We start from the raw sequence: 57,671 nt of genomic DNA, 5'->3' as shown, positions 1-57,671 counted from the left end.
ATTCCATTTTCCACATATAGCGTCTAACTGAAAGCGGGTGACCTGTATGCTCAGCCAAACCATCTGCATATTGACGTAATACAACACCTGCAAGAGCTGGACCAAAGTATTCTTTAAGATCTTCATCAATACCTGTGTAATCCAATTCCGCTACATCAACAACCTCAACTTTTTTACTGAATTTCTGTGCAAAGTCAATTGCTCTTTCATCTAATGGACGAGTAGCGCCTTCTCCTTTAATAATTAGGAATGGAACATCAAAGTCAGTTGCTTCAAATGGCCCGTGGAAGTATTCGCCAGTATGAATCGCATTAGAATGAATCCATAACATTTCCATTAACAAGCAGCTAGTAAACGAATATGCCTGATGATAGTAAGCACCACTACCCATTGTATATATCAGTTTATCGCGCTTGTACTCACTTCCAAATTGGAATGCACGATCATAAGTCAGTTTTCTGTTTGATTCAAAAAGAGTTTCTAAATTATTTAATTGATTTAATACTCTTTCGTATTTTTCACTTGGTGAAACCGCATTCAAAATACCGAAAATTAAGCTGTAGTAAATGCCAGTTTCTCCGTCAATCGCGTCTGAGCCATCCTTATAGTTGTAATGAACGGTATACTCAGCTTCTTGACAAAGTGGAGAATCAACTTCCATAGAAATCGCAATCGTTACTGCTCCTTTTTCTCTTGCAAATTTAGCCGCAGCAACTGTTTCTGGTGTAGTTCCTGAATGTGAGCGAAGGATAACAACGCTTCCTTCACCAAGTCCTGGTGGGTTTACATGAACAAATTCATTAGAAGTATAAACTCTGCTTGGAATCTCAATTTCTCTGTTTAAGAAATAATCCCCAGTAGCAAGGGATGCCATCGAACCTCCACAAGCTACAAAATAAACATTCTTCACTTCTGTTGCTTTAACTGCATTGATTGCAGCCGCAATTTGGTTAACATGTTCAGTTTTCATTTACTTTACCCCCTAATGTTATATGACATCATATGATGTCTTATTTGTAGTATAAACTGGCTTATCTAACAAGTCAAATACTTTTAAAAATTCAGTTAATTACTTTTTCCCGACAAAGTCCGACAAAACCATAAAAAAAACCCCTATTTTAAATAAGGGCTACTCTAATATCTCTATCACTTTTTCTAAATCTTCAATAATTTTATATGCTTTTTCCTTCATTTCCTCCGTAGGTTCAATCAAATCAGGTACCAATATACAACGAATCTCTGCCGCACACGCTGCTTTCAACCCATTTAATGAGTCCTCTAACACTAAAGCAGACTCCACCGGCTCTCCGGCAATTTTACACGCCTCTAAAAAGATATCCGGATGAGGCTTACCATTTTTCACTTCATTCCCACTAATATAAAAATCAAAGCGATCTTCAAGGCGAGTCAGCTTCAAGTATGAAATAATTGTTTCCCGTGTACTGGAGGAAGCAATGCATTTCTTCAAGCCCCGCTGATCAAGGGCATCTAGTAGTTTTATGGCTCCCCGCTTTATACCAACACCATCGTTCGCTATAATTTCCTTAAACCGCTTACGATAATCAATAATGATTTCTTCATATGGAAGTTTCCCTTCATACATTTGCTGCATTACTTCCCGTGACTTACCGTGCGGCAGCCCGATTAACTGTTTATAGTTCTCTAACGTAAATGTAAAGCCTCTCTTCTCTACCGCTTCCTGCAAGGCTTGAAACGATGGCCATTCCGTATCAAACAACAATCCATCCATATCAAAAATTACTAACTTCACCTTTTATCCCCCCAAATTTTTCCCCACAATGCACATATAACATCATAATACGTCTATGTCAATAATCGAACCTAATGCAAACATACTAGAAAAGGTTAAAACCCCTAGCCAGTCCACCGACCAACAGGGGTTTGATTTATAAAACATCAACTAAATAAAAGACCGTACCACCATCAAAATACTTAAGGCCAATCCGATTAAAGCAAGAAATGAAAACACCGCTAATTCTTTCTTTTCCCCTTTTCGTACTAACTGTGGAATTTCCCATGCAAAAATTACCCCGAAAATGAGAATCATCAAAAATATCTTAAGCATTTTTCACTCCTCTTTGTCATTTAACTAAACCGATTCTTCTTATTAAGGCTTTAGAATGGATCGTCACCTTAGTTTGAGGAAATTCCTTTTCCCAGTTCTCTTTATAATCTGTATTCCAACCTTTTGGATATTTCTTATAGATCGCTTGTCCAAAGCCAAGGATGTCTGAACCGAACTCCTTTTGTGCCTTATCTATGACCAGCTCAACCTTTTTTCTGATTTTCTCCTCCGCATATTTTTGGATCTCCTCGATTGCCTTTGTTTCGAAGAGATTTAACTTTGAGTCATTTTCGATTACATTCAATTCTGTGACCACATTTACGTCCAGTTTTATTTTCCCTCCTTTTAGGATGGGAACAATTTTTGTTTCTGCACGCACGATCTCCATACTAATGTTACCCCCATCTTGGTCATGAGGGATTTTAATACTAATTACACCTTCTTTCATTTCATTACGAAGCCATAAAAGTCCTCGGGTTTCATCCTCTTCCATCCAGCCTGCGAGCTTGTCCCCTTTAAACACAGCAATTCCATTTAATGCCTGCGTCTTCCCTGATTTATTTTTTGTATAAACCTCTAATGGCTCTAAGGTAAACTGAGAGGCAAATGGTTCTAGTCCCTCTGTCAGAAGCATATTCATAAAATCCCTGACATACACTTTTATCCCCACGCCCATCTTGGCAAGCTCTCTCGTTTCCTCCGCTGAAATATTCTCGAAATGCGGCATACTACTGATGATTTTCGAGGCTTCCCCCTTCGTAAACATAATAAAACTGTTAATTCGGGGCTCTGAGTACCTTGTATGGAAATCGACAATATGAAAAACTCCCTTTTTAGCTAAATCCTCGCCAACCAAGAGAATACGGCTTTGTGAAAAAAATATCTTTCTTGGCAGCTTACCTTGAATATTACGGTATGCTTCAGAAACTGTTGCACCCGTTTCCGAAATCATAAGGGTACTTTTTCCGCCTGTGCCGCCTGTGCCTCCGGTTACTAATTTTGAGGGAACGGCCACTTGAAGGGTTAAGCGAATTTTATCTTCCTCGACAAGGTCTAAGCCAATGGCTGTCACAATGGCAATATCGTTTATTTCAACCCGGTTCCAACAACCTGATAGAAAAATCGGTGTAATTCCCCAAATTAAAAGCAATTTTATCACTTTCATTATGACCATCCTGTCCTGTTAAAAGGCTTTTTCCTCATATAATGTTGTTAAAATCTTAAAGCCGATTTTAACGTGGAAATATCTATTTTGTGCTTTAGAATGGGGTTTGCTGGCTCTTTTCTTATTAATTTTTCTAAAAAGGAGTAAAGATGAAGAAAAGAGCCTTTAAAAGCGAACTAATATTTTCGATTCCGAGGGTTTAACCGCTTCAAATTCCTTTTTCCTGTTTCATTTGGACGTTCACTAATCATCCACCATGGAACCCGAATAAATATATCCTTAAGATTGTTAAAATGAAAGGGAGCGACTGGAGACATATACGGCACACCAAATGACCGAAGTTGCACGAGGTGAACCAGTATAAAGAAAATCCCCAGCAGGATACCGTAAAATCCCAGCGTTGCCGCTAAAAAAATCAAAAAAAAGCGAAGGAGGCGAATCGCTCCAGTTAAGGCGTAACTCGGAAACATAAATGAAGCAATCCCAGTCGTTGCAACGACAATGACCAATGGAGCAGAAACAATACCAGCCTCAACCGCTGCCTGCCCTACCACCAATGCACCGACAATACTGACGGTTGACCCAATCGGTCTCGGCAGCCTGAGTCCTGCTTCTCGCAGCGCCTCAAAAGTTATTTCCATTAACAACGCTTCTATCACCGCTGGAAACGGCACCTTTTCCCTTGAGGCCGCGACACTAAATATCAGATTCGTTGGAAGTAATTCATGGTGGAAAGTGGTCACCGCAATATAAATGGCTGGAAACAATAGAGCAACCGCTAAAAATAAATAGCGGATAAACCGAATAAATGAAGTCATGATAAACCTTCCATAATAGTCCTCAGGTGAATTCATCATTTCGAAAAAAGTAACCGGAACAATTAGGGCAAATGGGCTGTTGGCCACCAATATCCCGACTTTTCCTTCGAGAAGATTTCCAACCACTCGATCCGGCCGTTCCGTCTGCAGCACCTGAGGGAACAGTGAAAAGGGCTGGTCTTCGATAAATTCGACAATGTAGCCGCTATCCTCAATGGCGTCAATCTCAATTCGTTTTAATCGGCTCCGAACTTCCTCTACGATTGAAGTCTCGGCAATATCCTCCAGATAGGTTATCATCACTTCCGTTTGAGAAATGCTTCCAAGCTTCATATATTCAAACTTTAGTTTCGTCGTTTTTAACCGTCTGCGAATCATACTTCCATTTGTTCGGATATTTTCAGTAAAGCCTTCTCTCGGGCCTAGGACGACAGCTTCCGAAACGGGTTCATCAACCGAGCGCTGCTCCCATGACTGCTCGCTAATGAAAAGTGCTTGTTTAGAGCCATTCATGAGCACAACCGTTCCACCTGCTAAAATTTGATCAATGACCTCTCGGAAGGTCGCCCCTTGACTGACTTGTGCAGAACTAAGAATCCCTTTCAAGTCATCTATGTTGATATCTACATGCTGCGGTAATTTTTCGTTAGCCGTTACTAATGGATGAAAGACATGTATTTCCAATCTTTCAATACTGACTAACCCATTAAGGTATAAGATGACCACCGAGTTCATTTGGTTAATCTTCATTTCTCGATAGGAAAAATCAGCTGCCCCTTCAAAAAGCTGTTTGATCCGGTGAAAGTCATTCTCCAGGCTGCCCGTTAATCCCTCACTGTTACCCTGATCTTGAACGCTTCCCTCCCACATAAAAGCTTTTGTTTTAGCAGTTAATCGTTTTATCTGCCGAAAAAGTTTCATTGGCAGCACCACCTATCATAAAATGAGCCTTTAGTTAACTTAATTTTTTTCGAATAAAAGCAATACACAGGAAAAGAATAGGCAAAATGATTTGTAAGATTGTAAGTACGTAGGGAACATAAAATTTAAATCCAAACTCGATATGTTCCACATAACTAGAGGCAGATACGAGTGACAGCGCTGGGATAATCGTCCCTAATCCAAGAAGAACGGATCGATACTGTTTTAACCTCAGTAATTGAGAAATGCCGACAGCTGCAGCAAAAGTAAACACCCCTACCTTGAAAAACACTCCAGCCACCATCATTAAAATAACAAGTGCATCAAAACGCTCGAGAAAATCAGCTACCGAAACCATTTGCGTAGCCGCTAGGAGAGAAAAAATATCCCTGCTATAAAATTCTGGCCCTAATACAGAAATCATCATAATCGAGTTAATCGTTAGTAAGATACCACCGATTAAAATCATTGATAATCCAATTCTTCTTGTATTCTTTTTATTGCTCAAATATGGAAATAACATCATAATAGCCAAGGTTTCACCAAACGGAAAATTAATCGCATTAGGAATGGCCGTTTTCAAAACCGGCATGATCCCCATTCCCATAATAGGCGTGAGATTTTTGATACTAAATTGATCTACGCTTAAGAGTAGAATCCAAATAAGAATGAGAGAAAAAATATAAATAGGAAACACAATTTCCGCCATTCGGGCAAATGTTTCCACTCCCCCCCGCAAGCAATAAATCATCAGCACCATGAAACTTGCAATCACAACAAAAATAGGAGTTTCAGATAAAATTGTCGTAACAATAAGGTCGCCTAATTCCCTGCTAGCTCTCGCGGCAGAATAGGTAAAATGGGAAATATACAATAAAATGACCGGATACGCGAGAAACTTTCCGATCACCTTAGGAAGTATTTCAACCAGTGAGTCTCCAGGATAGTAAACAGCTAATTGCGTATAAACGGCCATAAGAAATAAACTGCTTGTCATACCAACTAATATAAAAATCCATGCATCCTGCTTTGCATCTAAGCCTAACCCTAAGATCATTGCAGTCCCTAATACATAACCAGTCATTAAATAAAAAAGTTGGAGTCCACTTATTTTTTCCGTATACATGGTATTCACCCTCAAGCAGGCTCAGCTATAATTTGGAAAAAAGCCTTCCAATACTTACTATTTTCCATTAAGCACCTAGTTATGCATACAACAAAAAAACCCCTGCAGTCCAACAGACCAACAGGGGTTTTGTTTGATATTTATTATTGTTTTCCTGTAACCGTTAAACGGTTGACGGCACGTTGCAGAGCTAGTTCAGCACGGCGGAAATCGGTATGTTCCGCTTTCTGATCTCGCATACGCTGTTCAGCACGTTCTTTTGCTCGTAGTGCACGTTCAACGTCGATATCCTCTGCTTTTTCAGCGGCTTGGGCTAGGATCGTTACTTTGTCAGGACGTACTTCTAAGAAGCCGCCGCTCACAGCAACAAGATCCGGTTCTTTGCCACCTGACTTCTTGAGGCGTACAACCCCAATTGCAAGCGGAGCAACCATAGGAATATGTCCAGGTAAAATACCTAGTTCACCACTTTGAGCCTTGGTACTAACCATTTCCACATCTGACTCATACACCGGGCCATCGGGAGTAACAACACTGACTTTAATCGTCTTCATTTTTTACCCTCCTGACAGGCTTTAGGCCTCTACACCCATGCGTTTTGCATTTTCCACTACGTCTTCAATACGTCCAACTAAGCGGAATGCATCTTCTGGAAGGTGGTCATACTTACCTTCAAGGACTTCTTTGAAACCACGAACCGTTTCTTTTACAGGTACATAAGATCCTGGCTGTCCAGTAAACTGTTCAGAAACGTGGAAGTTCTGTGATAAGAAGTTTTGGATACGACGTGCACGAAGTACCACTAGCTTATCATCATCAGAAAGCTCATCCATACCTAGGATTGCAATGATATCCTGTAATTCACGGTAACGTTGTAAGGTTGATTGTACTTGACGAGCAACATTATAGTGCTCTTCACCAACGATTTCAGGTGACAATGCACGAGAAGTTGATGCAAGTGGATCCACCGCAGGGTAGATACCCATCTCAGAAAGCTTACGCTCAAGGTTCGTTGTTGCATCTAAGTGAGCGAATGTTGTAGCTGGAGCCGGATCTGTATAGTCATCGGCAGGTACATAAATCGCTTGAATAGAAGTTACAGAACCTTTATTTGTAGATGTAATACGTTCCTGTAATTTACCCATTTCAGTAGCAAGCGTTGGCTGGTAACCTACGGCAGAAGGCATACGGCCTAATAGCGCAGAAACTTCCGAACCTGCTTGTGTGAAACGGAAAATGTTATCCATGAAGAAAAGAACGTCCTGTCCTTGCTCATCACGGAAATATTCAGCCATTGTCAAACCAGTCAAAGCAACACGCATACGTGCTCCTGGCGGCTCGTTCATTTGTCCGAATACCATCGCAGTTTGCTTGATAACGCCTGAATCTGTCATTTCGTGATAAAGGTCATTACCTTCACGTGTACGCTCACCAACACCAGCGAATACCGAAATACCGCTGTGCTCTTGCGCGATGTTATTGATTAATTCCTGGATTAATACGGTTTTACCTACACCGGCACCACCGAATAGACCGATCTTACCACCCTTAATATATGGAGCAAGTAGGTCTACTACTTTAATCCCTGTTTCAAGAATTTCTACTTCAGTAGAAAGATTTTCAAATGTTGGAGCTTCGCGGTGAATCGAATCATGGCGCTCACTCGCTGGAATTTCCTCTTTAAGGTCAATTACTTCACCTAGTACGTTGAATACACGTCCAAGTGTTACGTTCCCAACTGGTACAGAAATTGGAGCTCCTGTATCAACAACATCCATTCCGCGCATTACACCATCAGTGGAAGCCATTGCAATTGTACGAACCGTATCATCACCTAAATGAAGGGCTACTTCTAGGGTTAAGTTAATATCAACTTCTGATTGATTCTGCGCTTTGTAATCGATACGTAAAGCGTTATAAATCTCAGGAAGCTGACCGTTTTCGAACTTAACGTCAATAACCGGACCCAAAATCTGAAGAACGCGTCCTTTGTTCATTTTTTTCCCTCCTATCTTACTTTTTCACATCCTTCTATTAAAAAAGAACGATATGAATCACACTTTACTAGTTATCATCCTGATATGTAGTTGGGAACGATGTACTCATTCCCTCTGCCAGGACGTATCAAGGCCCCCAAACAGGGGTTATTTTTAAAGAATACTACTCTAGTGCTGCCGCTCCGCCGACGATTTCCGCAATTTCTTGTGTAATCGCTGCTTGACGTGCACGGTTGTAGATGAGTGAATAATTTTTGATCATTTCTTTCGCATTATCAGTAGCATTTCTCATCGCCGTCATCCGGGCTGCATGTTCACTCGCTTTACTGTCTAAAAGAGCACCGTAAATTAAGCTCTCAGCATATTGAGGCAGGAGAACGTCTAAAATTTCTTCTGCAGATGGCTCAAATTCATAAGATGTAAGTTTTGAAGAAGTTGAAAGATCCGTTAGTGGAAGAAGCTTCTTCTCGGTTACTTCTTGCGTAATGGCACTTTTATAATGCGTGTAATATAAGTAAAGTTCATCGAAGGTTCCATCGGAGAACATACCTACAGTACTGCTAGTAATGTCTTTCACGCTTTCGAAGCTCGGTTGATCGGATACCCCGATAATTTCGAGATCGACATTGATACCACGTTTCACAAAAAAGTCGCGGGCTACACGACCGATTGCAATAATCGAATATTCCTCTTTCGATTTGTGGCGGCTTTGGATTGTTTGAAACACACGACGGATTACGTTACTGTTAAAAGCACCAGCAAGACCACGATCGGATGTCATAACAATATATCCAGTTTTCTTGACAGGTCTAGATTGAAGCATTGGATGATTAATTCCATTGCTGCCCATTGCGACAGCGACCGTCACTTCCTGAATTTTCTCCATGTAAGGAACAAATGCCTTTGCATTCATCACTCCACGGTTCCATTTCGCAGCGGAAGTCATCTCCATTGCCTTTGTAATCTGACTCATCTTTTTTGTCGAATTAATACTATTTTTTATATCGCGTAATGATGCCATAGGTTCTCACCACCCTCTTACAAAGATTGTGTTTGGGTTTGGTGGAGGTCAAGGGAATGGCTAAGGGTCACATGCACGGTTTCTAGTGCCTGTTACCCCTTCATCATTCCTTCACCAACCCTTACCCGTTACTAAATGTCAGACCCTACTTATTCGGAAACTGCAAACGTCTTTTTGAAAGCGTTAAGTGCAGCAGCCATATCGTCATCAGAAGGAAGATCTTTCGTCTTCACAATATGGTCTAACAAGTCTTTGCGGTTGTGGTCTAACCAGTTAAGGTATTCTGATTCAAAACGACGGATGTCTTCTAAAGGAATATCATCTAGGAATCCGCGTGTTAATGCATAAAGGATTGCAACTTGCTTTTCAACAGAAAGCGGCTTGTGAAGATCTTGTTTAAGAACTTCAACGGTGCGGGCACCGCGGTTAAGCTTCGCTTGTGTAGCTTTATCAAGGTCAGAACCGAACTGTGCAAATGCTTCTAGCTCACGGTATGAAGCAAGGTCAAGACGCAGTGTACCTGCTACCTTCTTCATCGCCTTGATTTGTGCGGATCCTCCTACACGAGAAACGGAAAGACCTGCGTTGATCGCTGGACGTACACCGGAGAAGAATAGGTCTGATTGTAAGAAAATTTGTCCATCTGTGATGGAGATAACGTTTGTTGGGATATAAGCAGAAACGTCACCTGCTTGTGTTTCGATAAATGGCAATGCCGTGATTGAACCAGCACCTAATGTGTCGTTCAATTTCGCTGCACGCTCAAGTAGACGGCTGTGCAAGTAGAATACATCCCCTGGATATGCTTCACGACCTGGAGGACGGCGAAGTAATAGGGAAAGCTCACGGTATGCAGCCGCTTGTTTTGATAGATCATCATATACGATAAGAACATGCTTGCCGTTATACATGAATTCTTCACCCATTGCAACCCCAGCATAAGGAGCTAAGAATAACAATGGAGCTGGTTGTGAAGCAGATGCTGTTACAACGATTGAGTACTCTAACGCACCATGCTTACGAAGGGTCTCAACGGCACCACGTACTGTTGATTCCTTTTGACCGATTGCAACGTAGATACAAATCATGTCTTGACCTTTTTGGTTCAAGATTGTATCGATTGCAACGGATGTTTTACCTGTTTGACGGTCACCGATGATTAACTCACGTTGACCACGGCCGATTGGCACAAGCGCGTCAATCGCTTTAATACCTGTTTGTAATGGCTCATGAACGGATTTACGAGCCATAACGCCTGAAGCTACTGCTTCAATCGGGCGAGTTTTTGTTGTATTGATTGGACCCATACCATCAACTGGTTGTCCTAGAGAGTTTACAACACGACCAATTAGTTCCTCACCTACTGGAACCTCCATGATGCGTCCTGTACGACGAACCTCGTCACCTTCTTTAATGTCAGTGAAAGGTCCAAGAATGATAATACCAACGTTATTTGCCTCAAGGTTTTGAGCCATACCCATAACGCCGTTTGAAAATTCAACAAGTTCTCCAGCCATGACATTGTCGAGGCCATGAACACGTGCGATACCGTCACCAACAGAGATAACTGTACCTACATCACTCACTTGAATTTCAGCCTGATAATTTTCGATTTGCTGTTTTATCAGGGCACTAATTTCTTCAGCTTTGATGCTCATGAGTTTCACCCCTATTCTTACGAATCTTAGCTTAACAATTTACGTTCTAAACGGTCTAGCTTTCCGCGCAAAGAGCCGTCGTATATACGGTTTCCGATTCGGAGCTTAATGCCGCCGAGCAATTCGGAATCCACGATGTTTTCAATTCTTAGTGATTTCTTGCCAATCTTTGCTGCAAATGTTGCAGAGATTGCTTCACGTTCGGCTTCTGTAAGCTCACGTGTGCTGTATACTTCAGCATTCGCTACTCCCTTTTCTTCATTTGCCAGTTCAAAGAATTGGTTAGCTACTTCAATGATCTCGTCCTCACGATGGCGATCAATCAAGATCAATAGTGTATTCAGTACATATGGATTAACTGTTGAAAAAGCTGCTGTTAAAATCCCTTTTTTCTTATCAGTTGTAAGTTTTGAAGAATTTAAAACTGCCTTAACATCAGCATTGTAGACCATAACTTCCTTTACTACACGAAGTTCTTCTTCTACTACTTCAAGAAGCTGCTGTTCTTTTGCGATTTGAAAAAGAGCCAACGCGTAGCGTTTTGCTACCATGGAGTTGCTCATCGCTTTTCTCCTGCCTCTTGAATATATTCGTTAATCAGTTTATCTTGGTCTGCTGCATTCAGTTCTTTTTCAATTACTTTAGAAGCAATTAATACAGACAAGGAAGCAACTTGTTCACGAATAGCGGCAACCGCTTTTTCTTTCTGCTGCTCAATTTCAAGCTTCGCAGATTCTTTAATGCGTTCTGCTTCAGTACGAGCTACAGCAATGATTTCTTCACGCTGAATATCGCCTTGCTTTTTCGCATTTTCAATTAAACCTTGTGCTTCTGAACGAGCTTCTTTTAAAAGAGAACGCTGCTCTTCTAATAGTTTCTTTGCTTCAACGCGACTTTGTTCTGCTGCTGAAATCTCTCCAGCTACATGATCTTCACGCTGTTTCATAATGCCCATTAAAGGACCCCAAGCAAATATTTTCAGCAATACCATTAAAATGATAAACATGAAAAGTTGGAAAATAATATCTCCCCAGTTTACACCAGAATGGGCTGCTGCTGCTCCTAATACAAAACTATTTGTTAACACCTGCGATTCACTCCCTTCAAGGTCTTTCCTTAAAACAACCTATATATCAGTCGAAATAATTGTCTAAATCAATCGTTTATGCACATCAATGAACATAAACGAATGGCGAAGGTTCTCACGAATGATCTTCGCCATTTATATGAACACTCTAAAAAGTGCTCGATTATTGACCTTGAACCATGAACGCGATAACAACCGCGATGATAGGAATCGCCTCAACTAACGCAACCCCGATGAACATTGTAGTTTGAAGCATACCGCGAGCTTCTGGTTGACGAGCGATACCCTCTACAGTTTTTGATACGATAAGACCGTTACCGATACCAGCACCTAGTGCTGCTAAACCAATTGCGATTGCTGCTGCTAAAAGACCCATTTGAAAATTTCCTCCTTTAATGTATGAAAAAATGAATTCTTATTTTTTGTCCTTATAAAAAGAACGGTTTATCTTAATGGTCGCTGCTCACTTTGTGAGCTAAGTACACCATTGTTAACATACAGAAAATAAATGATTGGATGGCACCGACAAAGACTGAGAAGCCTTGCCATACCAGCATTGGCAGTGCAGCGGCGAGTGTTCCGCCCACACCGGTTGCTAAACCAGCTGCGAGTAAGCTTAATAAAATTTCCCCCGCATAAATGTTTCCGTAAAGACGGAGACCGAGAGTCAGAGTATTTGCAAACTCTTCAATAATTTTAATCGGGAACATGAACCAGAATGGTTTAAAGAATTCCCTTCCATATGCTCCTGCGCCTTTCATCTTGACACCGTAGTAGTGAGATAATCCCACTATCAATGTGGCTAACGTCAAGGTTACAGCCGGATCTGCTGTTGGAGATTTCCACCAAAGAACTCCGTCTACAACAATTGAGAATGGAAGTCCCAGCATATTGGATACAAAGATATACATGATGATGGTAATTCCGAGAATGTGGAATCGCCCGCCATCTTTCCAATCCATCGTACTGTTAATAATGTTTTTAACAAAATCCATGACCCATTCCATAAAGTTTTGCATTCCGGTCGGTTTCATGGCCAGTCTACGAGTAGATAGGACGGCTAACAAAAAGACAATCGCACTTGCTATGGTGATCATCAAAATGTTCGCCAGGTTAAATTGGAGCCCAAGAAACGTTACTATTGGAGCTTCGTGATGCAACAGTATTCACCTCGCTTCCCCCGCTATTTATCTAAAAAGAAATTGTGCGTAAAAAAATCTATCATAATGACAATGTAGGATGTCATTAATCCTATAACTACACTAATGAGGTGAAACTGCTCAGGGTACCTCATTGTGATGACAATCGCAAGTGCACCGGTTGCCAATCGAGAAAAAGATCCAAGTGAACGAACACGTCTTCCTTCAGCCGCCGCCTGTCCAAAGCTGTCAATTTTACGTGCCATCAGCCACAAATTAAAGAGGCTCAAACTTGTCCCAAGAATCAATCCAAGAAAGATTGATTGATGCGCAGTGAACCCCCAGCCAAGCACATAAAAAGACAATAAAAAAAACATCCACTTTCGCTGTCGGGCAAACATTGTTTGAAATTCTGGCATGGTTGGTTTAATCTCCTGAATAGAACTTGCGAATTGAAACGAGCATTGAGTAAGTCCCAGCCGCTAAACCTATAAACAGTCCAATTATTAAGAAAATTGGTTCTGTACCCCACTGTTTATCGAGCCATCTGCCTGCAAAAATCCCGATTAGAATCGATCCAACCAGGGATGCCAGGATAGCTGACATTAGGGCATAAGCTTTAAATGGATTGCGGTTTTCATTACGCATATTATCGCATCCTCGCTATAAGAGAATACTGAAATCGAGGCTTATGTATAAAAGGAAGATAGATAAAAATTGTTGAGAATTCTGTCGATTTACGTGAAAACCCTCTCATTTTACATCCTTTGTTAGCATACCTCAGCCATTTTCCAATGTCAATGGATTTACGTGAAATTGCCCACAAACTATGCAGAGTAATTTCTTCCATCTGGATGTTTTTGTTAACACTATTATTGTAGTGTAATTACACTTTAATTTAATGACGTAATTGTGTCTATTTTGTGAACAAATTTGACAAGGAGTGGTCCAATATGTCCCACCCCTGTTTGTCCTATTTAACTACCTCTCCAATTACGAGCATTGTTTCAATAAAATCTTCTTTCCCCGCCTTTTTGGCGAAGACTTTCGCGAGATAGATTCCATCAGGAGGAAGGTTTTCTTCTGTTATATCCCTGCTGACCATTCCCTTTTTTACATTCTGTTCGGTATCTAAGAAGCCAACAAATCGAAAATCATCCGGATTGAAAAGAGCAATCCCAAACTCCTCTGCACCGCCAGGGAGGTATACTTCATACCGATAGGTCCCCTGCCGGTCACCGTCCTTAAAGTCAAACCCCATTACTCTCGGGTAATTCGGTTCTTCAAGAACATAGATATAGGGAATATGAATCGGATTGGAACCAGCATGGATGGTAAGATATCCATCATGAATTTTGCCTTTCAACTCTGGAGGATTGACTTCTAATTCTAGCTTTACATCTCTTGTTTCTCCTGGCTTGAGTGTAAAGGCAAGCGGGAAACGCCATTTCAATCCGTCTGCCTGCTTAGGGATATCGAAGGTATAACGCACGGATTTATCACTCAGGTTCTCCACATGTAAAAAAGCTTTGTGATTATCCCCTTCACTCTCAAATTTTCCGAATCGCAGTGAACTTGGACTGACAAGTGAAGTTGCTTTCACCGCCTCATTGACTTGAATTCTTCCTGCCCCTTGTTCATACGTCCGATATGGTTTTCCGTTTTTAGCTAACGGCTTGGCTGTATTCATTAAGGCTGCCTTAATTTGGTCCGGTGTCCATTCTGGGTGTGCCTGTTTAATCAATGCACAGGCCCCCGCTACATGCGGTGCTGCCATACTTGTCCCCTGCAGTGATAGATAGCCGCCAGGAATGGTCGAGTTAATCGCGACACCAGGTGCAACTATATCAGGCTTTACCTCCCATGTGTCTGTTACCGGCCCCCTCGAACTGAAGTCAGCAAGCAAATCCTTTTCTTCCGCCACTTCGACTTTCACCAACGAATTCGTTTTACTTTTTAACAGCTCCCCTTCTTTCTTCGGAAGGGAACCTACCGGGATGTCCATCGGCTCTTCGAGATTCCCCATAAAGCCGCCGCTTAAGTTATTGTAGATAATCACTGCCTTGGCGCCAGCCTCACGCGCATTTTTTGCCTTCTCAGAAAATGTTATTTTTCCTCTTTTGAGGAGCACTATTTTACCCATAACATCTTTCAAATCTTCCTTGGTTCCGAGACCGCCGTCTACAATCGGGTAGGTACGGTCTAGGCTCCAACCAGCCGACCCCTCTAGCGGTTGAATACGTAATCTATCCCGGATTCCTTCTATTAATAAATAAGGCACCTCTATTGTTGGGGTTGAAGCCCCAACGGATATTGCCTTCGACGCTGTTCCTGGCGATCCCACACTCCAAACATTTGGCCCAGAATTCCCTGAGGCCGCAATTGCAACGATTCCTTTATCGACAGCACTGTTCAACGCAAGACTGATGGGCAGGTCTGGACCGTTGATATCATTTCCAAGCGAGAGGTTCATGATATCAACCTTATCCTTGATCGCCTGCTCGATGGCAGCAAGCACGTTCTCGGTAGTGCCTCCGCCGCCAGGACCAAGCGCACGATAAGCAAGAATTTTGGCGTCCGGCGCTACTCCCTTTAACTTTCCATTCGCAGCTATAATCCCAGCAACGTGAGTACCATGAACGGTCGCTCTTCCCAAGGTTTTCGTTTCCATTGGATCAGCATCGTTATCAACGAGATCACGTCCGCCCGCAAAATTTCTTTTTAAATCAGGATGAGTGTAATCGACCCCCGTATCAATCACTCCAACGGTTACCCCTTTACCCGTCAAGCGGCGGTTATTTTTATCAAAGAGGCCGCGAATCTCCTCGCCGCCGATAATCTTAACCCCTTCCTCCAGTTGAGCCTTATACTGGTTCACTGGGGAAACGCTGATGATTTGCTTACTGTTTTGTGCTAATTTTTCTATCGATTCAGGGTTTCCTTCTACGGAAAAACCATTAATTGCTTCTTGAAAAACATGCCTTAACTGGATGTCTTTAAAGGGTTTGATCAGTTGCTGGATATCCTGTGGAGTTTGAGGCTGGTCAAGAACCACAATGGCAATCCGTTCTTTCGGAATCGGAGGCATCTCAAGTGAACGAGCAGAAGTTGTTGTTTGGAGGGAGAAAACAAGTACGAGTAAAAGTGTCCATTTTTTCATATAAAAAATTCCCCTTTTTTCATATCGTTTTCATTTCGTGGGGAAAGTATGCAGGTTTTTGTTGGGTGCCGCGTTTTTTGTGGGTGGAGGGAAGGGTTGTTTCCATTCAGGTTACCTCTTTTGTAGGCAAATCTCTCTTTCCCCTCGCTGGTTTTGTCCTCAAGCCCCCTTATTGAAGACAATTCTCTCTTCCTCCTCCCAAGTTTTGTCCTCAAGACCTCCTATTGAAGACAAATCTCTCTTCACCCTCGCTGGTTTTGTCCTCAAGACCCTCTATTGAAGACAAATCTCTCTTTCCCCTCGCTGGTTTTGTCCTCAAGACCTCCTATTGAAGACAAATCCCTCTTTCCCTTCCCTCAATTTGTCCTCAAGACCTCTTATTGAAGACAAATCTCTCTTCTTCCTCACCAGATTTGTCCTCAAGACCTCTTATTGAAGACGAATCTCTCTTTCCCCTCCCTCAATTTGTCCTCAAGACCTCTCCAAATAACAAGAAACAAAAAAAACTGAGCAGACATCCAGTCTACTCAGCCTCAAATAACCCCTATTTCGTTCCAAACAATCGATCCCCAGCATCCCCAAGACCTGGTACGATGTAGCCATGATCATTCAATTTCTCATCTAATGCAGCAATGTAGATATCCACATCTGGGTGCGCAGCCTTAACAGCTTCCACGCCTTCTGGTGCTGCGATCAAGCACATAAATTTAATATTTTTCGCCCCGCGCTTTTTCAAACTATCGATGGCTACGTTCGCTGAACCACCTGTTGCGAGCATTGGGTCAACAACGATGAATTCACGCTCTTCCACATCACTTGGCAGCTTGATGTAGTATTCGACTGGCATTAATGTTTCCGGGTCACGGTATAAACCGACATGTCCTACTTTCGCAGCCGGAATCAATTTCAGGATTCCATCAACCATACCAATCCCTGCGCGTAAAATCGGTACTATTCCAATTTTCTTACCAGATAATACCTTTGATTTCGCCGGGCAGACTGGCGTTTCAATTTCGATATCTTCAAGCGACATATCTCTTGTGATTTCAAATGCCATGAGTGTTGCGACTTCGTCTACTAATTCACGGAACTCTTTTGTTCCTGTATGTTTATCACGAATGTATGTAAGTTTGTGCTGAATAAGTGGATGGTCGAAGACGTATACCTTTGCCACAATGATCGCCCCTTTATTAAAATTTAACTCCGTCTCATTTTACAGAAAAACGATGCAAGTAGCAACTAGAGACCAAAAAGAAATCGACCCTTTTCGAGTCGATTTCACAGATGTTTAATATTCAGGATAAAGCGTGAATTTACCTGTTAAAGCTTCAACACGAGCAGCTGCCTCTTTAAGCTTCGCTTCGTCTTCATGATTTTTCAAGGTAAATGCAATAATTGACGCGATTTCATCCATTTCTTCTAAACCGAAGCCACGGCTGGTAACAGCAGCTGTACCAATACGGATACCGCTTGTTACAAATGGGCTTTGCGGGTCAAATGGAATTGTATTTTTATTAACAGTGATTCCGACTTCATCAAGAACCTTTTCAGCAACCTTACCGGTTAAACCAAGAGTCTGCATATCTAAAAGCAGCAAGTGGTTGTCTGTACCGCCTGAAACAAGTCTGATTCCTTCTTTTTGTAAGCCTTCCGCTAAACGCTGTGCATTCGCAATAATCTGACCTGCATACTCTTTAAAGCTATCTTGAAGAACTTCTCCAAATGCTACCGCTTTTGCAGAGATGACATGCATTAATGGACCGCCTTGAATTCCAGGGAAGATCGATTTATCAATCTTTTTGCCCCATTCTTCTTTACAAAGAATCATTCCGCCGCGAGGTCCGCGTAGTGTTTTGTGTGTAGTAGTTGTTACAAAATCAGCATATGGAACTGGATTTTGATGAAGTCCAGCAGCCACTAGACCGGCAATATGAGCCATATCGACCATTAAATAAGCGCCAACTTCATCTGCGATTTCACGGAACTTAGCAAAATCGATTTCACGTGGGTATGCACTCGCACCAGCAACAATCATCTTAGGCTTGTGCTCACGTGCTTTCGCTAGAACATCATCATAATTAATGCGATGAGTCGTTTCATCAACACCATATTCAACAAAATTATATTGAACACCACTAAAGTTTACTGGGCTTCCGTGTGTTAAGTGACCGCCGTGTGAAAGGTTCATACCAAGCACTGTGTCGCCTTGTTCAAGGACCGTAAAGTAAACGGCCATGTTTGCCTGTGCGCCAGAGTGTGGCTGTACGTTTACATATTCAGCACCAAAGATCTCTTTCGCACGATTGCGCGCAAGATCTTCGACAACGTCCACGTATTCACAACCGCCATAATAACGGCGGCCTGGATAGCCTTCTGCATATTTGTTGGTTAACACTGAGCCCTGTGCTTCCATTACCGCTTCACTTACAAAGTTTTCTGAGGCAATTAATTCGATTTTTCCGCGCTGGCGTCCTAATTCCTGTTGAATCGCTTCAAATACCTGCTTGTCCTGATTAGACAAATGCTTCATGGTAATCCCCCCTGTATGTATGAACCTGATTTAACTTTTTGAAAATTCCCTCTATATAATAGCACGTTTCTCCCTAAAAGAGAAATGGGGATTCGTAAAATCCCCACTTTTTTTATTTTACACTATTAAAATGATAAAGAAAACAATCTATACACGAACGTTATATTAAAAATATAACTAAATGTTCGTATATTTAATTCAGCTACAGCTGGAGTTCCCCGGCGTTTTTTCATACACAGCTCTTGCTCCGCCAATTAATTTCGGCCGCGTTTTCGCCAATGTTACATGTGCATGTCCTACTTTTTTCTGCGTTACCCTTATAGGTACAGCAACATGTTTCAAGTGCATGCCAATGAAGGTCTGGCCAATATCGATGCCCGCGTCTGCTTTTAAAAATTCAACGACAACGCCATCCGAAAATTTTTCAAATGCATAGGTTGCCATTGCCCCGCCAGCAGTTCGAACGGGAACAACCGATACTTCTTCTAACCCCCGTTTAAACGCTTCCGAACGTTCGATGACCAATGCTCGATTTAAATGCTCACAGCATTGAAATGCCAAAGCAACTCCTGAATCCCTCGCAAATCCACTTAATTGACGGAAAATCATCTCAGCCACTTCACTTGTACCGGCTGTTCCGATTTTCTCGCCGATTACCTCACTTGTACTGCAGCCAACTACAAACAGCTGCCCCGGCTTTAAGGATGCCTGGTTTTGAAATTCAATCAGAATGGTTTCAAGTTCTTTTTCCCATACTTGAATCATCGTCTCAACCTACTTCTGCTCATATTCGCTGATTTTTCCAACGCGGGTGGCATGGCGGCCGCCCTCAAATTCTTCTGTCAGCCATATTTTTGCAATATCACGTGCAAGACCAGGGCCAATGACACGCTCCCCCATTGTAAGCATATTGGTATCATTGTGGGCACGTGTTGCCTTTGCACTAAATGTATCGTGCACAAGCGCACAACGGATTCCCTTCACCTTATTTGCAGCAATACTCATCCCAATCCCTGTGCCACAAATTAAAATCCCTCTATCAAACTCACCGCTTGCTACCTTTTCAGCTACCGGTAATGCATAATCTGGATAGTCTACAGACCCTTCACACTCACAGCCGAAGTCTTGGTACTCAATCCCAAGCTCATCCATTAAACTAGCGATTTCCCTGCGAATATTAACCCCGCCATGATCTGACGCTAATGCTACTTTCATATTTAAAACCTCCCTATTAATCCTTCCTTAATATTGACATACCCATAAAAAAATATAAAGCCCTCAACACTGAGAGCTCTACAATTTTTCGATTGCTTTAGTTATTAATTTTTCGAGCTCCTGGTAGGTCTCTTCGTAGATAGCTACAGTTCCGCCAAACGGGTCCACTACGTCAACATCGTATTTCTCACCCGTAAACTCCTTGAGGGTGAAAACCTTACCCGCTGTTGCGGGATATTGTTGTAGAATCGCATTCTTGTGGGACCCTGTCATGGTTAAGACCAAGTCCGCCCAATGAACAGATTCTAAAGTTAGCATATTGGATAAATGATTATGCTCGATATGATTAGCTTCCAGGACTTTTTTTGCATGAGCAGATGCCTCACTTCCCGTTGCAGCATAAATTCCCGCAGACTTCACTTCAAGTCCTTCAATCTTTTTACTTTTTAAAATTGCTTCGGCCATAGGGCTCCTGCAAGTATTACCTGTACAAACAAACAAAATGCGCTTCATGCGGCATGCCCTCCTTTTCATTTATGTATCTATACTATCATTTCTCCAAGACCAATGAAAAAACCTTTCACTGTTTTATTGAAAGGTTTTATAAAAAAGGATATAGTAACTTGATGCCAAATGCGAGCAGAATACTTCCTCCAAGCGCTTCACTATAGGAGCCAATCCAGCCTTGTGCCTTTCTTCCAAGGAGCAAGCCCGCCCATGTTAAAATCGTTGCCACAACCCCAAAGCAAATAATAACCAAAATGGTTTTTGCTCCATATATCCCTAACGTAAGCCCGAGCGAAAAACTATCAAGGCTCACACTCGTGGCGAAGATTAATAACCCGAATCCCACCGGTGTCATCACTGACTCTTCACCTTTCCTGAGGCTTGACCATATCATTTGCACCCCTAGCACAATTAGCAGCAACCCGCCGACAACCGATGCAAAGGTTCCAAATTTATCGGATAAAAATTTCCCTGCCAGCATACCTACAAGCGGCATCCACACATGGAATAACCCAATCGTAATCCCAATTTTAAAAATTTGCCGCAGCCTTAGCTTGAACATGCCCATTCCGAGACCAACAGAAAAGGCATCCATTCCTAGTGCAAACGCCATTAGTAATAGCGTCACAAGTTCCCCAATCATCCCATACACAATCTCTACCCCCTCGGACTTGCCCTGATTTAACATATGCACGTCCAAAAGGTTTTAGAAGAAAAAAAACAGGCCTCCTTCTAGGAGAACCTGTGCCTACTCATGAATGATTTTGTTCCCAGCGGCCTTTTGCAGTCGATTCATAATTGCATGACCTACACCGGTATTCGGAAACATTTCACTAAAGATGATATCCACTTTTTCCTGGTTAAAGTTTCGTAATGTCTCGTAAAGCGCAGCAGCGACAGTTTCAAGCTGACTCCTTTTCCCACAAGCTATTGCAATGTCACTATGATAGGACTCCACACTTTCCTCAGTTGCCAGCACTCCGACACGCAGCCCTTCCTTCTGCTTTTCTTCTATTAAACCCTGCAGAAAAGACTGGCCTCCATTGACTAAATAAAGCGGTGCGTTCGGTGCATAATGCTGATACTTCATGCCAGGTGCTTTCGGCTTAGATTCCTCATTCACTAATGCGGCGTCAAGATAAACCTCACCCACAACAGCTTCAAGCTGCTCCTTCGTCACCCCGCCCGGTCTTAAAATGACGGGAATGTCCTCCGTACAGTCTAAAACCGTTGATTCTACGCCAACCCCTGTCGAACCTCCGTCAAGAACACCCGCAATTTTTCCATTCAAATCCTCAATGACATGCTGGGCATTTGTTGGACTTGGCTTCCCAGAGCTATTCGCACTAGGCGCTGCAATTGGCAGCTGACATTTTTTCAATAGTGCTAATGCCACTGGATGATCCGGCATTCTAACTCCGACTGTATCCAAGCCCGCCGTTGCTTTCTCCGAAAGAGCGCCGTCTTTCTTTTTAAAAATAATTGTCAGGGGGCCAGGCCAGAACCTCTCCATTAATATTTCAGCTTTTTTCGGGATCTCTGATACAAACGCATTAAGTTGCTGTTTATCCGCAATGTGTATAATCAGTGGATTATCACTTGGTCTGCCTTTCGCAGCAAAGATTTTTTCCACAGCCACATCGTTTTCAGCATTTCCCCCTAAGCCATAAACCGTCTCCGTAGGAAGGGCTACCACTTCATTTTCTAGTAAAAATTGAGCAGCATCCACAACCTGTGGATTATTTTCAAGGTTATCCACATATTTATCCACTTTCCAAACTTTTGTGTCCATTGTTATCCACCTTTATCAAAAGTGCAAATGCTATCGAAATTTGCCGAATTTAGGCTCTTTGTCTCATATTCCATTTGAAAGTATAGTAGAAGGTGGGGATAAACACAACCCTTTATCCACAATTTGTGCATAACTAATTCAAAAATGTGGACAACTTTGTGGATTAATCCACAATTATAGCGAAAATTTAAAAAATAACGAGTTATCCACATTAAATACATGTCGAATATGTTCTAAGCTAACCATCTCCACAGGTAATTGGTCCCGCGCCACCTTCTCAAAACCAAGCAGCTCAAAAAACGGCAATGCCACACCTTTATTTGTAGCCAAAAACAAGTCTCTCAAACCTTTTTCCTTCGCAAGTTGCATCATCTGTGTAATCAACAGAACAATATCCTTTTCTGCTTGTCCCTTTGATACGACCAACGATCGCAATAATCCACACTCTGCAAATACTTCCATTCCAAGTGTACCCAAAATTTGCCCATCCTCATCCTCTAGCAATAAAAAGAACTCAACCGTTTCTTCCGTTAATCCCTCACATCCAAGGTTTGCCCTCGTCAAAAACTCTCTTAAACCGTTCAAATCCTCTTTGTTCGCGCAACGTATAACCGCTTGCATTCCGATCACCTCTTTTATTTGATACTCTATTACTATGAAAATTTAAGAGAGTTAGAACTAGATTATGAAAAATTAAAATAGCCAGCCCCGATTTCAGGACTGACCATTTACCTGTTATTTAAAAATACTTTCAAACATTTCTACCACAAAGAATTTTACCTTAACCGGTTCCTCGTCCTCAGCAGTATAGACCGGGGCTTCTTTTACCTTTTCTGATTTCTTTTTAACATGTGTTTGTTTTTCCTCTACTACCTCTGCCTCAACTGGCTTTTTTACTTCAACTTGCTTTTCTACTGCAACTTGCTTTACCTCTTCAACCTTCACTTCTTCTTTAACTTTCTCTTCTACTTTAACCTGTTCTTTCTTAGCACTTAGATTCTTAACGGAGTTCGTCGTCACTTTCTCTTCTACCTTCTCTAGTTCTTCCGCAGCTTCTGCTGCTTGTTCTTCTTTCTCAGCTGCATACGCTTTATCTTCAAAACCATCACTTTGAACCGCTACTCCATTCGAGAAGTCTAAGAAACATAATGGCGGGTAAAGGACGCACCACCAATTGGCGCCTGTCCCTTCACCTAATGTAATTAAAATCGCTTGGTATTCTCCTGCTGGATATAAAAACTCACCATACAATTTAGTCGGAAACTGAACTTTCCCAAACTCTACATTCACACTTTGAGTCGAGCCTTGCTCTTTGACGACTTTTTCTGCTATCGCTTGAACCTCTGGAAGCTTTGAAGTAATCACGGTTTTCGCTTTTTCCAAAGATGTTAGTTCCTGTACCCACACTGTAATTTGTTCATTGACTGCGTCACGGACCTTCCGTTTAATCTCTTGATCCTGTGCACTATCACTATTTGCTAGAATCCGGAGGCGAATGGCCTCTGCTGGAATAACAATCGAATCCTTCGCCACCGCTTCCGTTTTAGGCATATATAAGTTTAATATCGTTCCTAACGATAAAATGATTAAATAAGACCAAACTAATACTTTACTGTTCATATTCTCGCACCGTCCCTTCACTATCCTCATTGTGGACAAATGCAAAGAATCTTAAACTAGTAAATTTAAAAAAACTAGATTTCTTTTCATTGGCATATATAAAAAATAAAACCCGCTGCTACGAGCGGGTTATTATTTGTATTAACGGAAAGATCCGCCTAATTGCTGCTCAGCCATACTTACTAAACGCTTTGTGATTTCGCCCCCGACAGATCCATTAGCGCGTGAAGATGTATCGGCTCCAAGCTGTACTCCAAATTCTTGTGCAATTTCGTACTTCATTTGTTCAAGTGCCTGTTCTACTCCTGAAACTAAAAGCTGATTGCTGTTGTTGCTTCTTGCCATTTGTATCATCTCCTATAGTGTAATTGTTTTACACTTATAGTTTGGAAGGGGATAGCTTGGATTATTCGTAACATTGTGTTGGTAAGTTTTGGTTTCATAGCCTTCCGAAAAGAATGCAAACTAACAGAGATGTTGGCATTTTTTTGGAGAGGTGGTGAAAACATGTCTAAACAGAAAAACAAGAAAGTCCAGCATAATCCTGCTATGCCGAAAACGGATGTGGAATTTGCACATACGGGACTTGAAAAAGTCGCTTTAAAAGCCCAGGAACGACAACACAAAAAATAATAATGTGGAATGCGATGCTTCGGTTACGAAGCATCGCTTTTTTTGGAATAGGCTGCGTTAATGATCGTTGTTCACTTTTCTCACTAATTTCTTATGAAGGACTAATCTCTCTGGTAACTCTTCTGATTTGTCTTTCATCATGCTTATGAAGGACTAATCTCTCTGGAGACTCTCCTGATTTGTCTTTCATCAAACCTTTGAAGGACTAATCTCTTTGGGAACTCTCTTGATTTGTCCTTCATCAATCTTATGAAGGACTAATCTCCCTGGAAACTCTCCTGATTTGTCTTTCATAAACCTTATGAAGGACTAATCTCCCTGGTAGCTCTCCTGATTTGTCTTTCATCAAACCTATGAAGGACTAATCTCTGTCGGAACTCTCTTGATTTGTCTTTCATCAACCCTATGAAGGACTAATCTCCCCGGGAACCCTCCTGATTTGTCTTTCATCAACCCTATGAAGGACTAATCTCCCCGGGAACTCTCCAGATTTGTCTTTCATCGACCTTATGAAGGTCTAATCTCCCTGGAAACTCTCCTGATTAGTCTTTCATCAACCTTATGAAGGACTAATCTCAGTCGAAACTTTCCTGATTTGTCCCTCACCGACCTTTTATACTGCTGTAAAAATATTCAAAAAAGCTTTTCAATAAAAAAACAGAGCAATTCGTTTAGAATCACTCTGCTTCAATCTCCGCAAACACCATCCGGTCCTTGCCGTTAATATCATTCAAAACTTCTACCTTCACATTCACAAACGCTTTTTTAAAAAGGTCGGCTACCGTCTCTCCCTGACCGGCCCCAATTTCAAAGCCAACCAGTGCGTTTGGTGCTATCACTTCCGGCAGTTCCATCATAAAGCGGCGGTAAAAGTCGAGTCCATCCTCACCAGCAAATAAGGCCCGATGCGGCTCATGCTCCGTTACCACTACAGACATGGTTTCGATATCACTTACAGGAATGTACGGCGGATTTGAGATGACGACATCAAACTTTTGCCCGCGAAAAGGCTGCAGTAAATCCCCTTGGACAAATTCTACCTCAGCGCCTAGAAGACCGGCATTTTCTCGTGCGACCTTCAATGACTGTTCCGCAATATCAGAGGCATATACCGCTAACGAGGGCTGTTCAAGCTTTAGGCTAATCGCTATCGCACCGCTGCCAGTACCGATGTCGACCACCTTTAATTCTCGCTTATTGATTCGTTTCAATGTTTCGTACACGAGCTCTTCCGTTTCAGGCCGCGGTATCAAAACCTCTTCATTGACGATAAACTTCCGGCCATAGAACTCCTCGAACCCGATGATATATTGAACCGGCGTCCCCTTTACATGCTCGTGGACCGCTTTTTCAAATACATCCCATTGGTCCTGCGGCAGGTCTTCACGGACATTCGCAAACAGCTGTGCCCTCGACATGTTAGTGAAATGACGGAGCAGCAGTTCGCCGGCGTTTTCGTCGCGATTTGCTTTTTTTAAAAAAGAAGAAGCCCATTGCAGAGCTTCATACACTTTCTTACTCATCTTGACCACTTTCAAGCTTGCTTGTTTGATCTTCTAGCGTTAACGCATCGATGATTTCGTCAAGCTTACCTTCGATGATTTGATCCAGCTTCTGAAGAGTTAAGCCGATACGGTGGTCAGTAACACGGTTTTGCGGGAAGTTGTAAGTACGAATACGTTCAGAACGGTCACCTGTACCAACGGCAGATTTACGAACCTGATCATACTCAGCCTGTGCTTCCTGCTGGAACTTGTCATAAACACGCGCACGTAATACCTTCATCGCTTTGTCTTTGTTTTTGTGCTGCGATTTTTCATCCTGGATGGAAACAACGATTCCAGTCGGAATATGCGTTAAACGAACGGCTGACATCGTTGTATTAACGGACTGTCCGCCGGCGCCGCTTGAAGCAAAGGCATCAAAACGGATATCTTTATCATGGATTTCGACTTCTACATCTTCTGCTTCTGGTAAGCAAACTACCGTAGCTGTTGAAGTGTGAATTCGGCCACCAGATTCCGTTTCCGGTACACGTTGCACACGATGAGCACCATTTTCAAATTTCAATTTGGAATAGGCGCCTTGTCCATTGATCATAAAGCTGATTTCTTTGTAGCCGCCAAGACCGGTCGGATTGGCATCAATTAATTCCGTCTTCCAGCCCTGAGCTTCCGCAAAACGGCTGTACATACGGTAAAGCGTCCCAGCAAACAAAGCCGCTTCCTCGCCGCCTGCAGCACCGCGGATTTCAAAGATAACGTTCTTGTCATCATTTGGATCCTTCGGAATCATCAGGAACTTCATTCTTGCTTCTAGTTCCTCAATTTGCTTTTCTAGCTCATTTACTTCTTCCTTGACCATTTCACGCATATCGTTGTCGAGCTTTTCCTCAAGCATTGCCTTAGCATCCTTAAGTTGTTCGCGGACTTCCTTATATTCACGATACGTTTGCACAGTCTCTTGTATATCAGATTGTTCTTTTGAATATTCACGTAGTTTTTTTGAATCATTAATAATGGTCGGATCGCTCAAAAGCTCATTTAATCTCTCGTAGCGATCTTCAACGGATTGAAGACGATCAAACACAGTTATTCACCTCTATTTTTGTCCATAACATTCTAATTATAGTATAGGTGAAAACCCCCGTCAAAACCAAATTCATCCGGAAAAAATTTTTGGAGGGTTGTATCGGACTTTGGCGGCGGCACGTAAAAATAAAATTTGGCACATAACCCTAGAAATTGGCATTTAAATTTCGTACGAAAATGCTTAAAATGGCACGTAAACCTTATTAGAGCAAAAAAAACATGCCCTGAAGCCAGAGCATGTTATTGTTCTTTTATTATAATGGTGTAGCGCGGCAATGCCTGTTCAAGTTTTGAGCGCAGCTTAGCAATCGCATCGTCTCGTTTTTTGCCATTGAGATTGCCTTTTGTAGTAACAGTAACAGTCATTCGATCTCCTGCGTTGCCAATCCAAATGGATTGAGATCTAAAATCATCTGTGTCATTTACAATATCTCTAGCAACGTCTATATCTCTGCCGGTATTGTTTCTATTTGAAGCGTCATTCAAACTTGTCCCCCGCAAATTAAGGAAGTTTGGGTTTTGGTCTGACATCGGACCCACATCTTGATTAACATTGTTTGACATATAATTTGGATTCAACGTGTCTTTACGCAAATCGTATGCAGTGTTTTTGGTGTCGTTACCTTTCATACACGCTGTAAGCATGAGAACAGAAAACAACGAAGGAATTATCCACTTTTTCAAAGCATACACCTCCTACAACTATCTTTCCCAAGCAGGTGCAGGAACGGTCTAGTAAGATTATTCCAAAATAAAAAAGTGTAAGAAGACAACGCCTCTTACACTTTATTTCACTACAGGTTCTTGTATGCGGTAGGATGCAGTTTTCGGTACTTCATGATGATGCCTGCAGCGCGGTTCATACGCTTCTGAAGCACCCACCAAGATAACAGGGTCATGATAAGAAGCTGGTCTTCCGTCGATTAAACGCTGTGTCCGGCTTGATGGCGATCCACAAACACTGCAGACTGCCTGAAGCTTCGTTACCGTTTCCGCAACCGCCATTAATGCTGGCATTTGCCCGAAAGGTTCGCCGCGGAAATCCATATCCAGCCCCGCTACGACCACGCGGTGACCGCTGTCAGCAAGCTGCTGTACCACTCTAACAATTCCTTCATCGAAAAATTGCACTTCATCAATTGCGATAATGTCGATATCCGCCTCTACATGATGTAAAATCTCAATCGAATGGGAAATCGGCTTCGCATGAAAAGAGTTGCCATTATGAGAAACGACAGATTGTTCGCTATAGCGATTGTCTAGTTTAGGTTTAAAAACAGCTATTTTTTGTTTAGCAAATTGAGCCCGCCTTACACGGCGAATCAATTCCTCTGATTTTCCTGAAAACATACTGCCGCAGATAACCTCAACCCATCCGAGTTGCTTCATTAGATACATAAATCGGCGTCTCCTTCCTATGTACGAAACCTATTACGTCTATATTTTTAAAATTCAACAAGTTTTATTCAATTAAAAAGGCTGCCTTTTCAACCATTGCTGTTAAAATCTTAAGGCCGATTTTAACTTGGAAATACTTAATATGGGCCTTTGAATTTAGTTTGTACGCTCTTTTCTCTTTAAATCTACGCTGTAAGCGAAAATACAGCACAATCTACGTTTTTGTTACAATCAGCAACACGTTTAAGAAAAGAGCAATTAAAAAACAGGCAAGTAAGTGTTTCTGCTTGCCTGTTTTGTGTGAGCGATTATTGTTGTTGCGCGTTTGGATCTTTAAGGCCATATTTTTTGTTGAAACGGTCTACACGTCCACCAGCTTCAGCGAATTTTTGACGACCAGTATAGAATGGATGACATTCTGAACAAGTTTCAACGCGAATTTCGTTTTTAACAGAACCAGTTTCGAATGTGTTACCACATGCGCATGTCACCGTTACTGTTTTATAATTTGGATGAATTCCTGCTTTCATTCTTTTCATCTCCTTCCGCCCTGAATCATTTCGAAACAGAGTTATATAAATGCCTGTCTAAAAAACAAGCATCAAATACTTAAAACACACTGTTCACATTATAACAAGGTGAACCTATTTTGGCAAGTTGGGTTTTTATGGATTTATATAAAAATCTGCAGAGATAGGTCTGTTGATTTGAGCTCCAGGCACTTCGCTTTCCGCAGGCGTTGCGGTGAGCCTCCTCGGCGCAAGCGCCTGTGGGGTCTCACTTGCTCCGTACTCCTGCAGGAGTCTCCGTGCCTTCCGCTCAAATCAACAGGGTGCAAAAATTAGCTTTTTACATAGACTTGATATTAATAATTACGATCTTCTTCCCTTTAGCTCTTCCCCAATCTGTGCGAAGAATTCTTCGTTAGATTTGGTTTGTTTTAGTTTTTTCAGGAAGCGCTCGGCGAAGTCTGGTGAGTCGGACATGGATTTTCTGATTGCCCATAGCTTGTCCAGATGATCTTTTGGAAGAAGCAGTTCTTCTTTCCTTGTACCAGAGCGGCGAATATCAAGTGCTGGGAATATACGGCGTTCTGCAAGAGAACGGTCAAGGTGCAATTCCATATTACCAGTACCTTTAAATTCCTCGTAAATGACATCGTCCATACGTGATCCTGTATCCACTAACGCTGTTGCCAGAATCGTTAAGCTTCCGCCCTCTTCAATGTTTCGGGCAGCCCCGAAGAAACGCTTTGGACGGTGGAATGCCGCTGGGTCAATACCACCAGAAAGTGTACGGCCGCTTGGCGGAATGACTAAGTTATATGCACGCGCTAAACGCGTGATACTGTCCATCAAAATGACGACATCACGTTTATGCTCAACGAGGCGCATCGCACGGTCAAGGACAAGCTCTGCCACTTTGATATGGTTTTCCGGAACCTCATCAAATGTAGAGCTGACAACATCGCCTGCAACCGAACGTTCGATGTCGGTAACCTCTTCAGGACGCTCATCGATTAAGAGTACGATTAATTCCACTTCAGGATGATTGGTTGTAATGCTGTTAGCGATTTCTTTTAACAGCATCGTTTTCCCTGCCTTTGGCGGCGCGACAATTAAGCCCCTTTGTCCAAAACCAACTGGAGCAACTACATCCATAATTCTTGTAGAGATATATTTTGGAGTGGTTTCGAGTTTCATGTGTCGATTTGGATAGAGTGGAGTTAATGCTGGGAAGTGAACGCGCTCTTTTGCCGATTCTGGGTCTTCACCGTTAACTGCTTCTACATGTAAAAGTCCATAATAACGTTCATTTTCCTTTGGAGGCCGAACCTTACCGGATACTTTATCCCCATTCCGAAGATCAAAACGTCGGATTTGTGATGCTGAGATATAAATGTCTTCTGAACTTGGAGAATAGTTGATCGGGCGTAAAAATCCAAACCCCTCTGACTGGATAATTTCGAGTACGCCTTCCATGAAAAAATAACCTTGCTGCTCCGCACGTGATTTTAAGATGGCAAAAATTAATTCTTTTTTCGATAACTTGCTGTAATACGTCACCTTAAATTCGCGCGCAAGCTCATAAAGCTCCTTCAGCTTCATGTTTTCTAAACTTGATATTGTTAATTCCATAGTACACCACACTTTAAAATTTTTACTCTATTTTCGTTACCGGAGTACCTACTCGTATAATAGAGGGTTTCTAAATTACTTTTAAAAAAAATTGAGGAAATAGTAGAAATGAATAGAGTAGCAGAATAAGTTGTATAATAAAACACTATCTATTGTACCCTTTGTCTAAAATAATAATCAACTGGAAATTTTCTATTTGAAGGATATGGAGATAAGAGACTAGAATCTAGGCCCAGTCTCTTAGTAAGTGTTTACTATAAATATCTATCTAATCACCAAATTCGGTTTCTTTTTCAAGCTATGACGGCCTTCCACAAAACGAACGGTTCCTGATTTGGCACGCATAACGATTGAATGGGTGGAGCCGTATGACCCCTTAAACTGAACACCGCGCAGTAATTCACCATCTGTAACTCCAGTGGCTGCGAAAATAGCGTCGTCTCCTTTAACAAGATCTTCCATCCGAAGCACCTTATTAACATCTAGTCCCATTTTCACACAGCGCTCTAATTCGGAATCACTTTGCGGGAGCAATTTACCGATGATTTCCCCGCCAAGACATTTTAGGGCAACAGCTGAGATTACACCCTCCGGTGCACCTCCAGATCCGAATAAAATGTCAACGCCTGTGTTATCAAAAGCAGTATTAATCGCACCTGCTACATCGCCATCATTAATCAATTTAATTCGTGCGCCCGCCTCGCGAAGCTGAGCGATGATATGCTCATGGCGCGGACGATTTAAAACAGTGGCTACAACATCCTCAATATCCTTGTTTTTCGCTTTTGCGACTGCTTTTAGGTTATCCAGAACAGAAGCATTGATATCGATAAGCCCTACCGCTTCAGGACCAACAGCAATTTTTTCCATATACATGTCGGGTGCATGAAGCAAGTTGCCATTATCTGCAATCGCAAGGACTGCTAACGCATTCCAGCCGCCTGCTGCTAAAATATTGGTGCCTTCAAGAGGATCAACCGCTACATCCACTCGTGGTCCATAACCCGTTCCCAGCTTTTCGCCAATATATAGCATCGGAGCCTCGTCCATCTCACCTTCACCAATGACAACCGTTCCTTTCATGGGAATCGTGTCAAATACATCGCGCATAGCTGATGTTGCAGCTCCATCTGCCTCATCTTTTTTTCCGCGTCCCATCCAGCGTGCAGAAGCAAGTGCAGCCGCTTCCGTTACGCGGACAAGCTCCATTGATAGACTTCTCTCCATGTTCTCAGGTCCCTCCAAATTATCTATTATACCTATTAATATAAATAGTATAACATATTCAGAGGATTAGTATAGCTCATTTACGTATTCTTTAGCTGCTCAGCTTCTTCTTTTGATAAAGCTTCACGCCATACGGTTGCACCTAAGCCATTTAGTTTTTCAACAAGCTGGCTATAACCGCGATCAATATGGTCGAGACCTGTGACTTCGGTAATCCCTTCAGCCATTAGACCGGCAATAAACAACGATGCTCCTGCTCTTAAATCACTGGCCTTCACCTTCGCACCCTGAAGCTTCACAGGTCCGCTAATAATCGCTGAGCGGCCTTCCACTTTAATGTTGGCATTCATTCTTCTTAATTCATCAATATGTTTAAAACGGGCACCATAAATCGTATCGGTTACCACGCTCGATCCAGTTGCTTTTGTTAACAATGTCGTAAAGGGCTGCTGCAGATCCGTCGGAAAACCAGGGTAAACAAGTGTTTTAATATCAACAGCCTTCAACTTTTCCGAACTGCTGACAAATACTTGATCATCGCCGGTTTCGATGGTTACACCCATTTCCCGAAGCTTAGCAATTAATGATTCTAAATGCTGCGGAATGACATTATCAATTAAAACGCCTTCTCCCATTGCGGCACCTAAAATCATATACGTACCGGCTTCAATCCGGTCAGGAATAATCGTATGACGACAGCCGTGAAGACTATCGACTCCATCAATCCGAATAACATCCGTACCCGCGCCTTTTATTTTCGCACCCATATTGGTAAGAAGGGTTGCCACATCAATAATTTCCGGTTCTTTTGCAGCGTTTTCAATTATGGTCCTGCCTTTTGCTCTAACGGCTGCTAACATAATATTAATGGTAGCACCCACACTCACAACATCAAGATAAATACGTGCGCCGCGAAGCTCGTCCGCACGTAAATAAATAGCGCCCTGCTCATTTGTTACCTGAGCACCAAGTGCTTCAAAACCTTTAATATGCTGATCAATTGGACGCGGTCCTAGATGACATCCACCCGGTAAACCAATGACGGCCTTTTTAAAGCGGCCAAGCATCGCTCCCATGAGATAGTAAGATGCGCGCAGCTTCTTCACTTTCCCGTTTGGCAATGGCATTGAAATCATCGACGATGGGTCAACTGTCATATCAAAATCATCTGAAAGCTCGACTTTCCCGCCAATTTCTTCAAGCAGATCCTTTAAAATCTCCACATCAGATATTTCCGGCAGCCCTTCGATTGTTACCGGTGATTCTGCTAAAATGGTCGCTGGTATCAACGCAACTGCACTGTTTTTTGCACCACTTATTCTTACGGTTCCTTTAAGCGGATATCCGCCCGCAATTTTAAGTTTTTCCATTTTCGACTCCCTTCTATGCCATTGGGATGGAATGTGACCTTTAGTAAACAACTAAATTGATAATCCACTTGTCTTAGGTAATTATTTCCAACAGCAAATTACATAATCCGACAGTTTGTCTATCATATAGTTTACACCAATATCTTATTTTCATGTATCAATATGAAAAAAAGTTTTAGAAAATGGAAAATTTAGGTGTTAAGGCCTTCCCAATCCTTAAAAGGTTCGACAAATTTCTTGAATTTTCAGTCTTCTCACCGCGTTTTGAAACCGCCCATTGGTTAAGGGGCGGTTTCAAATTTACTATCAATGTACCAACATATAATAGTGTTTTCAAGAGGACAAAGTCCTCTTATATTAAAATTATTTCTAGCTACAGCGGCCTAGGCTTGTAGCTTTCGTATTATGCTCTACCTGATGAACCGAATTCGCGCATTTTGCCAATAACTGTTGCTTTGATGGCATCGCGAGCTGGGCCTAAGTATTTACGTGGATCATATTCATTTGGCTTCGCTGCTAATGTTTCACGAACCGCTTTTGCTGATGCAATTTGGTTTTCAGTGTTTACATTAATCTTTGCTGTACCAAGTGAAATTGATTTTTGAATATCATGTGTTGGGATACCAGTTCCACCATGTAAAACAAGTGGAAGACCAGTTGCATTACCGATTTCTTCCATTTCCTTATAACCAAGCTGTGGCTCACCTTTGTAAGGACCGTGTACAGAACCAAGTGCTGGTGCAAGACAGTCGATACCTGTACGCTCAACAAGTTCTTTACATTCAGCAGGATCTGCGTAAATAACGCCTTCTGCAACAACGTCATCTTCTTGTCCGCCAACTGTTCCTAATTCTGCTTCAACAGAAACACCTTTTGAATGAGCGTATTCAACCACTTTTGAAGTAGTTGCTACGTTTTCGTCAAACGGATGATGAGAAGCGTCAATCATAACAGAAGTGAAGCCTGCATCGATTGCTTCTTTACACTTTTCAAAGCTTGAACCGTGATCCAGGTGAATCGCAACAGGAACGGTAATTTTGTAATCTTCTAGTAACCCTTCTACCATCTTCACAACTGTTTTGAATCCGCCGATATAACGACCTGCACCTTCAGAAACACCAAGAATAACTGGTGAATTTTCTTCTTGAGCAGCTTGAAGAATAGCTTGGGTAAATTCTAAATTATTAATGTTAAATTGCCCAACCGCGTAGCCTTCCGCTTTCGCTTTGATGAGCATTTCTTTCATTGAAACTAAAGGCATTTTATTTCCTCCTTGGTATAGGTGTATATTTCCTCGAATTAGGGCTTTCCTATTAAGGATTTCCAACCATTTCACTGATTATGTATACTCGAGAAAGATAAAGGGACCAGTAAAAGTTCATAGTTATCATACCAAACAGATTCGTAAAATTCCATTAAAGAAGACGAGTTTTTTTAATGTTCACAATGAAAGCGGCACCAGTTTTCGACAATGATTCTTTATTAAAAAATGCTTAATTTGCTTTTTGTGGTATGTGCTTTCTTACCGCTGCACGGATATCATCAATATCAAAAGGCTTCGCAAAATGAGTGATCGCCCCAAGATCTCTTGCTTCCTGAATCATATCCAGTTCACCGTAAGCCGTCATAATAATCACGCGAATATCCGGGTCAATGACCTTCATTCTTTTTAAAATTTCTATACCATCCATACCCGGTATTTTCATATCCAATAGGACGAGATCTGGGTCATGCTTCGTAACAATATCAAGTGCCTGTATTCCATTTGCTGCCTGAAAGGTTTGATACCCTTCCTTTGAGAACACCTCATTTAATAAAATGCGGATCCCAAATTGATCGTCAACAATTAAAATTTTCTCTTTCATAACTCCACCTCTTCCACCCTAATTTTATCTATAAATGATTCCTATTTCTTCCACTAAATAATCTTCGACATTTCTACTAAAAATCCTCTATTTAGTTTAAGGTATTTTATGGTAATTGTCTTTTATTTTCAAAGAGCTATAATAACTTTGTAAAGGAGGGGCTTTAATTGTTAAAAATGTTTACAACCCAATTGACCGGATTATTTAAACGAATTGAAGAAAAAGAAGAGTTTTCCTTTGAGGACGGTGCCCGCCTGCTCGCCCAAGGACAGAATATTTATGTGATAGGCTTCAAGGAAATGAAAGGTGTTGAATTTGAAGCCTTAGAGGGTGCAGAACCATTAAAAGGTGCTAGAACAGATGCCGATGCCGCAACCAGTGCCGACCGGGTACTTTTGTTTACACGGACCTCTGCTGACCAAGAAGCCATTGAACTGGCTGGCAAGCTTCAGGAAAAAGGAATCCCGTTTGTAGCCGTATCCACATCGGTTCAAGACGGAAAACTTGAAGAGTTAGCTGATGTTTCGATTAATTTACAGCTGACAAAAGGTTTGCTGCCAGATGATTTTGGAAATCGTTACGGCTATCCGTCTTCGATGGCAGCTTTGTATGTATATTATGGCTTAAAATTTACGATTGATGAAATTTTAGCAGAATATGAATAAGCCAGGCTTGTGCCTGGCTTTTGTTGTTCTATTTTTGCAAAGAAGCTTTAATAAAGTCACGGAAAAGCGGCTGTGGACGTGTTGGTCTTGAGACAAATTCCGGATGGAACTGAGACGCAACAAACCATGGATGATCTTTAAGCTCAATAATCTCCACAAGACGGCCGTCTGGGCTTGTACCAGAGAAAACAAATCCTGCTTCTTCCATTTCTTGACGGTAATGATTGTTAAACTCATAACGGTGGCGGTGACGCTCATACACCACTTCATCCTCATAGGCAGCGAACGCTTTTGTTCCTTCAACCACACGGCATGGATAAAGACCAAGTCTTAATGTTCCACCCAGGTCCTCCACATCCTTTTGTTCAGGAAGTAAATCGATAATTGGATGTTTCGTATCAGGTACAAACTCTGAAGAATGAGCATCTTGATAACCTAAAACATGGCGTGCATATTCAATTGTCGCCAGCTGCATTCCTAAGCAGATGCCAAAGAAAGGCTTTTTCGATTCACGGGCATAGCGGGTTGCTTGGATTTTCCCTTCGATTCCGCGGTCACCAAAGCCTCCTGGAACAAGGATTCCATCTACATCTTGAAGAAGTTCTGCAACGTTTTCTGCGTTCACTTCTTCCGCATTAATCCATTTAATTTCTACATCAGCATCAAAGGCATAACCTGCATGCTTCATCGCTTCCACAACAGAAATATACGCATCTTGAAGTTCAACATATTTTCCTACGAGACCAATGCGCGTTTTACTTGAAAGGTTCAGAACCTTATCAACTAAAGCTTTCCATTCTGTCATCTCAGGTTCTGGAGTTGTTAGCTTTAGATGATCACAAACAATTTGATCCATATGCTGTTCTTGCAGAGCCAATGGAATGGAATAAAGTGTATCGGCATCGCGGCATTCAATGACTGCTTTTGCATCGATATCACAGAATAAAGCAATTTTATCCTTCATATCCTGAGAAACAGGCATTTCTGTACGTACCACGATGATATTTGGCTGAATCCCTAGACTGCGAAGCTCTTTTACACTATGTTGCGTCGGCTTCGTCTTCATTTCACCCGCTGCTTTAATGTACGGAATTAAGGTACAGTGAATGTACATGACATTGGAGCTTCCGATATCACTCTTGATTTGACGGATTGCTTCTAGGAATGGCAGTGATTCAATATCCCCTACAGTTCCGCCAATTTCAGTGATAACAACATCTGCATTTGTTTCATTGCCCGCGCGGAAAACACGTTCTTTAATTTCATTCGTAATGTGGGGAATAACTTGAACCGTACCGCCTAAGTAATCGCCGCGGCGCTCTTTGCGTAAAACGGTTGAATAGATTTTCCCAGTTGTTACATTGCTGTACTTATTTAAATTAATATCGATAAAACGCTCATAGTGGCCTAAGTCTAAATCCGTTTCGGCACCATCACCTGTTACGAACACTTCACCGTGCTGGTACGGACTCATCGTTCCTGGGTCCACATTAATATAAGGATCAAACTTTTGAATCGTTACGTTCAATCCGCGATTTTTTAGCAACCTTCCTAAAGAGGCTGCGGTGATTCCTTTTCCTAACGATGAAACCACACCGCCAGTTACAAAAATATACTTCGTCATAAAATAATCCTCCTCTAATTCAGTTTGTGCAATCTTCAGTTGTTTAAGGCTTCTTTTATAAATTTTTTATACGTAAGAAGTCTCGGTCATTGCCGAAAGAGCTGTGTATCATGGACTGACAAAATAAAAAAGCACTCCGCTTACGCAATGTAAGGGAGCGCTCTATAAGCAAATTATGATCCGTTCCTTTTTAAAGGAGCCCAAAAAAGATTCTACAAGTGCAGAGATAAAAAGTCAAGCCTATAATAAGTCGTCGTCTTCATCCTCTGCTTCATCTAAATCTTCCTCTCCATCATCAAGGACCTCGTCAAGGTCTTCTTCTTCATCAAGGTCGAATTCATCGTCATCATCGATCACATCATCATCTTCATCGTCTAATTCATCGACTTCATCGAGGTCATCCAGCAAATCGTCCTCTTCGTCATCAAGAAGATCGTCTTCATCGGCAAAGTCATCCAGTTCATCATAATCTTCTTCGATATCATCAAAATCTTCAAGTTCGTCTTCATCGACAACCTTTTTCGCCTTTTTCTTCTTAGGCTTAATGACTGTAACCACTTCTTCTTCCGCTGTATCAACTGGATACCAAACGCGAAGACCCCAGCGGTTATCTCCTAATGAAAGAAAACGGCCATCAATATTTATGTCTGTATAGAATTGTGCGATTCTTGATCTAATTCCATCTTCTGAAAGCTCTGTAGCTGCCGCAATTTCTTTAATTAGTTCATTGAAGGAAATCGGCTGTTTGCTGTTTTTTAGAAATTCGTACGCTAGCTCAATGAGGGAAAACTCTTTTAATTGCTCCTTTGAGTAACCTTGTAAACTCAATTTCGGCACTTCCTTTCTCTATTTAACACTCTATAAAATGAGTGATAACGGGCAAAACTATTTGCACTTAAGTGCTAGTTTTTTGACATATTCTTCATTATAAACAATATTCTCCCGTTTATGCTAGTTCTATCTACTGTTTTACTTGATTTTTTCCCGTTTTGGCTGGTGATCATCAGGGTTTTCCTCTTTTTTTATCATTTTCAACTCTTTCATTGCCTTTGAAAAGAAGAAAATAGCCAATACTAGGAAGGAGATGGCGCCTAATTGGTGTTGATAGAGATAGTATAACGGCCAGGCTAAAATGATTAATACCAAAAACGTATAGTTTATCTTCATTGTCAACACCTGCCCCGGGATCCTTTGATGTTTGCTCATCTATTATATAAGAAAAGTGGCCAAGATTAGTACTTGTCAAAAAAATATTTTCGTTTCACTGAACTTGGCCTGTTGATTTCCATTCCAGGCACTTCGCTTTCCGCGGGCGGGTCCGGGAAGCCTCCTCGGCGCTTAAGCGCCTGTGGGGTCTCCCGCAGGACATTGAATTTCTTCCTCGAATTTGCCCACGCACGAAGAAAATGCGATAGCATTTTCGAGGAGTCTTCGTGCCTTCCATTCCAATCAACAGGGTGCCAATATTATTGATACTCTTTACATATTATAAATAAAAAACAATGGCTTACAAGCTGACGCCTATTAAGCCATTGTAATATATTTACATATTTCTTCGGTATTGCCCGCCTACTTCGTATAGTGCTTTTGTGATTTGGCCTAGGCTGGCTACTTGTACGGTTTCCATTAGTTCAGCAAAGATGTTTTCGTTGTTTACGGCTGCTGCTTTTAAGCGCTCTAGTGCTTTTGCGGTTTGTGCTGCGTGTGCTTGTTGGAATGCACGTAAATTTTGTATTTGTAATTCCTTTTCCTCATAGGACGCTCTTGCCAGCTCCATGCTGTCGATGTCTTCTTCTGAAGGAGGATTAGGATTTAAATACGTATTGACGCCTATTATTGGCAGCTCGCCCGTATGCTTCTTCATTTCATAGTACATGGATTCATCCTGAATCTTTCCGCGTTGATACTGAGTTTCCATTGAACCCAGAACGCCGCCGCGGTCATTTAAGCGTTCAAACTCTTGCAGAACTGCTTCTTCCACAAGATCTGTTAATTCCTCAACAATAAACGAACCTTGAAGCGGATTTTCATTCTTTGTTAACCCATGCTCTTTTGTGATAATCATCTGAATCGCCATTGCGCGGCGAACGGATTCTTCTGTCGGTGTTGTAATCGCCTCATCGTAAGCATTGGTATGAAGGGAATTACAGTTATCGTGTAACGCCATCAATGCCTGCAAGGTTGTGCGAATATCATTAAAATCAATTTCTTGTGCGTGCAGCGAACGACCAGATGTTTGAACATGGTACTTCAGCTTTTGGCTCCGTTCTGCAGCACCATATTTGTCACGCATTACCGTTGCCCAAATACGGCGTGCCACTCGGCCAATGACGGTATATTCTGGGTCCAAGCCATTCGAGAAGAAGAATGATAAGTTTGGCGCAAAATCATCAATTTTCATGCCGCGGCTTAAATAGTACTCGACATAGGTAAATCCGTTGGAAAGCGTAAACGCCAGCTGAGAAATTGGGTTTGCCCCTGCCTCGGCAATATGATAGCCAGAAATAGAAACTGAATAATAGTTACGCACCTGCTGGTCAATGAAGTACTGTTGAATATCGCCCATCATCCGTAAGGCAAACTCTGTTGAAAAAATACACGTATTTTGACCTTGGTCTTCTTTTAAAATATCCGCCTGCACCGTACCGCGGACAGTTTTTAACGTATAAGCCTTCACTTGCGCAAATTCCTCGACTGTTAACACGCGGCCAAGCTCAGCCTCTTTTTTCTTCACCTGTTGATCAATTGCCGTATTCATGAACATCGCTAAAATAATCGGCGCAGGACCATTAATCGTCATCGACACCGATGTTGATGGATGACACAAATCAAAACCATCATAAAGTTTTTTCATATCATCAAGTGTACAAACATTTACGCCGCTCTCGCCAATTTTCCCAAAAATGTCTGGGCGATGATCGGGGTCTTCACCATACAATGTCACCGAGTCAAATGCCGTACTTAAACGTTTTGCGGAATCGTCTTTTGAAAGATAGTGGAAACGGCGATTTGTTCTCTCTGGCGTTCCTTCGCCGGCAAATTGACGTTTCGGATCTTCCCCCTCGCGTTTGAACGGGAACACTCCAGCTGTAAACGGATAGGAACCTGGTACATTCTCACGGTACACCCAGCGGAGGATTTCGCCGTAATCTTTATATCCTGGTAATACGACCTTTGGGATATCGATGCCAGACAGGCTCTTAGTTTTTAAGACTGTGATAATTTCTTTATCACGAATTCTTGTGACAAATTTATCCGCTTTATAAGCAGCCTTTGTTTTTTCCCAGCCGTCGAGTATCTTTTTCGATTCTGGTGTTAATTTTTCTTCTGTTGTTTGCTTAATGCCTTCTAAGGAAGCAAGCACTTCTGGATTTGCTTCTGCTTCTTTGACCGCAGCAATTGCACCTTCGAGCTGAAATAATTTCCGGGCAATATTTGCCTGCTCTTCAGCCTTTTTGTGATAGCGGCGGACTGTTTCCGATATTTCCCGGAGGTAATAGCGGCGGTCCGTTGGGATGATCACATTTTGCTTTTCTACTAATGCAAATTTAGTAAAAGAGGTAACCCAATTTGTACCCATTTTTTCATTTACTTTTTCAATTAATGCCGCAAATAGCGCATTCGTGCCTTGATCATTAAACTGACTTGCTATCGTACCGTATACAGGCATTTCACTTGTGTCTTTTTCAAATAGCATATGACTGCGCTGGTATTGCTTTTGAACCTGACGGCGTGCATCCTCAGAGCCCTTGCGCTCAAATTTATTAATGACAATTAAGTCCGCAAAATCAATCATATCAATTTTTTCAAGCTGTGAAGGCGCACCGAACTCACTGGTCATGACGTAGAGTGAGACATCACAAATTTCCGTAATCTCTGCATCGCCCTGGCCAATACCACTGGTTTCCACAATCACGAGGTCAAAGCCAGCCGCCTTAACGACTGCAACTGCATCTTTAATCGCAAGCGATAATTCTGATTTTGAGGATCGTGTGGCCAGGCTTCGCATGTAAACATTCGGATTAAAGATGGCATTCATTCGGATCCGGTCGCCTAACAGTGCACCACCTGTTTTTTGCTTGGTCGGGTCTACGGAAAGAATCGCGACTTTTTTATCGGGCAGTTCGTTGATAAAACGGCGAATTAATTCGTCCGTAAGCGAGCTTTTTCCAGCACCACCAGTACCGGTGATTCCGACAACAGGGATTTCCTTTGTTAACGATTTTACTTTTTCAAGCAGGCTTTCCGCAGCGGCTGCAGCTTCTCGGTTGCTATCAACATGAAGCTCAGCAAGCGTAATTAATTTTGAAATTGCATTAACATCGCCAGTTGGCAGCTTTTCAATATGCTCAGCATGGTCCGCCGTAACGGTTGGGAAGTCGCATTCTTCCAGCATTCGGTTAATCATTCCTTGAAGACCCATCGTCCTGCCGTCCTCAGGTGAAAAAATCCAAGCAATACCGTAATCATGCAGCTCTTTAATCTCGCGCGGGATAATAACACCGCCGCCGCCGCCATAAATGCGGATGTTCGGCGCGCCTTTTTCCTTCAGCAAATCGTACATATACTTAAAGTATTCGACATGACCGCCTTGATAAGAAGAAATCGCAATCCCCTGTGCGTCCTCTTGAATTGCGGCATTGACCACCGCTTCGACCGAACGGTTATGACCAAGATGAATAACCTCTGCTCCGCTCGCTTGAAGAATTCTTCTCATAATATTAATCGAAGCGTCGTGACCATCAAACAAACTAGACGCCGTTACAAAACGAATATGATGCTTCGGCTGATAAACCTCCGTCGTACTCATTTGTCTCCCCCTTATTTGGAAAAATTCACTTCGTTATCGTCCTGACTAACCCCGTTAATTCCCGAAAATAAATACTCCGTTTGCATTTCAATGTATTCTTCTAACGTAAATAATTTTTGCAGCGTCCAGCGGCGAAAGCTCCACATTTGACCCTCGACAATAATCGTGTGCGAAAGGATTTTGATTTGCTTTTCAGTTAGGTTTAATTCCCCATTTTCCACGCATAACGTGATCAGTTTTTCGAACATATCTGCCATTTCAATTTCCTTTTTCAACACATATGGAAGGGCTTCCTTGTTAAGCGACTTGGTCTCTTGATACATGACCAAGATTTCCTCCTGCATTTCATCAATAACCCGAAAGTAATTGGCAATCCCATGCTTCAGGCTCTCCAGTGTTCCCTGCTTATGCTCAAGGTCCTCCTGAAGCCGATCGCTTACGTGGTCATAAATACTATCACAAACGAGGTAAAGAACATCTTCCTTTGTACGAATATATTCATATAAGGTCCCAATGCTAAATCCCGCCGCCTTTGCTATTTCCCTTGTCGTCGTCCGGTGGAACCCTTTTTCTTTAAAAAGTGATACGGCCCCTTTGATCATTTCATCCCGTCTTTTTTTTACAAGGCGTTCATCTTTCACAGACGCCTGCACTTCACGCTTTTTCATCCCTTTTTACCGCCTTTATTCAATAAATGGTTACTTAGTTATCATTCTAGAAATAACGAGGCGTTGGATTTCCTGTGTTCCTTCATAGATTTGCGTGATTTTTGCGTCGCGCATGAATCTCTCTACTGGATAATCCTTTGTATAACCGTAACCGCCAAATACTTGTACTGCTTCTGTCGTCACCTTCATCGCCGTATCGCCAGCGAATAACTTCGACATTGCTGATTCTTTACCGTATGGAAGACCCTGCGACTCCAGCCACGCAGCTTGATAGGTTAATAGTCTTGCTGCTTCAATATTTGTCGCCATATCTGCAAGTTTGAAGGCAATTCCTTGGTTGGCTGCAATTGGTTTTCCAAACTGCTGACGCTCTTTTGAGTAGTCCACCGCAGCGTCAAGCGCACCCTGTGCAATCCCAACCGCCTGTGCCGCGATGCCGTTACGGCCGCCATCAAGTGTCATCATCGCAATTTTGAATCCTTCGCCTTCTTCACCCAATCTGTTGGCGACGGGCACCTTGCAATCTTCAAAAATAATTTCGGTTGTTGGTGACGAACGAATGCCTAGTTTCTTTTCTTTTTTCCCCACAGAGAAGCCTGGGAAGTCGCTTTCGACGATGAATGCGGTGGTTCCTTTGTGTTTGCTGGATGGATCTGTTACGGCGAAAACCACGTAAATATCAGCTACTCCGCCATTCGTAATGAAAATTTTTGAACCATTAAGAATGTAATGGTCGCCTTCACGTCTTGCCGTTGTTCTCATCCCGCCGGCATCTGAACCGCTTCCTGGTTCTGTTAACCCGTACCCCCCAATTTTGGAGCCTTCCGCCATCGGACGAAGATATTGCTGTTTTTGTTCTTCCGATCCGAATTTGTAAATCGGCCAGCCGGCTAGGGAGGTATGTGCCGATAGTGTTACACCTGTTGATGCGCAAACTCTTGAGAGTTCTTCAATCGCTATACAATAGGCAAGGTAATCACTGCCGATGCCGCCGTACTCTTCCGGCCATGGAATTCCTGTTAAGCCAAGCTCCGCCATCTTGTCAAAAATCTCACGGTCAAAACGCTCTTCCTCATCACGCTCAGCCGCTGTTGGTGCCACTTCATTTCTAGCAAAATCACGAACCATTTTCCGAATCATTTCATGTTCTTCAGATAAGCGAAAGTTCATTTTATACGTCCTCCCCAAGGTAACTTCTCTTTAATACGTACAGTTTTTACAGAAAACTAGACCGTTCTTACAAAAAACTGTACAGTTCTTACAAAAAACCAGACCGTTCTTACGAAAAACCGTACAGTTTTTACAAAAAACCAGACCGTTCTTACAAAAACCGTACAGTTTCTACGAAAAACCAGACCGTTCTTACAAAAAACCGTACAGTTTATACAAAAAACCAGACAGTTCATACAATTAGCCAAGATATCTACACTTTCCAGCCCAAATATCCACACAAATCCCAAAAATATCTACACACTACCCAAATCCATAACTTATCTACAATCTAAAGATATTTACTAATCACAATCCGCTGAATCTCACTCGTTCCCTCATAAATCTCGGTCACTTTGGCGTCACGGAAGTAGCGCTCGACTGGGTAATCCTCTGTATAGCCATATCCGCCAAACACCTGAATCGCTTCTGTCGCCGTCTCTACAGCCGTTTTTGACGCAAATAGTTTTGCAATCGAAGCTTCCATCCCACATTTTAGACCCTGCGCCCGCAAATCAGCGGCACGATAGAGTAATAGTCTTGCAGCTTCCACATTCGTAGCCATATCTGCTAATTTAAAACCGATTCCCTGCTGCTGTGCAATGGGCTTTCCAAACTGCTTACGTTCTTTTGCATATTCCACTGCCGCAACTAATGCCGCTTCTGCAATCCCTAATGCTTGAGCAGCAATCCCGATTCGCCCAACATCCAGGTTTGCCATGGCAATTTTAAAGCCTTCTCCTTCTTGACCCAACAAGTTCTCCACAGGTACACGCATATCTTCAAAAGAAAGCTGTACCGTTCTTGAGCCATGAAGTCCCATTTTATGTTCGTCCTTGCCAATCACAAGGCCAGGAGAATTTTTTTCTACGATAAATGCCGAGATTCCTTTACTTCCTAATTCAGGATTGGTTGAGGCAAAGACGATGTAAATGTCGGCTTCACCGCCATTGGTGATAAACATCTTCGAGCCGTTGATGACATAATGGTCATCTTTCTTAACCGCGCGGGATTTCATGCTTTTTGCATCGGACCCTGATCCCGCCTCCGTCAAGCAAAATGCCGCTAAATACTCTCCTGATGCCAATTTAGGCAAAAACCGCTGCTTTTGTTCATCCGAGCCAAAATAAAGAATTGGATTGGTTCCGACCGATGTATGAACAGAAAGGATAACGCCCACCGTTGCGCTTACTCTTGAAATTTCATTTATCGCGATGATATAGGAGACAAAATCCATCTCTGCACCGCCGTATTTTTCAGGAACCGGAATTCCCATTAAACCAAGTTCGCCCATTTTACGAAGAATTTCACGCGGAAATTCGCCCTTTTCCATCCGCTCAACAAACGGGGCAATTTCATTTTCAGCAAAGTCGCGGACCATTTTGCGCATCATTTCCTGCTCTTCTGTAAATCTTAGATTCATAGTAACACTCCTAATTATTCGTATGTGTAGAAGCCTCGACCGGATTTCTTCCCAAGCCAGCCAGCTTTAACATACTTTCGCAGCAGCGGACATGGACGGTATTTTGTATCGCCAAAGCCTTCATGGAGGGTTTCCATAATATACAGGCATGTATCAAGACCAATAAAATCAGCTAACGTTAACGGTCCCATTGGGTGATTCATCCCTAGCTTCATGACTTCATCAATCGCTTCCTTTGTAGCTACACCCTCATACAGCGTATAAATCGCTTCATTAATCATCGGCATTAGAATTCGGTTTGAAACGAATCCTGGGAAGTCATTCACTTCAACAGGAACCTTACCCAATGTTTTTGTCATATCTTCTATCACTTGGTAGACTTCATCCGCTGTTGCTAAGCCGCGAATAATCTCGACTAGCTTCATAACTGGCACCGGATTCATAAAATGCATTCCGATTACTTGTTCCGGACGTTTCGTTGCCGCAGCAATCTCCGTAATTGGCAGAGAAGAGGTATTGCTCGCCAAAATCGCATGTGCAGGCGCAATTTCATCTAACTGCGCGAATACCTTTGATTTGATTTCCATATTTTCAACCGCTGCTTCAATCACAAGGTCGACCGCACGGGCATCATTCAGATCAGTGGAAGCCTTAATTTGCTTTAGGACTTCTTGTTTTTGTTCTTCTGTCATTCTGCCTTTATCCACATTACGGGATAAATTTTTGTTGATGACTCCTAAACCGCGCTCTACAAATTCTTGCTTTAAATCGTTAAGGTACACCGTATAGCCCGCCTGTGCACAAACCTGTGCAATCCCAGAACCCATTTGACCGGCTCCGATTACCATTATCTTTTCAACCTTCATTATTTCCCCTCCAATTGCCCTTTTTTAAAAAAATTCCTATTTGGGTTTTAGACTATTTAAGTTTTGTACGTTTATTTCGATGTTTTGAACAAGTTTTATATTGTTTTATACAATTAGACACGATCTGAAAGTCACTAAACTCTAGGAACCTCAATCATCACCGCGTCACCCTGTCCGCCGCCGCTGCAAATAGCTGCAATCCCAATTCCGCCTCCCCGGCGTTTCAGTTCGTGCATTAACGTGATAATAATCCGGGCACCGCTAGCACCGATTGGATGGCCCAATGCGACCGCGCCGCCATTGACATTGACCTTCTCTGGATCAAGATTGGCAATTTTTCCACTTGCTAATGCAACTGCTGCAAAAGCTTCATTGATTTCAAATAAGTCGATTTCTTCTACGGTCTTTCCGGTTTTTTTCAATAAGCTATTGATGACAAGGCCTGGCGTTTGTGGGAAATCCTTTGCTTCTACCGCTATTGCTGCATGACCTAAGATTACGGCTTCCGGCTTGTAACCCTCGCGTAATGCTCTTTCTTCACTCGTTAAAATAAGGGCTGCCGCGCCGTCATTGATTCCAGGGGCATTTCCTGCTGTGATGGTACCGTCAGAGTTAAAGACGGGTGCTAATTTTGCAAGTCTTTCGATAGAGGTGTCTTTTCGTGGTGATTCATCATGCTCTACGACAACCGGAGCACCTTTACGCTGTGGGACGGTGACAGGCACGATTTCTTCTGCAAATATACCGCCTTCAATCGCCGCAATCGCCCTTTGGTGACTTCTTAATGCCCATTGATCCTGAGCTTCTCGGCTGATTTCCATTTCTTTTGCTGTTGAATTTCCATACGTCCCCATATGAACGCCTGTGAAGCTGCAGCTTAATCCGTCATGAATCATTAAATCCTTTACAGATGAATCGCCCATTTTTAATCCCCAGCGTGCCTTTGGTAAAATATATGGAGCGTTACTCATTGATTCCATGCCGCCTGCTACAAGTAAATCTTCATCACCTGCACGGATAATCTGATCCGCTAACGTGACACTGCGCATCCCAGAAGCGCAAACTTTATTAATGGTTTCTGTTTTGACTTCCCAGGAAAGTCCTGCCTCTCTTGCTGCCTGACGTGAAGGAATTTGTCCTTGACCGCCTTGTAGAACTGTACCTAAAATTACCTCCTGCACATCTTCAGGATTCACTCCAGCGCGTACGATTGCTTCTTTCACCGCAATACCGCCCAGCTGCGAAGCTGTCAGACTGCTAAGTGCTCCGCCAAATTTTCCAAATGGTGTTCTAACCCCGCTCAAAATAACTGTTTTCCCCATCCAAAGCACTCTCCCTATTCTTTAATCCTTTAATTGACTGAACGCTCGCTCGATTTATGCTTAAAAAAAATTCCTAATGAAAACGTTTTCTATTTCACTATCTATTTTACATAAAAAAAGGCAAAAGTTGAAATGTTTTACACAAAATTCTTAAGATTTTATGAATTCAAGCAACATTCAACTTTTGCCTCAACCGACTTATTCTGTCTAGCTCCGGCACCTAGCCCCTCGAGGTCACTTCGGTCCACCGGGTGAAGTCAAAGTGCACGACTTCACCCGGTGGCCCTCCAGTTCTGGTCGGGGCTGAACGAGGCGCCTTCGCTTTTCTATGCTACTTCCCCACAGACTGCTTTTTCAAGGAGTTCTGCAACATCATAGGTTGAAATCTTTTCTTCTACTTCTTTTGCCTTCGTTCCGTCTGACAGCATGGTTAAACAGTACGGACATCCAGAACTGATAACAGATGGATTCACAGCCAGTGCCTGCTCGGTTCTTGATACGTTAATACGGTGTCCAGTTTCTTCTTCCATCCACATCAAGCCGCCGCCTGCGCCACAGCACATTCCGGTTTCTCTGTTTCTTTCCATTTCCACAAGCTGCACGCCTGGAATTGATTTTAAAATCTCCCTTGGCGGATCGTACACGTCGTTGTAACGACCTAAGTAACAGGAGTCATGGAAGGTAATCTTTTCATTAACCGCATGCTTTGGTACTAGCTTTCCATCACGAACGAGTTCATATAGAACCTCTGTATGATGGTAAACCTCAGCCTCTAAACCAAAGTCAGGATATTCATTCTTGAAAATATTGTAGGCATGCGGGTCAATCGTAACGATCTTCTTCACTTCAGCCTTTTCAAATTCTTCAATATTTTTGCTAGCAAGCTCTTGGAACAAGAACTCATTACCAAGACGGCGCGGTGTATCACCAGAGTTTTTCTCTTTGTTACCTAGGATTGCAAACTTCACACCTGCTTCATTTAAAAGCTTTGCAAATGAAAGAGCGATTTTTTGGCTGCGGTTATCGTAGGATCCCATTGAACCAACCCAGAATAAGTATTCGAACTCCTCACCCTTTTTGTTCATTTCTTTTACCGTAGGAATTTCAACATCTTCACGAACCTCACGCCAAGATTCTCTCTCTTTACGATTTAAGCCCCAAGGATTTCCCTGACGTTCGATATTGGTCATTGCACGCTGAGCGTCCGCGTCTAACCTTCCTTCTGTTAAAACAAGATAACGGCGAAGGTCAATAATTTTATCCACGTGCTCGTTCATTACTGGACACTGATCCTCACAGTTACGGCAAGTTGTACAAGCCCAGATTTCCTCTTCGGTGATGACATCGCCAATCAAGCTTGGATTATAAGCGAGTGTTGCTGCTGTTTCTTGGGCACCTTGGCCACTTGCAGCCAGTGCGATTTGATTACCTTTTGTGCTGCCAAACGCAAAAGTCGGCACCCACGGCTGTTTTGAGGTAACGGCCGCACCATGATTGGTTAGATGGTCACGCATTTTAACAATTAAATCCATTGGCGACAGCATTTTTCCTGTTCCTGTTGCAGGACACATATTCGTACAGCGACCACATTCTACACAAGCATAAAAATCGATCATTTGATGCTGCGTAAAATCTTCTATTTTTCCAACCCCGAAGGATTCCTGTGACTCGTCCTCAAAATCGACCTTCTTCAACTTACCTGGTTTTTCTAAACGGTTAAAATATACATTTGCCGGTCCGGCAATTAAGTGTGCGTGTTTTGATTGTGGAACATACACTAAGAAGGTTAGTAAGAATAATAAATGAATCCACCATGCCACATAAAAAATGACAATTGAAGCGGTTTCACCAATCCCTGAAAAAATAAGCGCAATTAACGACGCAATTGGCTCTGTCCAAGTGGCTTCGTGACCGTGCCAGATAATGCCCATTCCGTTTCCGACAAGAACGGAAAGCATTAATCCGCCGATAAAAATCAATACAAGACCCGATTTAAAGTTGCGCTTCAAGCGGACAAGTTTTTCCACATAACGGCGGTAAAAAGCCCAAATAACCGCAACAAGAATCATCAATGTAACGATTTCTTGGAAAAAGGTAAACCCTGCATACAGCGGCCCCAGCGGTAAATGAGAGCCCGGTACTAATCCTTTCCAAATGAAATCAATGGCACCAAATTGGACGAGAATAAATCCATAAAAGAACATCACGTGCATGATTCCACTCTTTTTGTCCTTTAATAACTTCTTCTGCCCAAACACATTGACCCAGATTTTTTGCATTCGTTCTTTGACTTTATTGTCAAACTCGACTTTTTTCCCCAGCTTAATGAATTCAATCCTCGTTTTTACTACGTAAACGAACAGACTGACTGCGTAAGCGGTTACAGCAAGAAATGCAATGAGATTCACCCATAAAAGCCCATTCATTCAATACGCCCCCTTTGTTTTGTTCCAATCCCTAATTGTTTATCTTTAGTAGAAAATTTTAAAACAATAAAATTTTCTGACTACTATTACCACCATTATATAATGAATGAGCATTCAGTCAAATGGTTTTCTGAAAATTTATTTGACTTTTATTCAAATTCATACTATAGCCTCTGTTTGGCAAACCTAACAGAAATGATTGGAGGAACGATACTGCATGCATTTACCATCCATAGTCATCGCTCTTATACTTCTTATCATTATTTGGTTTTATATTGATCTTACATTAGGCAGAAAAAAGCATCGCTCGTTTTTTCAAAAAAGAGAAACCCCAATTCTGTATGGAAACTTTGATATTTTTCCACATGGAAAAGAGCTGTTTGCCGATTATTTTCAAGAATTAAGAAATGCCCAGAACCATATTCATATCCTTTTTTATATTGTGAGGGATGACCAATTTAGCCAGCAGTTTTTCGATATTTTAAAAGCAAAAGCTAGAGAGGGAATTGAAGTTAGATTATTGGTCGATCAGATTGGCAGTCATAAGGTGAAAAAGCCTGCAATAAGAGAATTACGTAATGCCGGTGTACAATTTGCCTTTAGCAATCGAATACGGCTTCCCTTCCTTTTTTATTCCTCTCAGGTGCGAAACCATCGAAAGATATCGATTATTGATGGAAAAATTGGCTATCTTGGCGGGTACAATATTGGTAAAGAATATATTGATCAAGATCCGAAGCTAAGTCCCTGGCGCGATTACCATTTAAAGATTACTGGTGAAAGTGTGCCATTTCTGCAGCGTGAGTTTTTTATTGATTGGAATGAATACGCTTCTGATCATGTGATTGTCGATTCTCGTTATGCTCCTCGGCAGCCCAAAGGGACAGTACCACATCAATTTGTTCCCACAGAGGCAGGCTTCCTTGAAGAAAAGTATTTCCACTTCATTGAAAACGCAAAAAAGTCGATTACGATTGGTACTCCGTATTTTATACCAAGCAAAAAACTCATTGATGAACTGCTTCGGGCGGCCAAGCGCGGTATTAAAATTACCATTGTTGTGCCATATATTACTGATCATATGCTTGTACAAGAGGCTTCATACCGATATTTACGCAAGATGTTATTAGCGGGAGCACAGGTTTTTCAGTATAAGAATGGTTTTTACCATGCAAAATCTATCATCATCGATGATCATCTTTGTGATATCGGTACGGCAAATTTTGATAAAAGAAGTTTATTTTTAAACAAAGAAATTAATTGTTATTTTTTTGACCCTGCCTTCGTAGAACGGTTTAGGGGTGTCCTCCATAAAGATATTCTTGATTCAAAACCATTGAAACTAGAGGACCTCAATAAGCCAAACTTTTTAAGGTCGATAAAGGAAGGCATCGCTGGGGCTTTTTCATTCTTTTTATAATAAGGAGTTAGTACGATGAAGATTCGTTTCGGCTATGTTTCAACTGCTATTACCTTGTGGGATGCTTCTCCATCGAAGACACTTACCTTTACACGCTACCAGCAGCTATCTGAAAAAGAGCGTAAAGATAAGTTACTTGAGCTCACTAGGCTCAATTTAGCCCATACGCTTCGAATGCTCTATTTCAATCTCGCCCATGAAATTGAATTGTACCGGCTTTCCAGTTCAATTGTACCGTTAGCGACCCATCCAGATGTGTTTTGGGATTTTGTTACCCCCTTTAAGAAGCAGTGGAAGGAAATTGGCCAGCTAATCAAAAAGAATAACTTAAGAGTTAGCTTTCATCCTAATCAATACACGTTATTTACCTCTCCGCAGCAAAAAATAACCGATAATGCCGTTATCGATATGGCATATCATTATCGAATGTTTGAGGCCATGGGTGTCGAAGATAGAGGCATGATGAATATTCATATTGGGGGCGCCTATGGAGATAAGGTGGAAACGATTGTCCGTTTTCATGAGAATCTAAAAAAGCTTCCGTCACATATCAAACGTGCGATGACCTTAGAAAATGACGACAAAACCTACCATACAGAGGAGACCTTGCTTGCCTGTGAAAAAGAGACGATTCCCTTTGTATTCGATTATCATCACCACATGGCTAATCTTTGCGAACCTCCGCTCGAGGAGCTGTTGCCGAGGATTTTTAAGACATGGGATCATGTTGATCTTATTCCTAAAATCCATATTTCCTCTCCTAAAGCTGAAAAAGAATTCAGGTCTCATGCAGATTTTGTAGACCTCGAATTTATCATGCCGTTAGTAAAAATGCTGAAGGAAATCGGGCAGGATGTCGACTTCATGATTGAAGCGAAAGCAAAGGATCAGGCTACTTTGAAGTTAGTCGAAGATATTAGTAAAGTACGCGGCTTTAAACGTATTAGCGGGGCAGCGATAGAGGTGAAATAACTCCCAGCATTTTTTTAAGCGGGATTGGTTAAAGTAACAACAGATTCACACAAGGAGGGATTGTCGATGGAAAGCACCAGCCAATTCGTACAAAAATTAGCGGAAAATGAAAAAAAGCAAAAGAAAAATCAAAAGCATGGCAACAACGACCCGGAAAGCAAATTACCAAACCATAAACATTCACAAGGCGTGTAAATAGAAAGAGTCTCCCGTAGCAGGAGACTCTTTACTCTTCAATTAGATTCAACACAGGAACTTCTAATTCATTCTCCGGATCAGACTTCGCATACACCCGCGCCATCTTCGTGTTATCATCCACATGCTGAATAATCACCGGCGTTCCCTCATACGTCACATTAATCATATCCATCGAATCAGCAATTTCCTTCGCTCTTCCCACATTCATCAGGGCCACTCCTCATCTAAAAAGTACCTTCATAATATCTACCAAAAAACGGATAAATATTCAGTCATGAATATTTGGTGACAGGCACCGCTCGTGGACACTTTCCACCCCATATGGACACTACGGACAAATGGAAATAGTAAAAATGGCTCCCTTAAGGGAGCCATGAGATTGTCGTGAAAGGTATCTTTCTCGGCGATTTTTTATTTTTATGTGTTTTGAGGACATATTGCATGAGCAGCGTGCATGGTTTTGTCCTCAATACAGGGGCTTGAGGACAAATCGCCTAGCACCTAGCATGGTTTTGTCCTCAATACAGGGGCTTGAGGACAAATCGCCTAACACCCCGCATGGTTTTGTCCTCAATACAGGGGCTTGAGGACAAATCGCCAAGCACCCCGCATGGTTTTGTCCTCAATACAGGGGCTTGAGGACAAAACCTACTAGTCCTTTTAATCATAGTCAAAATAATGGCTGCCGAGAATTTCTCGACAGCCTGATTGCCCCCAAAAGGGACCCTCGATGATGGTTTTACATTTTTTCTGGAGCTGATACACCAATCAACGCGAGGGCATTGCGCAGTGTGATTTGCACGGTTTTGATTAACGCGAGGCGTGCCTTCGTGCGTTCTGGCTGCTCGCTGTCGAGTACTTTTTCTGCATTGTAAAAGCTGTGGAAGGTTGAAGCCAGTTCCATGATATAGTTCGTCACACGGTGAGGTACGCGCTTTACTGCTGCCTCGCTAACTGCCTGCGGGAACTCTCCAAGCTTTTTCAATAACTCGATTTCTTTTTCTGCACCAATTAATGAGAAATCCGCATCTTTATCGATTTTAATTCCTTGCTCTTCCCCTGAGCGCAGGATGCTGCAAATCCTTGCGTGTGCATATTGAGCATAATACACAGGATTTTCATTGGATTCTGAAACAGCTAAATCCAAATCAAAGTCCATATGAGTATCCGAACTTCTCATCGCAAAGAAATATCGAGTGGCGTCGAGGCCGACCTCATCGACCAAATCACGCATCGTAACAGCCTTACCTGTACGCTTACTCATCTTCATTTTCTCACCATTTTTATAAAGGTGAACAAGCTGAATGATTTCAACCTCGAGGGCGTCTGCAGCATAGCCAAGTGACTGAATCGCCGCTTTCATCCGTGGAATATAACCATGGTGGTCCGCACCCCAAATATTGATCAGCTTTTCAAAACCGCGGTCAAGCTTGTCCTTATGATAAGCGATATCCGGCGTCAAATACGTATACGAGCCATCCTGCTTAATTAGCACGCGGTCCTTATCGTCACCAAAATCGGTTGAACGAAGCCAAGTTGCGCCCTCTTCCTCATAAATATATCCGCTCTCACGAAGCACTTTTAATGCCTCGTCAATCTTCCCATTTTTATAAAGAGACGTTTCAGAGTACCAAACATCAAATTTAACACGGAAATCCTCAAGGTCCTTTTGCAATTTTGCCATTTCATATTTCAAGCCGTATTCACGGAAAAATTCAAAACGCTCCTGCTCATCCACATTTACATATTTATCGCCAAATTCTTCTGCCAGCGACTTCCCAATACCAATGATGTCCGCACCATGGTAGCCATCCTCTGGCATAGGCTTGTCTTGACCAAGCGCCTGGAAATAACGCGCCTCAACAGACAAAGCCAGATTATTAATCTGATTACCTGCGTCATTAATATAATACTCACGGGAAACATCGTACCCAGCCTTCGCTAGAATATTGCAAAGGGAGTCGCCGACTGCCGCACCACGAGCATGACCAAGGTGAAGGTCACCCGTTGGATTTGCGGAAACAAACTCTACCTGAACCTTCTGCTTGCCGCCAACCGTTGTTTCTCCGTACTTTTCCCCTGCCTCCAGAACCGTTGGAATCAAATCAGTTAAGTAAGCATTATTCATATAAAAATTGATGAACCCTGGTCCCGCCAATTCAATTTTTTCAATGTAAGCTTTTGAGCGATCGAAATTTTCAATGAGTGCTTCGGCAATCATTCTCGGCGCTTTCTTCGCCACACGCGCAAGCTGCATCGCCATGTTGGTGGAATAATCGCCGTGTGCCTTCTCTTTTGGAACCTCCAGAATAACATCTGGAATTTGTTCTTCTGTGGCAAGATTGGCCTTCACAACCGCTGCCCGTATTTCCTCTTTTAAACGACTTTGAACCTGTTCAACTATATTCATTTCTTCTCCTCCTGAAACGCTATTTCTAACTGATAGGTACTTGTCTGTGCACCCTCCATTGAAAAATCATAAACCACACCAAATCGGCCTTTACCATTTTCATAGGAAAAATCTATTCTTTTTGCTTTTGTCACGGTTGCAAATTGGCCAAACGGCATTTCATAACTGCCATTTAACTTACGATTCAATTCAAACGGCAGACGCATTTTAATCGCACCGCCGCGTAAAATAAGGGCCTCTTGATGTCCCATCTTCACAATCGTCCGGACACTTCCCTCTTCCACGGTTTCCTCATATCGAAGATACGCTGCATTTCCTTTTTCAAAGTATGTACCAAATACCATCAATTCAAAAGTCTCATCGTGGTCAATTGTTGTTTTTACATTAATTTTCACAGGTAACTCAGGGATTGACAATGAAACGCACACCCTTTTTAAAAATAAACCTTATATAGGTCCTTTAAATTTTACACACTTTTATCATTATACCTATAGTATGTACACAATTCAAAAGATGCCTGCCCCACTATTGGGACAGGCACTAAAAATCGTTATTTCACCCAGCCAAGAAGCATTTCACGAATCAATTTGCTGGCGGTATTCGCTGTTTGCTCAGAAGGATCGTAGATCGGAGCTACTTCAACAAGGTCGCAGCCAACTACGTTTACACCAGAGCGGGCAATTTCATGAATAGAAGCAAGCAGCTCACGAGATGTAATCCCTCCGGCGTCAACCGTACCAGTACCTGGTGCATGCGCAGGATCCAACACATCGATATCAATCGTTACATAAACAGGGCGTCCAGCAAGTTCAGGCAGAATTTCTTTTAACGGCTGATGAACTTCGAATTTTGAAATATGCATGCCGTTTTCTTTTGCCCATTGGAATTCTTCCTTCATCCCCGAGCGGATTCCAAAAGAATACACATTTTTCGGTCCGATATGTTCCGCAATTTTGCGAATCGGGGTGGAGTGGGATAATGGTTCGCCTTCATAGTTCTCCCTAAGATCTGTGTGGGCATCCATATGAATGATTGCTAAATCAGGGTATTTCTTATAAACCGCCTTCATGACTGGCCAAGACACCAAGTGCTCGCCGCCCATTCCAAATGGAAATTTACCAGCAGCTAAAACTTGATCTACGAAATCCTCAATCAAATCCAAACTCTTTTGCGCATTTCCAAAAGGAAGTGGAATATCGCCGGCGTCAAAATACTTTACTTCTTCCAACTCACGATCTAGATAGGCGCTATACTCCTCCAGACCAATCGAAACCTCGCGAATACGAGCAGGGCCAAAGCGCGAACCCGGACGATAGCTTACCGTCCAGTCCATCGGCATCCCGTAAAGCACAACCTGACTCTCTTCAAAACTCGGATGACTCTTTATAAACACATTACCAGAATAACTCTCATCAAAACGCATGTTACTTCCCTCACTTCTATGTATTAACCAATCTAGAATTGATTGGATATCGGTCACTCTAGGATACCTATAGTGACCGTATATCCTCTTTTATTGCCATCTCAGTCACTATAAGCATTCTTTAGTTACCGTAAAACCTCTTTCATTACCGTTTCGGTCACTATAAACCGTTTATAACGACCGTAATCTTGATTTCAACAGCTCTTCGGTCACTAACTGTCCACCTCAGGTGGAAAGTGTCCACGAGCGGTGACAGGCACCCAAAAAATTGGCACCCAAATTACTTCAATAAATCCCCAACAAACTTAGGCAGTACGAATGCTGCTTTGTGTAGTTCTTTTGTGTAGTATTTGGTTTCGATTTCGTGGAAGCGGTCTTCGCTTACTTCGAGTGGGTCGTATTTTTTGGATCCGATGGTGAATGCCCATAGTCCGCTTGGGTATGTTGGGATGTTTGCAACATACAAACGGGTAATCGGAAATATTTCGCGGACGTCGCGCTGTACGCTGCGAATTAAATCTGCCTTGAACCAAGGGTTATCTGACTGGGCTACAAAGATACCATCTTCTTTTAAAGCCTTAGAAATCCCAGCGTAGAATCCTTTTGTAAATAAGTTTACTGCTGGACCTACCGGCTCAGTTGAGTCTACCATAATCACATCATATTCATTTTCACTTTTGGCAATATGCATGAACCCGTCATCGACTCGGACATCTACACGAGGGTCATCCAGCATCCCTGCAATTTCAGGTAAGTACTTTTTAGAGTACTCAATGACTTTACCATCAATATCTACAAGCGTTGCTTTCTTAACGCTTGGGTGCTTCAAGACTTCACGAATAACGCCGCCGTCACCGCCGCCTACGACTAAAACGTTCTCCGGATTTGGATGTGTGAACAAAGGGATATGTGCCACCATTTCATGATATACGAACTCGTCTTTAACAGAGGTCATGACCATGTCATCTAATAGAAGCATATTGCCCCATTCTTCTGTTTCCACCATATCAAGCTTTTGAAATTCTGTTTGTTCGGTATGTAAAATTTTATTGATTTTCATGGTGATACCAAAGTTTTCAGTTTGCTTTTCTGTAAACCAAATTGCCATGTTCAACATCCTTCCGTATCTTTTTTAATGGCTGTGTTGACTGGGCTGTTGATTTGCGCTCCA

58 protein-coding genes (1 of these 58 running past the window's edge) are annotated in these 57,671 nt (G+C 42.2%); 5 read left to right on the top strand and 53 right to left on the bottom strand.

The window, feature by feature from the left end:
- The 28 genes from BANA01_RS21050 to BANA01_RS20920 form a co-directional block, all read right to left on the bottom strand.
- Positions 1-970, bottom strand: partial view of an SIS domain-containing protein gene (locus BANA01_RS21050; protein WP_063254607.1) — the 5' portion only. 5 nt of this gene lie to the left of the window's left edge; the window shows 970 of its 975 coding nt (coding positions 1-970); its start codon is at positions 968-970; the stop codon falls past the left edge of the window.
- A gap of 159 nt (positions 971-1,129) precedes the next feature.
- Complete coding sequence (locus tag BANA01_RS21045; RefSeq protein ID WP_063254606.1) at positions 1,130-1,771, bottom strand: HAD family hydrolase; 642 nt, start codon at positions 1,769-1,771, stop codon at positions 1,130-1,132.
- 150 nt (positions 1,772-1,921) lie between these two features.
- Complete coding sequence (locus tag BANA01_RS30010) at positions 1,922-2,086, bottom strand: hypothetical protein (protein WP_169803731.1); 165 nt, start codon at positions 2,084-2,086, stop codon at positions 1,922-1,924.
- A 16-nt stretch (positions 2,087-2,102) separates the two neighbouring features.
- A complete protein-coding gene (locus BANA01_RS21040) occupies positions 2,103-3,251 on the bottom strand; it encodes a Ger(x)C family spore germination protein (RefSeq protein ID WP_063254605.1) in 1,149 nt (382 codons plus the stop codon).
- A 176-nt stretch (positions 3,252-3,427) separates the two neighbouring features.
- A complete protein-coding gene (locus tag BANA01_RS21035) occupies positions 3,428-4,990 on the bottom strand; it encodes a spore germination protein (RefSeq protein ID WP_063254604.1) in 1,563 nt (520 codons plus the stop codon).
- Positions 4,991-5,024: 34 nt separating this feature from the next.
- Complete coding sequence (locus BANA01_RS21030) at positions 5,025-6,116, bottom strand: GerAB/ArcD/ProY family transporter (protein ID WP_063254603.1); 1,092 nt, start codon at positions 6,114-6,116, stop codon at positions 5,025-5,027.
- A gap of 143 nt (positions 6,117-6,259) precedes the next feature.
- Positions 6,260-6,670 carry a F0F1 ATP synthase subunit epsilon gene (locus BANA01_RS21025; protein WP_063254602.1) on the bottom strand — a complete coding sequence of 137 codons (411 nt, stop codon included), beginning with the start codon at positions 6,668-6,670 and terminating at the stop codon, positions 6,260-6,262.
- Between the two features lie 21 nt (positions 6,671-6,691).
- Entirely contained in the window at positions 6,692-8,113 is a 1,422-nt protein-coding gene (atpD, locus tag BANA01_RS21020) for a F0F1 ATP synthase subunit beta (RefSeq protein WP_063254601.1), read from the bottom strand.
- A 163-nt stretch (positions 8,114-8,276) separates the two neighbouring features.
- Positions 8,277-9,134: an ATP synthase F1 subunit gamma gene (gene atpG / locus BANA01_RS21015; RefSeq protein WP_063254600.1), complete on the bottom strand. Its 858-nt coding sequence runs from the start codon at positions 9,132-9,134 to the stop codon at positions 8,277-8,279.
- Between the two features lie 149 nt (positions 9,135-9,283).
- Positions 9,284-10,792, bottom strand: coding sequence for a F0F1 ATP synthase subunit alpha (gene atpA, locus BANA01_RS21010; protein ID WP_063254599.1), 1,509 nt, complete (start codon positions 10,790-10,792; stop codon positions 9,284-9,286).
- Between the two features lie 26 nt (positions 10,793-10,818).
- Positions 10,819-11,355 carry a F0F1 ATP synthase subunit delta gene (locus tag BANA01_RS21005; RefSeq protein ID WP_063254598.1) on the bottom strand — a complete coding sequence of 179 codons (537 nt, stop codon included), beginning with the start codon at positions 11,353-11,355 and terminating at the stop codon, positions 10,819-10,821.
- Positions 11,352-11,879: a F0F1 ATP synthase subunit B gene (locus BANA01_RS21000; RefSeq protein ID WP_063254597.1), complete on the bottom strand. Its 528-nt coding sequence runs from the start codon at positions 11,877-11,879 to the stop codon at positions 11,352-11,354. Before BANA01_RS21000 ends, BANA01_RS21005 begins: the two co-directional genes overlap by 4 nt.
- Positions 11,880-12,042: 163 nt before the next feature.
- On the bottom strand, positions 12,043-12,255 hold the full coding sequence (gene atpE / locus BANA01_RS20995) for a F0F1 ATP synthase subunit C (RefSeq protein WP_053368380.1): 213 nt from the start codon (positions 12,253-12,255) through the stop codon (positions 12,043-12,045).
- A gap of 73 nt (positions 12,256-12,328) precedes the next feature.
- Complete coding sequence (gene atpB / locus BANA01_RS20990) at positions 12,329-13,039, bottom strand: F0F1 ATP synthase subunit A (RefSeq protein WP_063254596.1); 711 nt, start codon at positions 13,037-13,039, stop codon at positions 12,329-12,331.
- Positions 13,040-13,062: 23 nt separating this feature from the next.
- Positions 13,063-13,437 carry an ATP synthase subunit I gene (locus BANA01_RS20985; protein ID WP_063254595.1) on the bottom strand — a complete coding sequence of 125 codons (375 nt, stop codon included), beginning with the start codon at positions 13,435-13,437 and terminating at the stop codon, positions 13,063-13,065.
- 7 nt (positions 13,438-13,444) lie between these two features.
- Positions 13,445-13,666 carry an AtpZ/AtpI family protein gene (locus BANA01_RS20980; protein WP_063254594.1) on the bottom strand — a complete coding sequence of 74 codons (222 nt, stop codon included), beginning with the start codon at positions 13,664-13,666 and terminating at the stop codon, positions 13,445-13,447.
- A 325-nt stretch (positions 13,667-13,991) separates the two neighbouring features.
- Positions 13,992-16,178 carry a S8 family serine peptidase gene (locus tag BANA01_RS20975; protein ID WP_063254593.1) on the bottom strand — a complete coding sequence of 729 codons (2,187 nt, stop codon included), beginning with the start codon at positions 16,176-16,178 and terminating at the stop codon, positions 13,992-13,994.
- Complete coding sequence (locus tag BANA01_RS20970) at positions 16,175-16,393, bottom strand: hypothetical protein (protein ID WP_157411844.1); 219 nt, start codon at positions 16,391-16,393, stop codon at positions 16,175-16,177. Before BANA01_RS20970 ends, BANA01_RS20975 begins: the two co-directional genes overlap by 4 nt.
- A 329-nt stretch (positions 16,394-16,722) precedes the next feature.
- A complete protein-coding gene (gene upp / locus BANA01_RS20965) occupies positions 16,723-17,352 on the bottom strand; it encodes a uracil phosphoribosyltransferase (protein WP_063254591.1) in 630 nt (209 codons plus the stop codon).
- 114 nt (positions 17,353-17,466) lie between these two features.
- The gene (gene glyA / locus BANA01_RS20960) at positions 17,467-18,708 is read right to left on the bottom strand and encodes a serine hydroxymethyltransferase (protein ID WP_063254590.1); all 1,242 of its coding nucleotides are present in this window, start codon (positions 18,706-18,708) and stop codon (positions 17,467-17,469) included.
- Between the two features lie 198 nt (positions 18,709-18,906).
- Complete coding sequence (locus BANA01_RS20955; RefSeq protein ID WP_063254589.1) at positions 18,907-19,473, bottom strand: TIGR01440 family protein; 567 nt, start codon at positions 19,471-19,473, stop codon at positions 18,907-18,909.
- Between the two features lie 9 nt (positions 19,474-19,482).
- Complete coding sequence (gene rpiB, locus BANA01_RS20950) at positions 19,483-19,923, bottom strand: ribose 5-phosphate isomerase B (protein WP_063254588.1); 441 nt, start codon at positions 19,921-19,923, stop codon at positions 19,483-19,485.
- A gap of 78 nt (positions 19,924-20,001) precedes the next feature.
- Positions 20,002-20,436, bottom strand: a complete 435-nt coding sequence (locus BANA01_RS20945) for a low molecular weight protein arginine phosphatase (RefSeq protein ID WP_063254587.1) — start codon at positions 20,434-20,436, stop codon at positions 20,002-20,004.
- A gap of 88 nt (positions 20,437-20,524) precedes the next feature.
- A complete protein-coding gene (locus tag BANA01_RS20940; protein WP_157411843.1) occupies positions 20,525-21,082 on the bottom strand; it encodes a manganese efflux pump MntP in 558 nt (185 codons plus the stop codon).
- A gap of 96 nt (positions 21,083-21,178) precedes the next feature.
- Positions 21,179-22,222, bottom strand: coding sequence for an L-threonylcarbamoyladenylate synthase (locus BANA01_RS20935; protein WP_063254586.1), 1,044 nt, complete (start codon positions 22,220-22,222; stop codon positions 21,179-21,181).
- A 174-nt stretch (positions 22,223-22,396) separates the two neighbouring features.
- Positions 22,397-22,843 carry a GNAT family N-acetyltransferase gene (locus BANA01_RS20930; protein ID WP_063254585.1) on the bottom strand — a complete coding sequence of 149 codons (447 nt, stop codon included), beginning with the start codon at positions 22,841-22,843 and terminating at the stop codon, positions 22,397-22,399.
- Between the two features lie 114 nt (positions 22,844-22,957).
- The gene (spoIIR, locus tag BANA01_RS20925; protein ID WP_082799619.1) at positions 22,958-23,842 is read right to left on the bottom strand and encodes a stage II sporulation protein R; all 885 of its coding nucleotides are present in this window, start codon (positions 23,840-23,842) and stop codon (positions 22,958-22,960) included.
- A gap of 141 nt (positions 23,843-23,983) precedes the next feature.
- On the bottom strand, positions 23,984-24,187 hold the full coding sequence (locus BANA01_RS20920) for an alpha/beta-type small acid-soluble spore protein (protein ID WP_063254584.1): 204 nt from the start codon (positions 24,185-24,187) through the stop codon (positions 23,984-23,986).
- Positions 24,188-24,349: 162 nt separating this feature from the next.
- On the opposite strand from BANA01_RS20920, the gene BANA01_RS30665 reads away from it, so the two are divergent.
- Positions 24,350-24,475: a hypothetical protein gene (locus tag BANA01_RS30665; RefSeq protein WP_268875102.1), complete on the top strand. Its 126-nt coding sequence runs from the start codon at positions 24,350-24,352 to the stop codon at positions 24,473-24,475.
- A gap of 677 nt (positions 24,476-25,152) precedes the next feature.
- Here the strand turns inward: BANA01_RS30665 and prmC are convergent.
- From prmC to BANA01_RS20870, 10 genes are all read right to left on the bottom strand, one after another.
- Positions 25,153-25,998 (bottom strand): peptide chain release factor N(5)-glutamine methyltransferase, encoded by an 846-nt coding sequence (gene prmC, locus BANA01_RS20915; protein ID WP_063254583.1) that lies wholly within the window; start codon positions 25,996-25,998, stop codon positions 25,153-25,155.
- A complete protein-coding gene (gene prfA / locus BANA01_RS20910) occupies positions 25,991-27,064 on the bottom strand; it encodes a peptide chain release factor 1 (RefSeq protein WP_063254582.1) in 1,074 nt (357 codons plus the stop codon). The genes prmC and prfA overlap by 8 nt, the downstream gene beginning before the upstream one ends.
- Positions 27,065-27,306: 242 nt before the next feature.
- On the bottom strand, positions 27,307-27,750 hold the full coding sequence (locus BANA01_RS20905) for a hypothetical protein (RefSeq protein ID WP_063254581.1): 444 nt from the start codon (positions 27,748-27,750) through the stop codon (positions 27,307-27,309).
- Positions 27,751-27,852: 102 nt separating this feature from the next.
- Positions 27,853-28,464, bottom strand: a complete 612-nt coding sequence (locus tag BANA01_RS20900; RefSeq protein WP_063254580.1) for a thymidine kinase — start codon at positions 28,462-28,464, stop codon at positions 27,853-27,855.
- Between the two features lie 308 nt (positions 28,465-28,772).
- Positions 28,773-28,994 (bottom strand): 50S ribosomal protein L31, encoded by a 222-nt coding sequence (rpmE, locus tag BANA01_RS20895; protein ID WP_063254579.1) that lies wholly within the window; start codon positions 28,992-28,994, stop codon positions 28,773-28,775.
- Between the two features lie 342 nt (positions 28,995-29,336).
- Positions 29,337-30,602: a transcription termination factor Rho gene (gene rho / locus BANA01_RS20890; RefSeq protein WP_063254578.1), complete on the bottom strand. Its 1,266-nt coding sequence runs from the start codon at positions 30,600-30,602 to the stop codon at positions 29,337-29,339.
- A gap of 264 nt (positions 30,603-30,866) precedes the next feature.
- Positions 30,867-31,829 carry a class II fructose-bisphosphatase gene (glpX, locus tag BANA01_RS20885; RefSeq protein WP_063254577.1) on the bottom strand — a complete coding sequence of 321 codons (963 nt, stop codon included), beginning with the start codon at positions 31,827-31,829 and terminating at the stop codon, positions 30,867-30,869.
- A gap of 80 nt (positions 31,830-31,909) precedes the next feature.
- A complete protein-coding gene (locus tag BANA01_RS20880; protein WP_063254576.1) occupies positions 31,910-33,199 on the bottom strand; it encodes a UDP-N-acetylglucosamine 1-carboxyvinyltransferase in 1,290 nt (429 codons plus the stop codon).
- Between the two features lie 403 nt (positions 33,200-33,602).
- Positions 33,603-34,460 carry a class II fructose-bisphosphate aldolase gene (locus BANA01_RS20875; RefSeq protein WP_063254575.1) on the bottom strand — a complete coding sequence of 286 codons (858 nt, stop codon included), beginning with the start codon at positions 34,458-34,460 and terminating at the stop codon, positions 33,603-33,605.
- A 232-nt stretch (positions 34,461-34,692) separates the two neighbouring features.
- Positions 34,693-35,064: a response regulator gene (locus tag BANA01_RS20870; protein ID WP_063254574.1), complete on the bottom strand. Its 372-nt coding sequence runs from the start codon at positions 35,062-35,064 to the stop codon at positions 34,693-34,695.
- 167 nt (positions 35,065-35,231) lie between these two features.
- Between BANA01_RS20870 and BANA01_RS20865 the strand changes: the two genes are divergently transcribed.
- A complete protein-coding gene (locus BANA01_RS20865) occupies positions 35,232-35,729 on the top strand; it encodes a DUF2529 domain-containing protein (RefSeq protein WP_063254573.1) in 498 nt (165 codons plus the stop codon).
- Positions 35,730-35,757: 28 nt separating this feature from the next.
- Here the strand turns inward: BANA01_RS20865 and BANA01_RS20860 are convergent, their stop codons facing one another.
- From BANA01_RS20860 to BANA01_RS20815, 10 genes are all read right to left on the bottom strand, one after another.
- Positions 35,758-37,353, bottom strand: a complete 1,596-nt coding sequence (locus tag BANA01_RS20860; RefSeq protein WP_063254572.1) for a CTP synthase — start codon at positions 37,351-37,353, stop codon at positions 35,758-35,760.
- A gap of 240 nt (positions 37,354-37,593) precedes the next feature.
- A complete protein-coding gene (rpoE, locus tag BANA01_RS20855) occupies positions 37,594-38,181 on the bottom strand; it encodes a DNA-directed RNA polymerase subunit delta (protein WP_063254571.1) in 588 nt (195 codons plus the stop codon).
- A gap of 141 nt (positions 38,182-38,322) precedes the next feature.
- A complete protein-coding gene (locus tag BANA01_RS20850) occupies positions 38,323-38,520 on the bottom strand; it encodes a hypothetical protein (RefSeq protein ID WP_063254570.1) in 198 nt (65 codons plus the stop codon).
- Between the two features lie 376 nt (positions 38,521-38,896).
- On the bottom strand, positions 38,897-42,163 hold the full coding sequence (gene icmF / locus BANA01_RS20845) for a fused isobutyryl-CoA mutase/GTPase IcmF (protein WP_063254569.1): 3,267 nt from the start codon (positions 42,161-42,163) through the stop codon (positions 38,897-38,899).
- 11 nt (positions 42,164-42,174) lie between these two features.
- A complete protein-coding gene (locus BANA01_RS20840; RefSeq protein ID WP_063254568.1) occupies positions 42,175-42,831 on the bottom strand; it encodes a TetR/AcrR family transcriptional regulator in 657 nt (218 codons plus the stop codon).
- 30 nt (positions 42,832-42,861) lie between these two features.
- Positions 42,862-44,001 (bottom strand): acyl-CoA dehydrogenase, encoded by a 1,140-nt coding sequence (locus BANA01_RS20835; protein WP_063254567.1) that lies wholly within the window; start codon positions 43,999-44,001, stop codon positions 42,862-42,864.
- A 331-nt stretch (positions 44,002-44,332) separates the two neighbouring features.
- Positions 44,333-45,463 (bottom strand): acyl-CoA dehydrogenase, encoded by a 1,131-nt coding sequence (locus BANA01_RS20830; RefSeq protein WP_063254566.1) that lies wholly within the window; start codon positions 45,461-45,463, stop codon positions 44,333-44,335.
- A gap of 14 nt (positions 45,464-45,477) precedes the next feature.
- Positions 45,478-46,329, bottom strand: a complete 852-nt coding sequence (locus BANA01_RS20825) for a 3-hydroxybutyryl-CoA dehydrogenase (protein ID WP_063254565.1) — start codon at positions 46,327-46,329, stop codon at positions 45,478-45,480.
- Between the two features lie 134 nt (positions 46,330-46,463).
- A complete protein-coding gene (locus tag BANA01_RS20820; protein ID WP_063254564.1) occupies positions 46,464-47,651 on the bottom strand; it encodes an acetyl-CoA C-acetyltransferase in 1,188 nt (395 codons plus the stop codon).
- A gap of 326 nt (positions 47,652-47,977) precedes the next feature.
- Positions 47,978-50,077, bottom strand: coding sequence for a (Fe-S)-binding protein (locus BANA01_RS20815; protein WP_063254563.1), 2,100 nt, complete (start codon positions 50,075-50,077; stop codon positions 47,978-47,980).
- Between the two features lie 217 nt (positions 50,078-50,294).
- Here BANA01_RS20815 and cls point away from each other — a divergent pair, with 217 nt between their 5' ends.
- The 3 genes from cls to BANA01_RS29220 all read left to right on the top strand — a co-directional run bounded on the left by cls (position 50,295) and on the right by BANA01_RS29220 (position 52,664).
- Positions 50,295-51,497, top strand: a complete 1,203-nt coding sequence (gene cls / locus BANA01_RS20810; RefSeq protein ID WP_063254562.1) for a cardiolipin synthase — start codon at positions 50,295-50,297, stop codon at positions 51,495-51,497.
- 15 nt (positions 51,498-51,512) lie between these two features.
- Positions 51,513-52,469 carry a UV DNA damage repair endonuclease UvsE gene (gene uvsE / locus BANA01_RS20805; RefSeq protein ID WP_063254561.1) on the top strand — a complete coding sequence of 319 codons (957 nt, stop codon included), beginning with the start codon at positions 51,513-51,515 and terminating at the stop codon, positions 52,467-52,469.
- A gap of 66 nt (positions 52,470-52,535) precedes the next feature.
- Complete coding sequence (locus tag BANA01_RS29220; RefSeq protein WP_082799618.1) at positions 52,536-52,664, top strand: DUF4023 family protein; 129 nt, start codon at positions 52,536-52,538, stop codon at positions 52,662-52,664.
- Positions 52,665-52,695: 31 nt separating this feature from the next.
- Here BANA01_RS29220 and BANA01_RS20800 read toward each other — a convergent pair whose 3' ends face one another.
- The 5 genes from BANA01_RS20800 to speE all read right to left on the bottom strand — a co-directional run bounded on the left by BANA01_RS20800 (position 52,696) and on the right by speE (position 57,608).
- Positions 52,696-52,875 carry an H-type small acid-soluble spore protein gene (locus BANA01_RS20800; RefSeq protein WP_063254560.1) on the bottom strand — a complete coding sequence of 60 codons (180 nt, stop codon included), beginning with the start codon at positions 52,873-52,875 and terminating at the stop codon, positions 52,696-52,698.
- Between the two features lie 531 nt (positions 52,876-53,406).
- Positions 53,407-55,077, bottom strand: a complete 1,671-nt coding sequence (gene argS, locus BANA01_RS20795; RefSeq protein WP_063254559.1) for an arginine--tRNA ligase — start codon at positions 55,075-55,077, stop codon at positions 53,407-53,409.
- Complete coding sequence (locus tag BANA01_RS20790; protein WP_235847195.1) at positions 55,074-55,472, bottom strand: YwiB family protein; 399 nt, start codon at positions 55,470-55,472, stop codon at positions 55,074-55,076. Before BANA01_RS20790 ends, argS begins: the two co-directional genes overlap by 4 nt.
- A gap of 155 nt (positions 55,473-55,627) precedes the next feature.
- Positions 55,628-56,500 (bottom strand): agmatinase, encoded by an 873-nt coding sequence (gene speB, locus BANA01_RS20785; RefSeq protein ID WP_063254557.1) that lies wholly within the window; start codon positions 56,498-56,500, stop codon positions 55,628-55,630.
- A 280-nt stretch (positions 56,501-56,780) separates the two neighbouring features.
- The gene (speE, locus tag BANA01_RS20780) at positions 56,781-57,608 is read right to left on the bottom strand and encodes a spermidine synthase (RefSeq protein WP_063254556.1); all 828 of its coding nucleotides are present in this window, start codon (positions 57,606-57,608) and stop codon (positions 56,781-56,783) included.
- Between the last annotated feature and the right edge of the window lie 63 nt (positions 57,609-57,671).

Source organism: Neobacillus niacini NBRC 15566 (assembly GCF_001591505.1).
Classification (GTDB): Bacteria; Bacillota; Bacilli; order Bacillales; family Cytobacillaceae; genus Neobacillus; species Neobacillus niacini.
The sequence above is the reverse complement of the archived record's forward strand: the minus strand, read 5'-3'. Positions and strand labels throughout refer to the sequence as shown.

Coding starts and splice junctions, on each gene's coding strand:
- BANA01_RS30010 (WP_169803731.1), bottom strand. CDS start 2,086: ATGCTTAAGATATTTTTGATGATTCTCATTTTCGGGGTAATTTTTGCA.
- BANA01_RS21040 (WP_063254605.1), bottom strand. CDS start 3,251: ATGAAAGTGATAAAATTGCTTTTAATTTGGGGAATTACACCGATTTTT.
- BANA01_RS21035 (WP_063254604.1), bottom strand. CDS start 4,990: ATGAAACTTTTTCGGCAGATAAAACGATTAACTGCTAAAACAAAAGCT.
- BANA01_RS21030 (WP_063254603.1), bottom strand. CDS start 6,116: ATGTATACGGAAAAAATAAGTGGACTCCAACTTTTTTATTTAATGACT.
- BANA01_RS21025 (WP_063254602.1), bottom strand. CDS start 6,670: ATGAAGACGATTAAAGTCAGTGTTGTTACTCCCGATGGCCCGGTGTAT.
- atpD (WP_063254601.1), bottom strand. CDS start 8,113: ATGAACAAAGGACGCGTTCTTCAGATTTTGGGTCCGGTTATTGACGTT.
- atpG (WP_063254600.1), bottom strand. CDS start 9,134: ATGGCATCATTACGCGATATAAAAAATAGTATTAATTCGACAAAAAAG.
- atpA (WP_063254599.1), bottom strand. CDS start 10,792: ATGAGCATCAAAGCTGAAGAAATTAGTGCCCTGATAAAACAGCAAATC.
- BANA01_RS21005 (WP_063254598.1), bottom strand. CDS start 11,355: ATGAGCAACTCCATGGTAGCAAAACGCTACGCGTTGGCTCTTTTTCAA.
- atpE (WP_053368380.1), bottom strand. CDS start 12,255: ATGGGTCTTTTAGCAGCAGCAATCGCAATTGGTTTAGCAGCACTAGGT.
- BANA01_RS20985 (WP_063254595.1), bottom strand. CDS start 13,437: ATGCCAGAATTTCAAACAATGTTTGCCCGACAGCGAAAGTGGATGTTT.
- BANA01_RS20980 (WP_063254594.1), bottom strand. CDS start 13,666: ATGCGTAATGAAAACCGCAATCCATTTAAAGCTTATGCCCTAATGTCA.
- BANA01_RS20975 (WP_063254593.1), bottom strand. CDS start 16,178: ATGAAAAAATGGACACTTTTACTCGTACTTGTTTTCTCCCTCCAAACA.
- glyA (WP_063254590.1), bottom strand. CDS start 18,708: ATGAAGCATTTGTCTAATCAGGACAAGCAGGTATTTGAAGCGATTCAA.
- BANA01_RS20955 (WP_063254589.1), bottom strand. CDS start 19,473: ATGATTCAAGTATGGGAAAAAGAACTTGAAACCATTCTGATTGAATTT.
- rpiB (WP_063254588.1), bottom strand. CDS start 19,923: ATGAAAGTAGCATTAGCGTCAGATCATGGCGGGGTTAATATTCGCAGG.
- BANA01_RS20945 (WP_063254587.1), bottom strand. CDS start 20,436: ATGAAGCGCATTTTGTTTGTTTGTACAGGTAATACTTGCAGGAGCCCT.
- BANA01_RS20935 (WP_063254586.1), bottom strand. CDS start 22,222: ATGGACACAAAAGTTTGGAAAGTGGATAAATATGTGGATAACCTTGAA.
- BANA01_RS20930 (WP_063254585.1), bottom strand. CDS start 22,843: ATGCAAGCGGTTATACGTTGCGCGAACAAAGAGGATTTGAACGGTTTA.
- spoIIR (WP_082799619.1), bottom strand. CDS start 23,842: ATGAACAGTAAAGTATTAGTTTGGTCTTATTTAATCATTTTATCGTTA.
- BANA01_RS20920 (WP_063254584.1), bottom strand. CDS start 24,187: ATGGCAAGAAGCAACAACAGCAATCAGCTTTTAGTTTCAGGAGTAGAA.
- BANA01_RS30665 (WP_268875102.1), top strand. CDS start 24,350: ATGTCTAAACAGAAAAACAAGAAAGTCCAGCATAATCCTGCTATGCCG.
- prmC (WP_063254583.1), bottom strand. CDS start 25,998: ATGAGTAAGAAAGTGTATGAAGCTCTGCAATGGGCTTCTTCTTTTTTA.
- BANA01_RS20900 (WP_063254580.1), bottom strand. CDS start 28,464: ATGTATCTAATGAAGCAACTCGGATGGGTTGAGGTTATCTGCGGCAGT.
- rpmE (WP_063254579.1), bottom strand. CDS start 28,994: ATGAAAGCAGGAATTCATCCAAATTATAAAACAGTAACGGTGACATGC.
- rho (WP_063254578.1), bottom strand. CDS start 30,602: ATGGAATTAACAATATCAAGTTTAGAAAACATGAAGCTGAAGGAGCTT.
- glpX (WP_063254577.1), bottom strand. CDS start 31,829: ATGGAGAGAAGTCTATCAATGGAGCTTGTCCGCGTAACGGAAGCGGCT.
- BANA01_RS20880 (WP_063254576.1), bottom strand. CDS start 33,199: ATGGAAAAACTTAAAATTGCGGGCGGATATCCGCTTAAAGGAACCGTA.
- BANA01_RS20875 (WP_063254575.1), bottom strand. CDS start 34,460: ATGCCTTTAGTTTCAATGAAAGAAATGCTCATCAAAGCGAAAGCGGAA.
- BANA01_RS20870 (WP_063254574.1), bottom strand. CDS start 35,064: ATGAAAGAGAAAATTTTAATTGTTGACGATCAATTTGGGATCCGCATT.
- BANA01_RS20860 (WP_063254572.1), bottom strand. CDS start 37,353: ATGACGAAGTATATTTTTGTAACTGGCGGTGTGGTTTCATCGTTAGGA.
- BANA01_RS20850 (WP_063254570.1), bottom strand. CDS start 38,520: ATGAAGATAAACTATACGTTTTTGGTATTAATCATTTTAGCCTGGCCG.
- icmF (WP_063254569.1), bottom strand. CDS start 42,163: ATGAGTACGACGGAGGTTTATCAGCCGAAGCATCATATTCGTTTTGTA.
- BANA01_RS20840 (WP_063254568.1), bottom strand. CDS start 42,831: ATGAAAAAGCGTGAAGTGCAGGCGTCTGTGAAAGATGAACGCCTTGTA.
- BANA01_RS20835 (WP_063254567.1), bottom strand. CDS start 44,001: ATGAACTTTCGCTTATCTGAAGAACATGAAATGATTCGGAAAATGGTT.
- BANA01_RS20830 (WP_063254566.1), bottom strand. CDS start 45,463: ATGAATCTAAGATTTACAGAAGAGCAGGAAATGATGCGCAAAATGGTC.
- BANA01_RS20825 (WP_063254565.1), bottom strand. CDS start 46,329: ATGAAGGTTGAAAAGATAATGGTAATCGGAGCCGGTCAAATGGGTTCT.
- BANA01_RS20820 (WP_063254564.1), bottom strand. CDS start 47,651: ATGGGGAAAACAGTTATTTTGAGCGGGGTTAGAACACCATTTGGAAAA.
- BANA01_RS20815 (WP_063254563.1), bottom strand. CDS start 50,077: ATGAATGGGCTTTTATGGGTGAATCTCATTGCATTTCTTGCTGTAACC.
- cls (WP_063254562.1), top strand. CDS start 50,295: ATGCATTTACCATCCATAGTCATCGCTCTTATACTTCTTATCATTATT.
- uvsE (WP_063254561.1), top strand. CDS start 51,513: ATGAAGATTCGTTTCGGCTATGTTTCAACTGCTATTACCTTGTGGGAT.
- BANA01_RS29220 (WP_082799618.1), top strand. CDS start 52,536: ATGGAAAGCACCAGCCAATTCGTACAAAAATTAGCGGAAAATGAAAAA.
- BANA01_RS20800 (WP_063254560.1), bottom strand. CDS start 52,875: ATGAATGTGGGAAGAGCGAAGGAAATTGCTGATTCGATGGATATGATT.
- argS (WP_063254559.1), bottom strand. CDS start 55,077: ATGAATATAGTTGAACAGGTTCAAAGTCGTTTAAAAGAGGAAATACGG.
- speB (WP_063254557.1), bottom strand. CDS start 56,500: ATGCGTTTTGATGAGAGTTATTCTGGTAATGTGTTTATAAAGAGTCAT.
- speE (WP_063254556.1), bottom strand. CDS start 57,608: ATGGCAATTTGGTTTACAGAAAAGCAAACTGAAAACTTTGGTATCACC.